Annotated in this window: 56 protein-coding genes, 5 tRNA genes, 1 other RNA gene and 1 pseudogene (2 of these 63 only partly in view); 35 read left to right on the plus strand and 28 right to left on the minus strand. The window is 70.1% G+C overall.

Annotation, left to right across the window (positions count from 1 at the left end):
- Positions 1-192: the beginning of a hemerythrin domain-containing protein gene (locus F7R91_RS05145; protein WP_191971361.1), read on the minus strand. The gene continues 234 nt to the left of window position 1, outside the view; 192 of the gene's 426 nt are visible here — the first part of the coding sequence; the start codon lies at positions 190-192; the stop codon falls past the left edge of the window.
- A gap of 213 nt (positions 193-405) precedes the next feature.
- Between F7R91_RS05145 and F7R91_RS05150 the strand changes: the two genes are divergently transcribed.
- Positions 406-822: a putative zinc-binding protein gene (locus tag F7R91_RS05150; RefSeq protein WP_150944953.1), complete on the plus strand. Its 417-nt coding sequence runs from the start codon at positions 406-408 to the stop codon at positions 820-822.
- Entirely contained in the window at positions 809-1597 is a 789-nt protein-coding gene (locus tag F7R91_RS05155) for a YwiC-like family protein (RefSeq protein ID WP_150944955.1), read from the plus strand. The genes F7R91_RS05150 and F7R91_RS05155 overlap by 14 nt, the downstream gene beginning before the upstream one ends.
- A 65-nt stretch (positions 1598-1662) precedes the next feature.
- Here the strand turns inward: F7R91_RS05155 and purL are convergent, their stop codons facing one another.
- From purL to purS, 3 genes are read right to left on the minus strand one after another with little or no spacing between them, the layout of a single operon-like run.
- Entirely contained in the window at positions 1663-3921 is a 2259-nt protein-coding gene (gene purL, locus F7R91_RS05160; RefSeq protein WP_150944957.1) for a phosphoribosylformylglycinamidine synthase subunit PurL, read from the minus strand.
- A complete protein-coding gene (gene purQ / locus F7R91_RS05165; RefSeq protein ID WP_150944959.1) occupies positions 3918-4598 on the minus strand; it encodes a phosphoribosylformylglycinamidine synthase subunit PurQ in 681 nt (226 codons plus the stop codon). The genes purL and purQ overlap by 4 nt, the downstream gene beginning before the upstream one ends.
- A complete protein-coding gene (gene purS / locus F7R91_RS05170) occupies positions 4595-4858 on the minus strand; it encodes a phosphoribosylformylglycinamidine synthase subunit PurS (protein ID WP_150944962.1) in 264 nt (87 codons plus the stop codon). The genes purQ and purS overlap by 4 nt, the downstream gene beginning before the upstream one ends.
- Before the next feature lie 339 nt (positions 4859-5197).
- Here purS and F7R91_RS05175 point away from each other — a divergent pair, with 339 nt between their 5' ends.
- The 8 genes from F7R91_RS05175 to F7R91_RS05210 all read left to right on the plus strand — a co-directional run bounded on the left by F7R91_RS05175 (position 5198) and on the right by F7R91_RS05210 (position 9727).
- Positions 5198-5515 (plus strand): histone-like nucleoid-structuring protein Lsr2, encoded by a 318-nt coding sequence (locus F7R91_RS05175; RefSeq protein ID WP_150944964.1) that lies wholly within the window; start codon positions 5198-5200, stop codon positions 5513-5515.
- A gap of 147 nt (positions 5516-5662) precedes the next feature.
- Positions 5663-5734: transfer RNA gene (locus F7R91_RS05180), tRNA-Gly, on the plus strand.
- An 80-nt stretch (positions 5735-5814) separates the two neighbouring features.
- Positions 5815-5887 (plus strand) — tRNA-Gly (locus F7R91_RS05185).
- Between the two features lie 162 nt (positions 5888-6049).
- Entirely contained in the window at positions 6050-7003 is a 954-nt protein-coding gene (locus F7R91_RS05190) for an ABC transporter ATP-binding protein (protein WP_150944965.1), read from the plus strand.
- Positions 7000-7776, plus strand: coding sequence for an ABC transporter permease (locus F7R91_RS05195; RefSeq protein WP_150944967.1), 777 nt, complete (start codon positions 7000-7002; stop codon positions 7774-7776). Before F7R91_RS05190 ends, F7R91_RS05195 begins: the two co-directional genes overlap by 4 nt.
- A 17-nt stretch (positions 7777-7793) precedes the next feature.
- The gene (locus F7R91_RS05200) at positions 7794-9020 is read left to right on the plus strand and encodes a sensor histidine kinase (protein WP_150944969.1); all 1227 of its coding nucleotides are present in this window, start codon (positions 7794-7796) and stop codon (positions 9018-9020) included.
- Positions 9017-9628, plus strand: coding sequence for a response regulator transcription factor (locus tag F7R91_RS05205; protein WP_150944971.1), 612 nt, complete (start codon positions 9017-9019; stop codon positions 9626-9628). Before F7R91_RS05200 ends, F7R91_RS05205 begins: the two co-directional genes overlap by 4 nt.
- Before the next feature lie 23 nt (positions 9629-9651).
- Positions 9652-9727 (plus strand) — tRNA-Gly (locus F7R91_RS05210).
- Positions 9728-9825: 98 nt separating this feature from the next.
- On the opposite strand, the gene F7R91_RS05215 is transcribed toward F7R91_RS05210, so the two are convergent.
- The 6 genes from F7R91_RS05215 to ffs form a co-directional block, all read right to left on the minus strand.
- The gene (locus tag F7R91_RS05215; protein WP_150944973.1) at positions 9826-10725 is read right to left on the minus strand and encodes a phosphoribosylaminoimidazolesuccinocarboxamide synthase; all 900 of its coding nucleotides are present in this window, start codon (positions 10723-10725) and stop codon (positions 9826-9828) included.
- Between the two features lie 144 nt (positions 10726-10869).
- Positions 10870-12441, minus strand: coding sequence for a N,N-dimethylformamidase beta subunit family domain-containing protein (locus F7R91_RS05220; protein ID WP_150944975.1), 1572 nt, complete (start codon positions 12439-12441; stop codon positions 10870-10872).
- A 263-nt stretch (positions 12442-12704) separates the two neighbouring features.
- Positions 12705-14792, minus strand: a complete 2088-nt coding sequence (locus tag F7R91_RS05225; protein WP_150945579.1) for a M48 family metalloprotease — start codon at positions 14790-14792, stop codon at positions 12705-12707.
- A 277-nt stretch (positions 14793-15069) separates the two neighbouring features.
- Positions 15070-16323 (minus strand): phosphoribosylamine--glycine ligase, encoded by a 1254-nt coding sequence (purD, locus tag F7R91_RS05230; protein ID WP_150944977.1) that lies wholly within the window; start codon positions 16321-16323, stop codon positions 15070-15072.
- Between the two features lie 175 nt (positions 16324-16498).
- The gene (locus F7R91_RS05235; protein WP_150944979.1) at positions 16499-18856 is read right to left on the minus strand and encodes a DNA polymerase III subunit gamma and tau; all 2358 of its coding nucleotides are present in this window, start codon (positions 18854-18856) and stop codon (positions 16499-16501) included.
- An 80-nt stretch (positions 18857-18936) separates the two neighbouring features.
- Positions 18937-19031, minus strand: an RNA gene (gene ffs / locus F7R91_RS05240) — signal recognition particle sRNA small type.
- 72 nt (positions 19032-19103) lie between these two features.
- On the opposite strand from ffs, the gene F7R91_RS05245 reads away from it, so the two are divergent.
- Positions 19104-19191, plus strand: a tRNA-Ser gene (locus F7R91_RS05245).
- A 79-nt stretch (positions 19192-19270) separates the two neighbouring features.
- On the opposite strand, the pseudogene F7R91_RS05250 reads toward F7R91_RS05245, so the two are convergent.
- The 4 genes and pseudogenes from F7R91_RS05250 to F7R91_RS05265 form a co-directional block, all read right to left on the minus strand.
- A pseudogene (locus tag F7R91_RS05250) lies at positions 19271-19738 on the minus strand (tyrosine-type recombinase/integrase); the annotation flags it as partial.
- Positions 19739-20039: 301 nt separating this feature from the next.
- Positions 20040-20804 (minus strand): hypothetical protein, encoded by a 765-nt coding sequence (locus F7R91_RS05255; RefSeq protein WP_150944980.1) that lies wholly within the window; start codon positions 20802-20804, stop codon positions 20040-20042.
- 626 nt (positions 20805-21430) lie between these two features.
- Positions 21431-22255: a TIGR04255 family protein gene (locus tag F7R91_RS05260; protein ID WP_150944982.1), complete on the minus strand. Its 825-nt coding sequence runs from the start codon at positions 22253-22255 to the stop codon at positions 21431-21433.
- A gap of 309 nt (positions 22256-22564) precedes the next feature.
- A complete protein-coding gene (locus F7R91_RS05265; RefSeq protein ID WP_225320533.1) occupies positions 22565-22741 on the minus strand; it encodes a hypothetical protein in 177 nt (58 codons plus the stop codon).
- Positions 22742-22963: 222 nt separating this feature from the next.
- Between F7R91_RS05265 and F7R91_RS05270 the strand changes: the two genes are divergently transcribed.
- Positions 22964-23611: a hypothetical protein gene (locus F7R91_RS05270; protein WP_150944984.1), complete on the plus strand. Its 648-nt coding sequence runs from the start codon at positions 22964-22966 to the stop codon at positions 23609-23611.
- Positions 23612-23817: 206 nt separating this feature from the next.
- Here the strand turns inward: F7R91_RS05270 and F7R91_RS05275 are convergent, their stop codons facing one another.
- The gene (locus tag F7R91_RS05275) at positions 23818-25857 is read right to left on the minus strand and encodes a TerD family protein (RefSeq protein ID WP_150944986.1); all 2040 of its coding nucleotides are present in this window, start codon (positions 25855-25857) and stop codon (positions 23818-23820) included.
- 231 nt (positions 25858-26088) lie between these two features.
- Here F7R91_RS05275 and F7R91_RS42510 point away from each other — a divergent pair, with 231 nt between their 5' ends.
- Positions 26089-26505 (plus strand): DUF6221 family protein, encoded by a 417-nt coding sequence (locus tag F7R91_RS42510; RefSeq protein WP_225320547.1) that lies wholly within the window; start codon positions 26089-26091, stop codon positions 26503-26505.
- A 3-nt stretch (positions 26506-26508) separates the two neighbouring features.
- The gene (locus F7R91_RS05285; RefSeq protein WP_150944988.1) at positions 26509-26730 is read left to right on the plus strand and encodes a hypothetical protein; all 222 of its coding nucleotides are present in this window, start codon (positions 26509-26511) and stop codon (positions 26728-26730) included.
- A gap of 941 nt (positions 26731-27671) precedes the next feature.
- Here F7R91_RS05285 and F7R91_RS05295 read toward each other — a convergent pair.
- Positions 27672-28715, minus strand: a complete 1044-nt coding sequence (locus tag F7R91_RS05295; protein WP_150944991.1) for an IS110 family RNA-guided transposase — start codon at positions 28713-28715, stop codon at positions 27672-27674.
- A 318-nt stretch (positions 28716-29033) separates the two neighbouring features.
- On the opposite strand from F7R91_RS05295, the gene F7R91_RS05300 reads away from it, so the two are divergent.
- Both F7R91_RS05300 and F7R91_RS05305 read left to right on the plus strand, forming a co-directional pair.
- Positions 29034-29312 carry a ribbon-helix-helix domain-containing protein gene (locus F7R91_RS05300; RefSeq protein ID WP_150944994.1) on the plus strand — a complete coding sequence of 93 codons (279 nt, stop codon included), beginning with the start codon at positions 29034-29036 and terminating at the stop codon, positions 29310-29312.
- Positions 29309-29734, plus strand: coding sequence for a hypothetical protein (locus tag F7R91_RS05305; RefSeq protein WP_150944996.1), 426 nt, complete (start codon positions 29309-29311; stop codon positions 29732-29734). The genes F7R91_RS05300 and F7R91_RS05305 overlap by 4 nt, the downstream gene beginning before the upstream one ends.
- Positions 29735-29876: 142 nt before the next feature.
- On the opposite strand, the gene F7R91_RS05310 is transcribed toward F7R91_RS05305, so the two are convergent.
- The 5 genes from F7R91_RS05310 to F7R91_RS05330 form a co-directional block, all read right to left on the minus strand.
- Positions 29877-31652: a copper resistance CopC/CopD family protein gene (locus F7R91_RS05310; protein ID WP_150944998.1), complete on the minus strand. Its 1776-nt coding sequence runs from the start codon at positions 31650-31652 to the stop codon at positions 29877-29879.
- Between the two features lie 250 nt (positions 31653-31902).
- Positions 31903-32679, minus strand: a complete 777-nt coding sequence (locus tag F7R91_RS05315) for an SDR family NAD(P)-dependent oxidoreductase (protein WP_150945000.1) — start codon at positions 32677-32679, stop codon at positions 31903-31905.
- Positions 32676-33155 carry a cupin domain-containing protein gene (locus F7R91_RS05320; protein WP_150945002.1) on the minus strand — a complete coding sequence of 160 codons (480 nt, stop codon included), beginning with the start codon at positions 33153-33155 and terminating at the stop codon, positions 32676-32678. The genes F7R91_RS05315 and F7R91_RS05320 overlap by 4 nt, the downstream gene beginning before the upstream one ends.
- Positions 33152-33769 (minus strand): GNAT family N-acetyltransferase, encoded by a 618-nt coding sequence (locus F7R91_RS05325; RefSeq protein ID WP_150945004.1) that lies wholly within the window; start codon positions 33767-33769, stop codon positions 33152-33154. Before F7R91_RS05325 ends, F7R91_RS05320 begins: the two co-directional genes overlap by 4 nt.
- A complete protein-coding gene (locus F7R91_RS05330; RefSeq protein ID WP_225320534.1) occupies positions 33762-35942 on the minus strand; it encodes a penicillin acylase family protein in 2181 nt (726 codons plus the stop codon). The genes F7R91_RS05325 and F7R91_RS05330 overlap by 8 nt, the downstream gene beginning before the upstream one ends.
- A 75-nt stretch (positions 35943-36017) precedes the next feature.
- Here F7R91_RS05330 and F7R91_RS05335 point away from each other — a divergent pair, with 75 nt between their 5' ends.
- The 6 genes from F7R91_RS05335 to F7R91_RS05355 all read left to right on the plus strand — a co-directional run bounded on the left by F7R91_RS05335 (position 36018) and on the right by F7R91_RS05355 (position 39414).
- Positions 36018-36740 (plus strand): siderophore-interacting protein, encoded by a 723-nt coding sequence (locus F7R91_RS05335; RefSeq protein ID WP_150945008.1) that lies wholly within the window; start codon positions 36018-36020, stop codon positions 36738-36740.
- A 57-nt stretch (positions 36741-36797) separates the two neighbouring features.
- Positions 36798-37391 carry an HhH-GPD-type base excision DNA repair protein gene (locus F7R91_RS05340; protein WP_150945010.1) on the plus strand — a complete coding sequence of 198 codons (594 nt, stop codon included), beginning with the start codon at positions 36798-36800 and terminating at the stop codon, positions 37389-37391.
- Between the two features lie 340 nt (positions 37392-37731).
- Positions 37732-38049 (plus strand): hypothetical protein, encoded by a 318-nt coding sequence (locus F7R91_RS05345; RefSeq protein ID WP_150945012.1) that lies wholly within the window; start codon positions 37732-37734, stop codon positions 38047-38049.
- Positions 38050-38116: 67 nt separating this feature from the next.
- Positions 38117-38248, plus strand: coding sequence for a hypothetical protein (locus F7R91_RS43775; protein ID WP_269144738.1), 132 nt, complete (start codon positions 38117-38119; stop codon positions 38246-38248).
- 132 nt (positions 38249-38380) lie between these two features.
- Positions 38381-38677: a type II toxin-antitoxin system VapB family antitoxin gene (locus F7R91_RS05350; RefSeq protein WP_003999914.1), complete on the plus strand. Its 297-nt coding sequence runs from the start codon at positions 38381-38383 to the stop codon at positions 38675-38677.
- A 122-nt stretch (positions 38678-38799) separates the two neighbouring features.
- The gene (locus F7R91_RS05355) at positions 38800-39414 is read left to right on the plus strand and encodes a LytR C-terminal domain-containing protein (RefSeq protein ID WP_150945583.1); all 615 of its coding nucleotides are present in this window, start codon (positions 38800-38802) and stop codon (positions 39412-39414) included.
- Between the two features lie 163 nt (positions 39415-39577).
- On the opposite strand, the gene upp is transcribed toward F7R91_RS05355, so the two are convergent.
- Complete coding sequence (upp, locus tag F7R91_RS05360) at positions 39578-40213, minus strand: uracil phosphoribosyltransferase (RefSeq protein ID WP_150945014.1); 636 nt, start codon at positions 40211-40213, stop codon at positions 39578-39580.
- Between the two features lie 138 nt (positions 40214-40351).
- Between upp and F7R91_RS05365 the strand changes: the two genes are divergently transcribed.
- The 9 genes from F7R91_RS05365 (at position 40352) to F7R91_RS05405 (ending at position 45716) form a co-directional block, all read left to right on the plus strand.
- A complete protein-coding gene (locus F7R91_RS05365; RefSeq protein ID WP_150945016.1) occupies positions 40352-40537 on the plus strand; it encodes a hypothetical protein in 186 nt (61 codons plus the stop codon).
- Positions 40538-40801: 264 nt separating this feature from the next.
- The gene (locus tag F7R91_RS05370; RefSeq protein WP_150945585.1) at positions 40802-41338 is read left to right on the plus strand and encodes a tRNA adenosine deaminase-associated protein; all 537 of its coding nucleotides are present in this window, start codon (positions 40802-40804) and stop codon (positions 41336-41338) included.
- Positions 41339-41394: 56 nt separating this feature from the next.
- A complete protein-coding gene (gene tadA / locus F7R91_RS05375; protein WP_150945018.1) occupies positions 41395-41826 on the plus strand; it encodes a tRNA adenosine(34) deaminase TadA in 432 nt (143 codons plus the stop codon).
- 45 nt (positions 41827-41871) lie between these two features.
- Positions 41872-41956: transfer RNA gene (locus F7R91_RS05380), tRNA-Ser, on the plus strand.
- A 154-nt stretch (positions 41957-42110) separates the two neighbouring features.
- On the plus strand, positions 42111-42290 hold the full coding sequence (locus tag F7R91_RS05385) for a hypothetical protein (protein ID WP_150945020.1): 180 nt from the start codon (positions 42111-42113) through the stop codon (positions 42288-42290).
- Between the two features lie 48 nt (positions 42291-42338).
- A complete protein-coding gene (locus F7R91_RS05390; RefSeq protein WP_150945022.1) occupies positions 42339-42632 on the plus strand; it encodes a Dabb family protein in 294 nt (97 codons plus the stop codon).
- 154 nt (positions 42633-42786) lie between these two features.
- Positions 42787-43668, plus strand: a complete 882-nt coding sequence (locus F7R91_RS05395) for an RNA polymerase sigma factor SigF (protein WP_191971362.1) — start codon at positions 42787-42789, stop codon at positions 43666-43668.
- Between the two features lie 269 nt (positions 43669-43937).
- A complete protein-coding gene (locus F7R91_RS05400; RefSeq protein ID WP_150945025.1) occupies positions 43938-44861 on the plus strand; it encodes an RNA polymerase sigma factor SigF in 924 nt (307 codons plus the stop codon).
- A gap of 129 nt (positions 44862-44990) precedes the next feature.
- Positions 44991-45716 (plus strand): hypothetical protein, encoded by a 726-nt coding sequence (locus F7R91_RS05405; RefSeq protein ID WP_150945027.1) that lies wholly within the window; start codon positions 44991-44993, stop codon positions 45714-45716.
- Between the two features lie 179 nt (positions 45717-45895).
- Here F7R91_RS05405 and F7R91_RS05410 read toward each other — a convergent pair whose 3' ends face one another.
- A complete protein-coding gene (locus F7R91_RS05410) occupies positions 45896-46090 on the minus strand; it encodes a hypothetical protein (RefSeq protein WP_150945029.1) in 195 nt (64 codons plus the stop codon).
- 194 nt (positions 46091-46284) lie between these two features.
- On the opposite strand from F7R91_RS05410, the gene F7R91_RS05415 reads away from it, so the two are divergent.
- Positions 46285-46782: a MarR family winged helix-turn-helix transcriptional regulator gene (locus tag F7R91_RS05415; RefSeq protein ID WP_150945586.1), complete on the plus strand. Its 498-nt coding sequence runs from the start codon at positions 46285-46287 to the stop codon at positions 46780-46782.
- 25 nt (positions 46783-46807) lie between these two features.
- Positions 46808-49288 carry an MFS transporter gene (locus F7R91_RS05420; RefSeq protein WP_150945031.1) on the plus strand — a complete coding sequence of 827 codons (2481 nt, stop codon included), beginning with the start codon at positions 46808-46810 and terminating at the stop codon, positions 49286-49288.
- Between the two features lie 79 nt (positions 49289-49367).
- Here F7R91_RS05420 and F7R91_RS05425 read toward each other — a convergent pair whose 3' ends face one another.
- Positions 49368-50090 (minus strand): GAF and ANTAR domain-containing protein, encoded by a 723-nt coding sequence (locus F7R91_RS05425; RefSeq protein ID WP_150945032.1) that lies wholly within the window; start codon positions 50088-50090, stop codon positions 49368-49370.
- Between the two features lie 43 nt (positions 50091-50133).
- Entirely contained in the window at positions 50134-50868 is a 735-nt protein-coding gene (locus F7R91_RS05430; RefSeq protein ID WP_191971380.1) for an ANTAR domain-containing protein, read from the minus strand.
- Between the two features lie 176 nt (positions 50869-51044).
- On the opposite strand from F7R91_RS05430, the gene F7R91_RS05435 reads away from it, so the two are divergent.
- On the plus strand, positions 51045-51389 hold the full coding sequence (locus tag F7R91_RS05435; RefSeq protein ID WP_225320535.1) for an STAS domain-containing protein: 345 nt from the start codon (positions 51045-51047) through the stop codon (positions 51387-51389).
- Between the two features lie 9 nt (positions 51390-51398).
- A complete protein-coding gene (locus tag F7R91_RS05440) occupies positions 51399-51866 on the plus strand; it encodes a PPOX class F420-dependent oxidoreductase (RefSeq protein ID WP_150945038.1) in 468 nt (155 codons plus the stop codon).
- 78 nt (positions 51867-51944) lie between these two features.
- Here F7R91_RS05440 and F7R91_RS05445 read toward each other — a convergent pair whose 3' ends face one another.
- The 3 genes from F7R91_RS05445 to F7R91_RS05455 all read right to left on the minus strand — a co-directional run.
- Positions 51945-52613: a TetR/AcrR family transcriptional regulator gene (locus F7R91_RS05445; RefSeq protein ID WP_150945040.1), complete on the minus strand. Its 669-nt coding sequence runs from the start codon at positions 52611-52613 to the stop codon at positions 51945-51947.
- Between the two features lie 253 nt (positions 52614-52866).
- A complete protein-coding gene (locus tag F7R91_RS05450) occupies positions 52867-55098 on the minus strand; it encodes an ArnT family glycosyltransferase (protein ID WP_150945042.1) in 2232 nt (743 codons plus the stop codon).
- A protein-coding gene (locus tag F7R91_RS05455; RefSeq protein WP_150945044.1) for a bifunctional glycosyltransferase family 2/GtrA family protein crosses the window boundary here: on the minus strand, positions 55095-55294 show its final stretch. It continues 1234 nt past the right edge of the window; 200 of the gene's 1434 nt are visible here — the last part of the coding sequence; the start codon falls outside the window, past its right edge; the stop codon is at positions 55095-55097. The genes F7R91_RS05450 and F7R91_RS05455 overlap by 4 nt, the downstream gene beginning before the upstream one ends.

Genomic DNA, 55294 nt, shown 5'->3' on the forward strand with positions numbered 1-55294 from the left:
CTCCCGTACCTGGTCGGCGTAGTCGCCCTGCCGCGTCAGACGGGCGAACAGGCCGTGCTCCTCCCACTTGTTGTGCGGGGTGAGGAGGGACTGCATTTCGCCGAACCTGGTACGCGCCGTGGGTTCGTCCCCGTCCGCCAGGGCCTGCCGGACTTGCTGGGCGAGGTCGGCGATGAGCTCGTGCTGACGCATGAGCTGTCCGATGGCGCCTTGGTCCCGGCAGCCGCAGTGGTCACACATGGGTGTTCGCCTTCACTGGATCTCGATGAAGGCCGACCGGCTGGCCGACCGGATTCGCACATGACGCCTTGATGTTACAGTCCATCCTAGTAAAAACATATTGTCTTCGTTTTTATTGCTCCCTTCCGTACCCGGTGGCCGGGGCCGCTCCCGAAAGGACTCCCGTTGCCCAAGCATCGTCGCGATCTCCCGCTCGTCTACTCCTGCTCCGGTTGCTCGAGCGCGGCGCAGATGACCAACTGGCTCGCCATCCAGCTCGACCGCCGCGGCGTGGCGGAGATGTCCTGCATCGCCGGGGTCGGGGGCGATGTGCCCAGCCTCGTACGCAAGGCGACCAGCGGCCGGCCGGTCATCGCGATCGACGGCTGTGTCCTGCAGTGCGCCCGCCACTGCCTCGCCCGCCACGACGTGACGCCGACGGTGCACCACCTGCTCAGCGACGACGGCGTGCGCAAGCGGCTCGGCGAGGACTTCGACGAGAGTGAGGCGCAGACGGTCCTCGACGGCATACTCACCCGCCTCGACACGGCACTCGACCCCTCCCCCTCGGACGAGGGTGCACATGTCCATGCAGACAGGTAGGACCCGCCCAGCCACCCGGCCCGGTGCCACCGGTACCGTCCCGGCAGCCCGTCGGAAACGCCGCCGCGGCCAGTGGGTCCCCCCGCAGCACGGCGCTTGGGCCATGCTGCTCGTTCCCTACTTCGCCGGCCTCATCGCCGTCGGCTTCTCCTGGGTGCAGCTCCCGCTTCTGCTCGGCTGGGTCGGCGGCTATCTGCTGTCCTACTTCGGACTGCTGGCCGTCAAGACGCGCCGTCCCGGCCGGGTCCGCGCGCAGCTCCTCGTCTACGGGAGCGTCACGCTCACTGCCGGTGCCACGGTCCTCCTCGCACGCCCGCAACTCCTGCTGTTCGCCCCGGTCTTCGCGGCGGTGCTCGGGGTCAATGGGCTCTTCGCCAAGGCCCGACGGGACCGCGCCCTGGCCAACGGCCTGGTCTCGGTCGTGGCGGCGACGCTCATCCTCCCCGTCGTCGCGGTGGCGGGCGGAGCGTCGCTCTGGCGGGTCACCGGCCCATTCCTGGTGACGCTCCTCTACTTCACCGGATCCCTGCTCTTCGTCAGGACGACCATCCGGGAGCGTGGCAACCGGCACCTGCTGGCCGCGTCAGTCGCCTTCCATGCCGTCGCCCTGGCGGCGGCCACCTGGGTGGCGTTCCCCTATGCGGTCCCCTTCACCGGCTACCTGATCCGCGCGGCCGCCCTGCCCCGACGCGGCCTCACCCCCAAGCGGATCGGCATCGCCGAGATCGTCAGCTCGGCCGCACTTCTGGCTTCGGTCGCCCTCGTGACGGTCTGAGCCCGGCACGACCGGAGGCCCTGTCCGCCAACGGACAGGGCCTCCGACTCACACACTGACGGGACCTACGCCAGGAGCGCCGGGATCGTCCCCTCGTGCGCCTCGCGCAGTTCGTCCAGGGTGAGTGCGAACTCGCCCTGGAGCTCCACCGAGTCTCCGTCCACGACACCGATGCGCGCGGCGGGCAGGCCGCGGGCGCCGCACATGTCGTTGAAGCGGACCTCCTCCGAGCGCGGCACGGCGACGACCGCCCGCCCCGCCGACTCCGAGAAGAGGAAGGTGAACGCGTCGAGCCCGTCCGGTACGACGAGACGCGCGCCCTTGCCGCCCAGCAGCGCGGACTCCACGACCGCCTGGATCAGACCGCCGTCGGACAGGTCGTGCGCGGAGTCGATCATGCCGTCGCGGGAGGCGGAGATCAGGATCTCGCCGAGCAGGCGCTCGCGCTCCAGGTCGACCTTCGGAGGCATGCCGCCGAGGTGGTCGTGGACGACCTGGGACCAGGCCGAGCCGCCGAATTCCTCGGCCGTGTCGCCGAGGAGATAGAGCAGCTGGCCCTCCTCCTGGAAGGCGACCGGCGTGCGACGGGCCACATCGTCGATGACGCCGAGGACCGCGACGACCGGGGTCGGGTGGATGGCCGCCTCGCCCGTCTGGTTGTAGAGCGAGACGTTGCCGCCGGTCACCGGCGTGCCGAGCTGCTGACAGGCGTCCGCGAGACCCCGTACCGCCTCCGCGAACTGCCACATCACCGCCGGGTCCTCGGGCGAGCCGAAGTTCAGGCAGTCGGAGACGGCGAGCGGCTTGGCACCGGTGGTCGCCACGTTGCGGTACGCCTCCGCGAGGGCCAGCTGCGCGCCCGCGTACGGGTCGAGCTTGGCGTAGCGGCCGTTGCCGTCGGTCGCGATGGCGACGCCGAGCCCGCTCTCCTCGTCGATGCGGATCATGCCGGAGTCCTCGGGCTGGGCGAGGACGGTGTTGCCCTGCACGAAGTGGTCGTACTGCGAGGTGATCCACTTCTTGGAGGCCTGGTTGGGCGAGCCGACCAGCTTGAGCACCTGCTCCCCCAGCTCGTCACCCGAACCCGGCCGGGGCAGCTTGTTCGCGTCGTCCGCCTGGAGCTCGTCCTGCCAGGACGGGCGGGCGTACGGGCGCTCGTACACCGGGCCCTCGTGGGCCACGGTCCGCGGGTCGACGTCGACGATCTTGCCGCCGTGCCAGTAGATCTCCAGACGGTCGCCGTCGGTCACCTCGCCGATGACGGTGGCGATGACGTCCCACTTGTCGCAGATCTCCAGGAACCGGTCGACCTTCGCCGGCTCGACGACCGCGCACATGCGTTCCTGCGACTCGCTCATGAGGATTTCCTCGGGCGAGAGGGTCGAGTCGCGCAGAGGTACGTCGTCGAGCGTCACGCGCATGCCGCCGGAGCCGTTCGACGCCAGCTCGGACGTGGCGCAGGACAGGCCCGCCGCACCGAGGTCCTGGATGCCGACGACCAGCTTCTCCCGGAACGCCTCCAGGGTGCACTCGATGAGGAGCTTCTCCTGGAAGGGGTCGCCGACCTGGACGGCGGGGCGCTTGGAGGGCTTGGCGTCGTCGAAGGTCTCGGACGCGAGGATGGACGCGCCGCCGATGCCGTCGCCACCGGTCCGGGCCCCGTACAGGATGACCTTGTTGCCCGCGCCGGACGCCTTCGCGAGGTGGATGTCCTCATGTCGCATCACACCGATGGCACCGGCGTTGACCAGCGGATTGCCCTGGTAGCAGGAGTCGAAGACGACCTCGCCGCCGATGTTGGGCAGGCCCAGGCAGTTGCCGTAGCCGCCGATGCCGGCGACGACGCCCGGCAGGACGCGCTTGGTGTCGGGGTGGTCGGCCGAGCCGAAGCGGAGCGGGTCGACGACGGCGACCGGGCGCGCGCCCATCGCGATGATGTCGCGGACGATGCCGCCGACGCCCGTGGCCGCGCCCTGGTAGGGCTCCACGTAGGAGGGGTGGTTGTGCGACTCGACCTTGAAGGTCACGGCGTATCCCTGGCCGACGTCCACCACGCCCGCGTTCTCGCCGATGCCGACGAGGAGGGCGTCCGACCGAGGCGCCTTCTCGCCGAACTGGCGCAGATGCACCTTCGACGACTTGTACGAGCAGTGCTCGGACCACATGACCGAGTACATGGCGAGCTCGGCGCCGGTGGGACGGCGGCCGAGGATCTCCACGACCCGCTCGTACTCGTCCTTCTTCAGGCCGAGTTCGGCCCAGGGCAGCTCGACGTCGGGGGTCGCGGCCGCGTGCTCGACCGTGTCCAGAGGCGTCCGGCTCATGCGTTGACCAGCTTCTTGAGGATCGAGGTGAAGAAGGGCAGGCCGTCGGTGCGGCCGGTGCCGATGAGCGGCTCCACGGCGTGCTCCGGGTGCGGCATCAGGCCTACGACGTTCCCGGCCTCGTTGGTGATGCCGGCGATGTCGTTGAGCGAGCCGTTCGGGTTGAAGTCCAGGTAGCGGAACGCAACCCGTCCCTCCGCCTCCAGCTTGTCCAGCGTGTACCGGTCGGCGACGTAGCGGCCGTCCATGTTCTTCAGCGGGATGTGGATCTCCTGGCCCGCTTCGTAGTCGCTGGTCCAGGCCGTGTCCGCGTTCTCCACCTGCAGCTTCTGGTCGCGGCAGATGAAGTGCAGGTGGTCGTTGCCGAGCATCCCGCCCGGGAGGAGGTGGGCCTCGGTGAGGACCTGGAAGCCGTTGCAGATGCCGAGGACCGGGAGGCCGGCCTTCGCCTGCTCGATGACGCTCTCCATCACGGGCGAGAAGCGGGAGATGGCGCCGGCCCGCAGATAGTCGCCGTAGGAGAAACCACCCGGCAGCACCACGGCGTCGACCTGCTTGAGGTCCTTGTCCTTGTGCCAGAGGGCGACGGGTTCGGCGCCCGCCAGACGGATCGCGCGCTGGGTGTCCCGGTCGTCGAGGCTGCCGGGGAAAGTGACGACGCCAATACGAGCGGTCACTTCACGGCCTCCGCGACTTCCTCCACCTTGACGGTGAAGTCCTCGATCACGGTGTTGGCGAGGAAGGATTCCGCAAGATCGTGGATGCGGCCGAGCGTGGCCTCGTCGACCGGCCCGTCAACTTCCAGTTCGAATCGCTTTCCCTGACGTACGTCGGAGATGCCTTCGAAACCCAGTCGCGGCAGTGCGCGCTGCACCGCCTGGCCCTGGGGGTCGAGGATCTCCGGCTTGAGCATGACGTCGACTACGACGCGTGCCACTGGCACTCCCGGTGTGTGGTGCTGAGCAGGTTCCTTCAGACTACCCGCACAAAATTTCTACGCGGGTAGAGTTGTAGGAATCTACGGACCGGCCATCACGATCACGTATCGGAGGGGTGTCTTCACGAAAAGTTCAGGGAAAGATCCGGGATCAGTGCGTCATACCTATTGCACTGGGACACGCGGACAGATTTAGTCGGGCTTCACATTGCAATGCCGGGCACTGTACAAATGAATTGGCAATAGCCGATACTTTGCCCAATAACAGGCGGACAGTCGGCATCTCCGAGGCGTCTTGGCACGTCATCGCAGAGATGCCGCACGAAGGGACCGATATTCGTGGCGCAGCGTGTCGTAGTCACTCTCTTTGACGACATCGACGGCTCGGAAGCGGCGGAAACGATCGCCTTCGGACTCGACGGCAAGTCGTACGAGATCGACCTGAACCAAGCCAATGCCAAGAAACTGCGTAAGGCGCTCGCGCCGTACGTGGAGGCCGGCCGCAAGCGGTCGAGGTCGGGCAAGGCATACCGGCAGACGGAGGTCGCCCCCGACCCGGCGGCCGTCCGGGCCTGGGCCCAGGCCAACAAGATGGAGGTGCCTGCGCGCGGGCGGATCCCGAAGAAGGTCTACGAGGCGTTCGCCGAGGCGCAGTAGAGCGTTCACGGCGTCGCGAGCCCCGTGCCCGACGTCCGGTCACCCGCCCCTCGGGAGAACCGACTTGCGCTGCACCCCTCCTGGTCAGCTAGAGTCTGGAGCACGCCGAGGGGCGAGGCCGAAAAAGCCCAGCTCCGCGGAGTACATGCGGGTGTAGTTCAGTAGCAGAACATCCCCCTTCCAGGGGGAAGGCGCAGTGTGCAATTCCTGTCACCCGCTCTGCACCGCCGGTCCGACCACTCCTGTGGATCAGGTAGGCTGGTGCTCGCGCCGATCGGTGAGAGCCGGTCGGGGGCAATGCGGACGTAGCTCAGTTGGTAGAGCGCAACCTTGCCAAGGTTGAGGTCGCGAGTTCGAGCCTCGTCGTCCGCTCGGGAATGAGACCCCGGTCCATCGGACCGGGGTCTTTTCGCATCCGGTCACATCCGGTCGTATCCGCTCGTATCCGGTGACGCGTGTCCGTCTGACATTTGTCATGCCGAGTGATGACACCTCGCACTGCTGCCGGGCCCGGAACGCGGTGACGCTGAAGGCATGGACACAGGCGGACACGAACACGTGATTGAGGTCACCGACCTGCGGCGTGTGTACGGGGGCGGGTTCGAGGCGGTGCGCGGCATCTCCTTTTCCGTGCGCCGTGGAGAGATCTTCGCCCTGCTGGGCACCAACGGCGCCGGAAAGACATCGACGGTCGAACTGCTCGAAGGGCTCGCCCGGCCGGCCGGCGGGCGGGTGCGGGTCCTCGGCCACGACCCCGTCGCCGACCGGGCCGTCGTACGGCCCCGCACCGGCGTCATGCTCCAGGAGGGCGGCTTCCCGTCCGAGCTGACCGTCGCGGAGACCACGCGGCTGTGGACGGGCTGCACCAGCGGGGCCCGCCCCGAACGGGAGGCACTGGAGCTCGTCGGACTGGCCGGGAAGGCCGACGTGCGTGTGAAGCAGTTGTCCGGAGGTGAGCGGCGGCGCCTGGACCTCGCGCTCGCGCTGCTCGGCGAACCCGAAGTGCTGTTCCTCGACGAGCCGACGACCGGACTGGACGCCGAAGGGCGCCGCGACACCTGGGACTTGGTGCGCGCCCTGCGCGACGCGGGCACGACCGTGCTGCTGACCACGCACTATCTGGAGGAGGCGGAGGACCTCGCCGACCGGCTCGCGATCCTGCACGAGGGACGCATCGCGGCGGCGGGAACACCGGACGACGTGACCGCGGCGCAGCCCTCCCGGATCTCCTTCGAGCTTCCCGCGGGCTACTTCGTCGGGGATCTGCCGCCGCTCGGCGAACTGGGCGTGTGCGGGCACGAGATGGCCGGACGGACCGTCCGGCTGCGGACCCACGAACTCCAGCGCACGGCCACCCGGCTGCTGGTGTGGGCCGAGCGGGCCGTTGTGGAGCTGCGCAGGCTCGATGTGCGGTCGGCCTCGCTGGAGGAAGCGTTCCTCGGGATCGCCCGGGACACGTCCCGGCCTGCACAGGAGTACGTGGCATGAGCACCGTCACCACCACCCCGGCCGGCCGGATGGCCGCACTCGCACGGGCCGAGCTCATGCTGCTCGGGCGCAGCAGGACCGCCGTCCTCTCGGCCGTGTTCCTGCCCCTCGCGATGCCGCTCAGTCTGCAGTCGGCGGTCGAACAGATGGACCTCAAGGACATCGGGCTCAGCGTCGGGCTGGTGCTGCTGCCCGCCTCGATCGGCTTCTCGCTGCTCTTCAGCGTGTACGCCACCCTCGTGGGCGTCTTCACCGCCCGGCGCGAGGAACTCGTCCTCAAGCGACTGCGCACCGGCGAACTGCACGACGCGGAGATCCTCGCCGGGGCCGCGTTCCCGGCGGCCGCCATCGGCCTGGTCCAGTCCCTGGTCCTTGCGGTGGGCTGTACGGCCCTGCTCGACGTGCCCGCGCCCAAGGCGCCCCAACTCGCCGTCCTGGGCCTGGTGTCGGGCCTCGCACTGTGCGCGTGCCTGGCGGCGGTCACCGCGGGCTTCACCCGGACCGTCGAGAGCGCGCAGGTCACTTCACTCCCGCTGATCCTCTCGTCGATGACGGTCTCCGGGGTCGTCGTCCCGCTGGACCTGCTGCCCGACCGGCTGGCCACGGTGTGCGAACTGCAGCCGCTGACAGGGGTGATCACATTGGTGCGCGGCGGCTGGACCGGGGACCTCTCCGCGTACGAGACGGTGGTCCCGGTGCTGACCACGCTGGCCTGGACCGCCGTAGGAGTGTTTGCTGTACGGCGGTGGTTCCGGTGGGAGCCGCGGCGCTGACTGACGGGGGGACCGAGGTGCGTGGGCCGGTCACATGGTGGCGGGGCAAGAGCACGCCGGCGAAGGTGGAGACGTACACCCGATGGTCGTTCCACTTCTTCGTCGCGATCGAGATCGCCACGGTCGGACTGCCGGCCCTCGGCCAGGTGGAGCCCGGTCTTGCGGGCCGGCTGGTGCTGATGGTGTGCGTGCACGGCGGGGTCTGCGCCGTGACGGCGGCCCGGGCGCTGGACTGGACGCGGGGCCGCCGCGAGCAGCCCGTCCGGATGCTGTGGACACTGGGCGGCGTCACCGCGGCGGTCGCCGTCGCGGCGGTCTGGATCGGGGAGCACGGTCCGGGCGGTGACGAGGTCGACACCGCGACGGGCGGACTCTTCGCGACCGTGCTCGTCGTCGGAGCCGGCGTCATGACACTCGGCGTCCGCCGCCGACGGCGCGCGTCCACCGTCGTCGCCGGCTTCGCGGCGGGCTCGGGGCTGGTGGCGTTCGCGCTGGGGGTGCCCGCCCCCGCCGCGCTGCTCACCGTCGTCACCGTCCTGATCGGCGCGGGGCTCCTCGCCTTCACCTCCGCCTTCTCCGTCTGGCTCCTCAACACCGTCTACGAACTCGACGAGGCCCGCGAGACGCGTGCCCGGCTCGCCGTCGCCGAGGAACGGCTCCGCTTCGGGCGCGATCTGCACGACGTGATGGGACGGAACCTGGCCGTGATCGCGCTGAAGAGCGAGCTGGCGGTGCAGCTGGCGCGGCGCGGGCGGCCGGAGGCGGTGGAGCAGATGATCGAGGTGCAGCGCATCGCGCAGGAGTCGCAGCGCGAGGTGCGGGACGTCGTACGGGGCTACCGCGAGGCCGACCTCGGCGCCGAACTCGCCGGTGCACAGGGCGTGTTGACCGCGGCGGGCATACGGTGCGAGGTGAGCGGCGAGACGGCCGGACTGCCCGCCGAGGTGCAGTCGGCGCTGGGCTGGGTCGTACGGGAGGCGACCACCAATGTGCTGCGGCACGGGGACGCCGGGCGGTGCACGGTAGCCTTGTCGGTGACCGAGGAGCGTGTGGTGCTGACCGTGGAGAACGACGGGGCGCGGGCCACCGGCGGGGGCGGCGGATCGGGGCTGGCGGGGCTGCGGGAGCGGCTGACGGCGGTGGACGGCGAGCTGGAGGCGGGTTCGGCGGGCGACGACCGGTTCCGGGTGACCGCCACGGTGCCGCTGCCGACGGTGCGCACGGTGAGCGAGGTCACCTCGTGACGCCCGTACGGCTGCTGCTCGCCGACGACGAGCACCTCATCCGGGGTGCGCTCGCCGCACTGCTGTCGCTGGAGGACGACCTCGTGATCGTCGCCGAGGCGGCAAGCGGACCCGAGGCGCTGGCGATGGCGCGGTCCCACCAACCCGATGTGGCCGTACTGGATCTTCAGATGCCCGGCGCGGACGGTGTGAAGGTCGCCACATCCCTGCGCGCCGAACTGCCCGGCTGCCAGGTGCTGATCGTCACCAGTCACGGCCGGCCCGGACATCTCAAGCGGGCCCTTGAAGCGGGAGTGCGCGGATTCGTCCCGAAGACGGTCAGCGCACGGCGCCTCGCCGAGATCATCCGCACCGTCCATGCCGGAAACCGCTACGTCGACCCCGAGTTGGCCGCCGACGCGATCGCCGCCGGAGACTCGCCGCTGACCTCCCGGGAGGCGGAGGTGCTGGAGCTCGCCGCCGACGGGGCGCCCGTCGCGGAGATCGCGGAACGGGCCGCACTCTCGCAGGGGACGGTGCGGAACTACCTGTCCTCGGCCGTCTCCAAGCTCGGGGCGGAGAACCGTCATGCGGCCGTGCGGCTCGCCCGCGAGCGAGGTTGGGTATAGTTGGCCTCGCGCCACGGCGCAGTGCGGACGTAGCTCAGTTGGTAGAGCGCAACCTTGCCAAGGTTGAGGTCGCGAGTTCGAGCCTCGTCGTCCGCTCCAGCGAAAGGCCCCGGTCATGGACCGGGGCCTTTGTCGTGCCGGGCCCCTGCCATGGGCCCCTTGTCATGGGGCCCCTTGTCATGGGGCGCCGGTTGTGGCTAGCTCCAGGCCAAGCCCGTCAGGCGTTCGTACGCCTCGACGTACTTGGCGCGGGTCGCGGCCACCACCTGCTCGGGCAGCGGCGGCGGGGGCTGCTCGCTCTTGCGGTCCCAGCCGGACTCCGGCGAGGTCAGCCAGTCGCGGACGAACTGCTTGTCGTACGACGGCTGCGCACGGCCCGGCTGCCACTGGTCGGCCGGCCAGAAGCGGGAGGAGTCCGGGGTGAGGACCTCGTCCGCGATGACCAGGGTGTCGTCCTCGAAGCCGAACTCGAACTTCGTGTCCGCGAGGATGATCCCGCGGTCGCGGGCGATGTCGCGGGCCCGGGAGTAGACCGCGAGGGTGGCCTGACGCAGTTGGGCGGCCGTGTCCGCGCCGACCTTGCGGGCGACCTCCTCGTAGGAGACGTTCTCGTCGTGCTCGCCGACCGCTGCCTTGGTCGCCGGGGTGAAGATCGGGGCGGGCAGCTCCGAGCCGTCGACCAGACCCTCGGGGAGGGTGAGGCCGCAGACGGTGCGGGACTCGTTGTACTCGGCCAGGCCCGAGCCGGTGAGGTAACCGCGGGCCACACACTCCACCGGCACCATCTGGAGCGACGTGCAGACCAGCGTGCGGCCCGCCCAGTCGGCGGGGGCGCCGGCCGGGAGTTCGGTGCTCAGGACGTGGTTGGGGGCGATGTCGGCGAGCTGGTCGAACCACCACAGCGAGAGCTGGGTGAGGACCCGGCCCTTGTCGGGGATCTCGGTGGGCAGCACCCAGTCGTAGGCGGAGAGGCGGTCGCTGGCGACCATCACGAGGTCGCCCGCCTCGTTCTGATACAGCTCGCGCACCTTGCCGGTGTGCAGATGCACCAGACCCGGAACCTGAATCGGTTCGGGCTTTTCGACGAATCCGGACACGGTTCCTCCCCGTGGTTCTGTCCAATGGCTCGATTCTCCCGTATGCGGGGATCGGGTTCGGTCCGGGGTACGCGCAGCGCGGTCTGCCGCGAGGTCGGGGGCTGTTGCACGGCAGAAGGTCACGGGCCGCGGCGCGGCGGACGATCAGTCACGTTTGCAGATGCGGTCCAGAAGGTTCACCGTGGCGCGCTGCACGCGCGGGTCGACGTGGCCCGGACGGTCCAGGGACGGGGACCAGGCGAAGGTCCCGGATGCGAAGACCAGGGCGCCGGAGGGGGCGCGGTAGAGGGAGGTCTCCTGGTGGCGCAGGACACCCTCGCCGTCGGTGTACGGGGAGTGGGCGAGCAGGATGCGGTCGTCGTGCTCGGGCAGCGCGGTGCGCGGGAAGTAGCGGTCGGCCTCACCCGCGACCAGACCGTCGATCCCGTCGCCGTCCAGCGCGCCCGTCGCCTCCCACAGCCAGTGGCCGGCATTGCGGACGATCAGGGGGGACGGCTCGGGGACACGGCCCGCGTACTGGATGCCGACCACCTGCTGTTCGGCACGGTCGATCTCACGCCAGAGCAGCGGCCGGCCCGGACCCTTGCGTTTGCGGCAGGTGAGCAGGCGGTCGGGGACGCCGGAGGGGGAGGGGCCCAGCTCCACCTGCCAGTACATGGTGTTGGCGGAGAGGAAGACGAGGGACGTGCCGTGGTCGCGGGCGCCCTCCACGGCACGCCGCATACCCGCCGACCAGTACTCGTCGTGGCCGGGGAAGACCAGGCCGCGGTAGCGGTTGAGGTCCAGGTGGCCGGCGTGCAGATCGCGGGCGTCGGCGTAGGCGAGGTCGTAGCCGTAGCGCTCGGCGAAGCGGATGAAGTCGTAGGCATGACCGACGTGCAGGGGGAGGCCCGCTCCCGCGTACGGCCGGTCGAACGAGACCGTGGTCGCGGCGTCCGCCTCGCCCAGCAGCCGGCCGTTCTCGTCCCAGGCGTGGTAGAGACTTGCGCCCGTGCGGCCGTCCTCGGGGTAGAGGTTGTAGGCCTGCCAGGTGACGTCGGGCAGGAGCAGCAGCAGATCCGCGGGGTGGTTGTCGCGGACGGTGAAGGGGACGTGCGAACGGTAGCCGTCGGTGGTCGTCAGGACGGCGACGTACGCCCCGATGTTCCAGTAGCTCGGGATCTGGAGGCGCCAGGACAGCCACCAGTGGTGGCAGGAGACCGTGCGGTCGGCGGTCAGCGGCGGGGGCTGGACGATGCCGGACAGCCGGGGGCTGGTGGTGATCTTCGTGGCGCCGTCGCCGCCGTAGTGGCCGATGCGGTAGATGTCGACGGCGAATTCCTGGGGCGGGTCGACGGTGATGTGGAAGTCGACTGCCTCGCCTGGCGCGACCGCGCCGGTGGAGACGAAGCCCTTGATCTGCCGGCGGACGTCGTCCGCCGAGCGGGGGCCTCCGGAGGCGGTGCGGGGGGACGGGACCCTCGGGGTGCCCGCTTGCGGGGTGTGGGCCCGGTGGCCCTGGTCGGCCTGGTGGGTTTGGTCGGCCTGGTGGGTTTGGTCGGCCTGGTGGGTCTGGTGGGCCTGGTCCGGGTCGACGTACCAGGGAACCATCTGGCCGGTGTCGTCGAAGTAGGTGTCGGTGCCGCGGAGCCAGGGGAGAGGCCCCTGGCCGAAGGGATCCGTCACGGCGTGCGCCAGTGCGCCCGACTCCCAGCGGCGGATGTGCTCCGATCCCATCGATCGCTCCCCTCCCTCGTGCCCCCGCTCGTACCCCGCTCATGCCCCCGCTGGTGCACCCGTTTGCCCGTGGTCGGGCATCGTGGTCATGCGTCGTGGGTGGTGCGGTGGAAGCCCTTGCTGTGCGCGTGAGTGGTCCCAGCACATCACATTACGCACGCGGGCGGTCACTATTCGTTGCGAATTGACCGAAAGTGGAACCAGCGGGTCCGGCATGTGTGGGAGTGTCCGGCGACGGCTCCGCTGGGTGGTCCTGGTCGTCGTCAGACCAGTCGTACCGGCTTTTCCGGGCGTATCCCCGACTTGACCAACCACGCCCGCAGCGGGCCCGGGTCGCCGTCCTCGACGAGGCTGAGGACCCGGGGGCTCAGGTCGGCCGCCCGTTCACCGTTGATGAGGAGGGACGGGCCGTCGAGCCAGTCGAGGCCCGGGGTGGCTCCGGCGGTATCCATCGCGGCGCAGCAGACCATCGCGGTGACGTGATCGGCGAGCAGCTCCCGGCCGGTGCGGGGCGGCTGGAGGGGGAAGAGGGGGAGCGTGCCGTCGTCCCAGAGGGCGGCGTCGGCGGCCTGCCCGACGGTCGGCCCGGCTGACGGGTCACCGGGGGCGGCCGCCTCTTCCCGCGCCAGCTCCGCGCTGAGCCCGGCGGCGAGTGCGGAACTCCGTTCGTTGCCGCGGACGGGGTCGTCCTCGTCTTCGTCCCTGGCGAGTTCTGCTTGGGCGGGTGGGGTGGGGGTCGGGGTGAGGGTCGTGGGTATGGGGGACTTGGTCGTGGGTATGGCGGACTTCTGCGTGCCGCCGCGGTGTGCCTGCGCGGCGTCGGAGGCTGTCGGGCTTGACGGCGCCGCATCCTGCCGGGCCGATGCGTGGTCGGGCGTCGGGGTGCCGGAAGCCGTCCTGCTTGACGGCGCCGTGTCCTCCCAGGCCGGCGTCGCGTCGGTGGACGGCTTCGGGCGTGACGGCGCCGCGTCCTGCCAGGCCGCTGCAGGCGCCTCGGGGTGCGCGGGCGGCGCCTCGTCGGCCGGGGTGAAGAGCGACGTCGTCGCCTCTGAAGGCGTCGTGTTCTGTGGGGCCGTCAGGTGATTCAGGACTCGGGAGAGGGTCGGACCGTCGGTGTTCGGTGCGTCGGCGTTCTGGGAACGGCGGACGCCCAGCGTGTCCAGGACTCGGTGGAGGCGGGCCGCATCCGTGCGCCACTTCCGGTCGACGACCTCTTCCGGATACTCGTGCCAGTCCACCGGGGACCAGTCCGGGCGGGGCTCGGCGGGGCCCCCGTGGAAGAGGCGGGCAGCGAGGAGCGAGGCGGCCTCGTCGACCGCTCCGGGCTCTTCGAGCAGGTCGCAGGCGGGGCGCTCGCCCAGACGGGAGGCGAATCCCTCGGCCAGCCGGTCCCGGCGGGAGAGCTCGGTGAGGGCGGCGACCACGCCCGCGTCCAGCCGGGAGGGCCAGCGGCCCATGCGCCAGGCGGGCAGCGCGACCCGGGTCAGCAGCCGGTCCCAGCCCGCGTACGCCAGGCCCACCTGTTCCTGGGCGACGATCCGCAGTCCGTAATCCACAGCCTGTGCACGCTCGGCGGCCGCGGCGGCGACCCCGCGTTCCATCTCGGCCGCATGGCCGCGACAGCTGCGCAGCAGCAGACGGGCTGCCCAGCCGACCCCGGCGAGCACCGTGCGGGAGACCGGATTCCGGCCGGGCGCCGTGCTCACGGCCAACGCCGCATCCAGCCCCCGTACGAAGCGGCGGGCGGCGGCTATGTCGGGGTGCGCCGAAGGTCCCGTACCGGCGACGACCGGGGCGAGGACCGCCCGCAGCTCGCCGACGCGCATCCACCACAGGAACGGGGAGCCGATGACGAGGACGGGAGCGGCCGTCGTACGCCGTGGCCGGGGTGCCCCGAGGCTCCGCACACCCGCTATCTCGTCGCGAGCCTCGGGCGGGGGCGGGCCGTGGGCCGGGTGGGTGCGGTCCTCCAGCCAGCTGTCGCAGTCCGGGGTGAGGGCTATCGCGGACGGGGCGGGTACGTCGAGGCGGTCGGCGAGGTCGCGCACCATCCGGTACAGGTCGGGGGCCGACTCCTCGGCAATCGGGACGGTCGGGCTGACGGCGGGCCGTGCGCGGGCGACCACCAGGGCGACACCGGCGGCCGCGAGCAGCACGAGGACGGCGGCCGTGACCACGGTCCAGCGGGCCGCGTGCCAGCCCGGGCCCACCAGGTGGCCGGTGGAAATGCCGGCGAGCAGCACCACGGCGACGGCCGCGGGCAGCAGGGCGACGGCCAGCGCACGGCTGCGAATGCGCAGCACGGCGACCGCCCGCGAACGCGCGGCCTGCGCGCCTGCCTCCACACCCATACCTGTCACGACCGGACCTCACCCCCTCGCTGCCTGGTTCTCCTGGCGTTGCTCACTCCCCCACTGTGGCACCCACGACTGACATCGCAATGCCGGTGGGCCAAGTGCCGGAAGCCTGCGCCGCACCATAGTTGGGGCCCTGCCCGCCGTCAGCTGTATGGGACTTCGGTCACTCGATGGAATGGCTCAGGGGAAAGGTGGATGACGGAAGGCAAAAGACCAGGCCCCGGATCCGAAGACGGATCCGGGGCCTGCCGGGTTCATCGGCGGCGGTAGCTCACACGCCGGCGGCCGCCTTGGCCGCGATGTCCGTACGGTGCTGGGAACCGTCGAGCCCGACGCGGGAAACGGCCCGATATGCGCGCTCACGGGCTTGGGTCAGGTCCTTGCCGCGCGCCGTGACGGAAAGGACGCGACCGCCCGCGCTCACGACGGTGTCGCCCTCGCGCCGGGTGCCCGCGTGCAGGACGTACGCGTGCGGGGTGTCCTGGGCGGCCACCTCGTCGAGCCCGGTGATCGGGTCGCCGGTGCGCGGGGTGCCGGGGTAGTTGTGCGAGGCGACGACGACGGTGACCGCCGCGTCGTCGCTCCAGCGCAGGGGCTCCAGGTGGGCGAGGCCGCCCGTCGCGGCGGCCATCAGGACACCGGCCAGCGGAGTCTTCAGCCGGGCCAGGACGACCTGCGTCTCGGGGTCCCCGAAGCGGGCGTTGAACTCGATCACACGGACACCGCGCGAGGTGATCGCGAGCCCGGCGTAGAGCAGGCCGGAGAACGGCGTCCCCCGGCGGCGCATCTCGTCGACGGTCGGCTGGAGAACCGTCTCCATGACGTCGTCCACCAGCTTCGGGTCGGCCCAGGGCAGCGGGGAGTACGCGCCCATGCCTCCGGTGTTGGGGCCCTCGTCGCCGTCGAGCGCGCGCTTGAAGTCCTGGGCGGGCTGGAGCGGGACGACGGTCTCGCCGTCGGTGACGGCGAAGAGGGAGACCTCGGGGCCGTCCAGGAACTCCTCGATGACGACCCGCTCGCAGGCGTTCGCATGCGCCCTGGCCGCCTCGATGTCGGCGGTGACGACGACGCCCTTGCCGGCGGCGAGCCCGTCGTCCTTGACGACGTACGGCGCTCCGAAGGCGTCGAGGGCCTCGTCGACCTCCTCGGGCGTCGTGCAGACGTACGACCGTGCCGTGGGGACGCCCGCTCCCGCCATCACTTCCTTGGCGAAGGCCTTGGAGCCCTCCAGCTGCGCGGCCTCCTTGGAGGGGCCGAAGACCGGGATGCCGGCCTCACGCACGGCGTCGGCGACCCCGGCGACGAGGGGTGCCTCCGGCCCGACCACGACCAGCTCGGCACCGAGTTCCGTGGCCAGCGCGGCCACGGCGGTGCCGTCCAGGGCGTCGACCTGGTGCAGCTCGGCGACCTCGGCGATACCGGCGTTGCCGGGGGCGCAGTGCAGCGCGGTGACGTCGGGATCTAGGGACAGGGAACGGCACAGGGCGTGTTCGCGGGCGCCGCTACCGATGACGAGGACCTTCACGGGGGTCAGCCTAACGGGAGGGCGGGCGGGGGGTTTGTGCGGGCTTCTGAAGGGATGGGGGTGGCAGGTTTGTGGGTTCCTCCCAAACGGGGCGCGTGCCTGCACGCCGACGGGTGCCTGCACGCCGATGGTTGCCTGCAGGCGCCGATGGGTGCCTGCACGCCGGCGCGGTGGCCTACTCGTTCGAGAACTCCTCGACCACCGTGGCTCCGAGCTCCCGCACGATGAGTTCGCGTCCGGACAAGGCCGACTCGTTGAGGTCCGGATCGTCGTCCTCGGGGATGTCGTCCTCGGGGGCGACCGGGGGCGGGGACGCCGGTGCGGAGGGCTGGGGGGCGGGGCGGGGAGCGGCGGCGGGTGGCTGAGCCGACGTCTGCGGTGTGGGTGCGGTGGACGTGGGCTGGGGGGACGCCGGGCGCTGGGCGCTCGTACCGCCGGCGCCGGCCGCATGGTTGCTCCCGCCACCGGCGAAGCCACCGCCCGCGGAGCCACCGGCGCCGTAACCACCGGGGGCGCCGCCTCCGCCGTAGCCACCGGTACCGCCGCCGGTGGCCGGGGGTGCCGAACCGCCCGACGGGTCGACGATCGCCTCGATCTTCCACTGCACGTTGAACTGCTCGGCCAGCGCCTGCCGCAGCACGTCCTCGCTGCCGCTGCTGGCGAAGTTGTCGCGCGCGCCCGCGTTGACGAAGCCGAGCTGGAGGGTGGTGCCGTCGAAGCCGGCGACCTGTGCGTTCTGGCTGAGCAGGATCCAGGTGAAGCGGCGGCGGTTCTTGACCGCCTCCAGGATGTTCGGCCAGAGCATGCGGGGGTCGAGGCCACCGGCCGGGGGTGTGGGGGCGGCGGAAGCGGGCGGCGCGGTCTGCGAGGTCGGTGCGTGTGGGGGCTCGGCGGGAGCGGCCTGGCGCTGTCCGCCGCCGGCGGGCGCCGCGGTGGGCCAGCCGCCCGGGCGTCGGCCTCCGCCCGTAGGGGCGGGGGCGGGCCAGGCGCCGGGGGTGGAGGGAGCGGGGGCGGGGGCGGCTGGGGCGGGTGATGGCTGGGGCTGCTGGGACTGGGTTGGCTGGGTCTGGGCCGGTTGGGGCTGGGGCTGCTGGGCCTGGCCGTGGTCGGAAGGACCGGGGGCAGGACCCCCCGCAGAACCGGCAACGGGCGCTGCCGCAGGCGCCGTACCTCGGTCATCGCCCGCTGGCTGGGGTGCTCCCTGCCCCGCCGCACCACCCGGCGCCCGCACCGCTGCCCGGGCGGCGGCAGGACCGCCACCCGGCGTGACGGGCGCGGCAGCCGCGGGCGCGCCTCCCCCCTGCACGGCGCCCCCATGCGCGTCGGGCCCGGGTACGTACCCCATGGCGGGCATACCACCCCCCGCGGAGAAGTTGACGCCCCGCTCCAGGCGGTCCAGGCGGGCCATGACGGACCGCTCGTCCCCGTAGGCGGCGGGCAGCATCACGCGCGCGCAGATCAGCTCGAGCTGGAGGCGGGGCGAGGTGGCCCCCCGCATCTCGGTCAGTCCTTCGTTGACGAGGTCGGCGGCGCGGCTCAGTTCGGCGGCGCCGAAGATGCCGGCCTGGGCCTGCATACGCTCCAGGACATCGGCGGGAGCGTCGATGAGGCCCTTCTCCACCGCGTCGGGGACGGCGGCGAGGATCACCAGGTCACGCAGCCGCTCCAGCAGGTCGGCGACGAACCGCCGGGGATCGTTGCCCCCCTCGATGACCCGGTCGACGACCTCGAAGGCCGCGGCGCCGTCACCGGTGGCGAAGGCCTCGACCACGGAGTCGAGAAGGGACCCCTCGGTGTAGCCGAGCAGGGAGGTCGCCATGGCATACGTCACACCGTCCGCTCCTGCGCCGGCGAGCAGCTGGTCCATGACGGACATGGAGTCACGCACGGACCCCGCACCGGCCCGCACGACGAGCGGCAGGACGCCGTCCTCGACAGGGATGTTCTCGCGCCCGCACACCTCGCCGAGGTAGTCCCTCAGGGTCCCCGGCGGCACGAGCCGGAAGGGATAGTGATGGGTCCGCGACCGGATGGTCCCGATGACCTTCTCGGGCTCGGTGGTCGCGAAGATGAACTTGAGATGCTCGGGCGGCTCCTCGACGACCTTGAGGAGCGCGTTGAAGCCGGCCGACGTGACCATGTGGGCCTCGTCGATGATGTAGATCTTGTAGCGGCTGCTCGCGGGGCCGAAGAAGGCCTTCTCGCGCAGTTCACGGGCGTCGTCGACACCACCGTGCGATGCGGCGTCGATCTCGATGACATCGATGGAGCCGGGCCCGTTCCGCGCCAGGTCACGACACGACTGGCACTCTCCGCAGGGCGTCGGCGTGGGCCCCTGCTCGCAGTTCAGACAGCGCGCCAGAATCCGCGCGCTGGTCGTCTTGCCGCACCCGCGCGGCCCGCTGAACAGGTACGCGTGATTGACCCGGTTGTTCCGCAGCGCCTGCTGCAGCGGGTCAGTGACATGCTCCTGCCCGATGACCTCGGCGAAAGACTCCGGGCGATAGCGGCGGTACAGCGCGAGAGACGACACGCATACGAGGTTATAGGCGCCCACTGACAACCAGCCCCGCCCGCGGAAACCGGCCCGCCCGCGGAAACCGGCCCGCCCACGCAAGCGCCCCCCACGCACCCGCCAGAGCCAACCTACCCTTGCTGCCTTCCGGCCCTGGGGGAGTTCAGTCAGATAGCGCCGCGTGAGGGGCTCCGCACAGGCTACAGGATCTGAGCGGGGGGAACGAGTTCGCTAGCACTCCTCTCGGTCATGTAATGTTTCCGGCGGAGGATTCGCCTAGAGGCCTAGGGCGCACGCTTGGAAAGCGTGTTGGGGGCAACCCCTCACGAGTTCGAATCTCGTATCCTCCGCCAGTGCCTCACCGGGCACGATGTCGAAGGGCCCCACCGTTCGCGGTGGGGCCCTTCGACGTTGTCCGTCTCAGTTTCCGTCTCAGTTGGATTTCTCCTGAGTGCCGGTGCCGGGTAGCACCCAGAGCGCGTCTCCGACTTGCTGGGCGACCTTGCGGAGCATGGTCCCGGTCACGTGCATGTACCGAGCGCGCATCCGGGCCGCTCCCCCAGGCTCCCAACCCATGATCGAGTCGATAACGACGTCCGGGACGCCGAGGATCAGGAGGACGGTCGCGGCAGTGTGGCGAGCGTCATGAAGGCGGCCGTCCCGCACTCCGGCGTCTCGTAGAAGCCGCTTCCAGATGTGGAAGTCGGTGTTCGGGCTCAGCGGCCCGCCGGTCGGCGAGGCGAACACGTACCCCTTGCCCTCCCAGTCGGCACCGGCCACGATCCGCTCCCGCTCCTGCGCTTCCTGGTGCTGGCGGAGAATCTTGATCAGTGGATCGGGCAGGCCGATGGTGCGCCGTCCGGCCCGGGACCACGCCCAGGCCGTCATCGCCCTCGCACGACGCCGCACCAATGTGCTGTGGGCCCTCCTGCGCGACGACCGAGCCTTCACTCCCACCCCACCCATCACGCAGAGGGCTTGACTCAGCCCGAGGCCACAAAGCCCGCAGCGTGGCTGAGGTCGGCGGGGGTGCAGCGAGGCACACGCGCGCCTGATCAGTCGGCCTGCCCGCCGTCGTGGCTGACGTTCGTCGGCTGATGCACAGACGATCTCCGGGACGAGGCCCCGCTCTCACTGGTGGGAGGCGGCCACAGCCTTGACCCGGTCCTTGAAACTCCCGGCCAAAGCCGCTCCACCGACCTCAGTGGGCCCCCTGTGGCCCGTCAGGCTTCCCCCAGGTAATTTGAGAAAGGTCAGCGGAATAGGAATTCTCCAGCAGCTCCAAGGACGCTTCAGCCCGAGTGCCAACCTCCACACCTGCCAGAGTTCCAAGGTCTCCGGGAACGTCGGCAAGTCGACCTGCGGCCCACGTTCGGACCGCCTCAGGGTCGACATCATCAACAGTTACAACGAAGACACCATAGAGAGGATGTTCCGCCTCCTCAACTTCCACAAGAATATCGTGAATCTTGTGCTGCAGAGGACCTCTTGGCCTGTTGAAAGTTTTAGCTACTGCCCTCATCAAATCGACCAGTTCCGGAGGAACTGCCGGGCGATCATACCTGAGGCCGAGCCAGCTCTTAAATGCCTTCAGTCGACCATCAGCCAAGGAAGGCTGCAGTCCATCCCGCAGATTCACCAAAGCAGCGGGAGAAATCGTCAGGCGAGGCGATTCAGAGATCAAGAAACAGCCGTCGGCCAGCAGAAGCCTTCTTGCCCGAATGCCCCAATCGCTGGGCGGGTTTTCTCGATAAACTGGCCGCAGCTCGATTGACGGCTCATTACTCGCGACGGAGGCTCCGGAAAGGTCGCAGTCCTGAGTGGCCACAATCCATTCACGATGCTGCCACGAAGAGCTTCCCGGAGCTCCTCTCTCTGAATTGACCACAATTGCAGAGATTTGCAATGAGGCCTCAAAAAGAGACCCTTGTCGCCACCCTGCGTCAAAGAGCGAAAAATCGGTCACGCCCCACTGCTATTCTGTGAGTTCGACCGAAGCTCTTCCAGGCTTCACCGAGTAAGAGCTTCGCATCATTTTCCCCTTACGCCGCGGAGTGATGACATCGAGCGCCGCAAGGTATGCCCTGTTACCGTCCTCCACTCTCACAAAGTCAAGCGCCGACTGGGCTCCTGGCTCAGGAGCCTGTTCAAGAGCCTGTGCGAGAGGGTACCGCTTACGTTCGGCCAACGGGGCGATACGCGAAAGTAGCTGGTGAAGAACACTCAGCCTGCGCTGCACATGCGGAGATCTGGCCAACGCTCCCGCTCCCCCCTTCTCTGCGGCCTTGACGGTTGGATGCGTCACGCCGAGAGCCTGCGCCAAGCGGCGATTTGACCAGCCCGTCAGACCCTTGATGTCGCGAACTGTCTGCTGAACTCGAGGAGACGGAGAAGCGTCCTGCGTCCGAAATGCCTTTCGCTCAAAGGCGTCGGGCTCAGGCCCACGAACCGACCCGGGAGAAAAAGCGCCAACCAGAGGGCCTCCCGTGGAGGGAATGTTTCTGCCTGACCGTCCTGGCGGCGGAAGAGTGGGGTCAGCCGAAAAAGGGTTATATGGAGAGACTGTCATGTCGCGCTCAGGCATGAGTGCAGTCATTTTTCCTCCAACCCGAAGTGCTCGGCTCCCTTTTCGGACAGAGACCAATAAAAGAACCTGTCCATCTGAGAGTGCAGGATTTTGAACTGATCAACCAATCCATCGACTGAAAACGACTGCGAGGCCTCCACGAAAAAGTCGAGGTCAAGAACGTACGATGGAGACGTCACGGGAACTGGGGGCAGACCTGAAATTACGGCGCCGGATGGGAACCAGCCGGTCGTGACGAGGCCTTGCGCGGCAGCTGGGAAGTTCTCAAATTCCCCCTCTTGCCCTGCCTTAATCTGAACGCGATTTACTGCGGCATCCAGTCGTGCATTCAGGATGGGGCTAGAGCTCCAGCCGAGAATCTCCGGGCGGAACCAGTCGATCCAGGAGAACTCGTTCTCCGGTAGGGGCTCAGCTACAGAGAGATATCTCACTCCAAGGCGATTGCAGCGCGCCAATGGCACTGTAGAAGAGATGGCGGATAGGCAAAATGAGAGCAGATTGGCGAATTCCCGGACGCCCTTATACCGTTGATCTATTACGAGGTTGAGCGCACCGGGAGTTAGTACAAGCTTATGGCCATCTTCGTCAGAGAATTGCCAACCGTCCTGCGGACCTGATTCGATCACGGCTCCGGATGGCCCAAGCTGTACAGACATGTTGGACGAGGCTTGTTCCATGTAGGGCAGGTGCTCACGCAGCCGCTCCTGAAGAGGCGCGATGCCGGCCACTGTCCCGAGGCTGGCAACCACCGGGTAGCGCACCTGCACCAGCGCCTGCACCAGCGGTGGCCTGGCTAGGCGATACGGAGCTGGCTCTGGCAGGTCGAACACTGCGGCCTACTTTCCACGGGTTTACCAGGTCTAACCACACTAGCAGCCTGCCCTTGCAAGGGAAGGACAAATCGGTCCGCTAGAGGCCTCCTGAGGTGCCACCCTCAGGCCCGGCGGGCGCTCCCTCAAGGTGCGGCATGCGGCCGTGAGTGTGTCCAAGCGTGCAGCGGGTGGCTGACATCGCCAACTGACATCAACGACGCCCGGGGCGGCCGGACGGGGACCAGGAAGCATCGCAAGAGGTGTGTATGAGAAGGCCGCCGCCAAGCGTCATCGAACTCCTGAAGCGGTGCTCACTTTCTGCTCCGCTCAGGGCGAGGGCGTGAACCCAGCGGACAGGTCGAGATGGAAGGAGGATCCTGGGGCCGTCGGGGTCCAGCCCTCGCGCAAGGCGTGTTCGACGGCTTGGGATACGTCGGATGGCAGGGTCGGCTTGGCTTCGCGTCCGATCCAGTTGCTCAGGTGCGGCTGGTTGGTGGTGACCACGAGTGTTGTCCCCGGAGTGTCCGCATGCTCGACCGCGAACGTGCACGGCGTCCAGGCCAGGCCCCCATGAGCGTGGGTGAGGCCGCGCCAAGATGCGCCAGCCCGTGTCTCGCCACATGCTGTCCTCGTAGTTGTCTCCGAATCTGCTGCTGTTTTTGAACTCAAGCGTCAAGTGCTGAGAATTTCACGCATGAGCCTTTTGCTATTTGACGGAATGCCGCGATGAGGAACATGTCGATTTTGGCAGCTAGCCTATTTGGATGGGACTGGGGGAATGTGCCCGCCTGGGTCGGCACAGCTTCTGTGGTTCTCGCTGCTATTGCATACAGGCGTAGCGTTCGCGATCAGAAGATGGCGCAAGCGCGCAAGATAGCAGCATGGGTCATAGGTAGCGCCCACGGCGATACAGAATCAGATCATGAAAGACAACCCGAACTACTGGTGAGCAATTCCAGCGACGCCTCAATATTCGAGCTGAAGGTAAGGGATGGCATCACTGGTCAGACACTTTGTTCCCCGATTTCGGAGGTCCCGGCGACTTCAAAGGCTCGCCACAGGATGGATTTGGCGGATGACGCGGAGGTACAGGCGATTTGGGCTGCCGCCATGCTGGGGATGATAGTGGTGTGGGCTTCTTCTGAATCCACTGATATCGATGTGGATCTGCTCGAAATGCCACTACGGATGGAGTTCAGGGACGCCCAGGGGATGTGGTGGAAGCGCGATTCATCAGGAAAGGTTAGGCCCCTGAGATTGTCAATTCCTGACCGGCTTGCATTCGCCCTTACTCGATGGTCCGCAAAGAAGGCTTTTCGTGAACTCAGAAAGGAGCAAAAGGTGGCCGAGAAGGTCAATGAGGAAGCTAATTGATTGACACCTATGGGAGCCGCACTGCATCGCCGAGGTCGTGGCAAACCGAGGCCGAGTCGCCCAGATCAGCGCCCAATCAGGCCACAAATGCTCGCAGCTTCCCAAGCTCAGGGCGCTCTCCCGTTTGCACCAGGTGGCCTTTGGTACGCGCCCGGTGGACAGTTGCACGTGAACCGCGGCTACGTGCAACTGTCCACGGCCGGACGTCATCCCGTTCTGGCACCTTCCTTTGCTGATGCTTGTCGGGGCCTCGGGCGGTCCAGGTGGACTACCACGGTGGTGTAGAAGCGGTTCACGGCGTCGTCGACGCTGCGGATGAAGCCGGATTCGGCGTTCCCGCGGCTGCTTCCCATGCTCTTGAACAGGGATAGGCGGAAGCCGGTGATGTGGGTGTCGTTGTTCTTTGGGAGCATGTCCGCCGGTTCCGGGCGGAGCCGTTCCAGTGTGCCCCGTGGCCCCCCGGGCTCTCCTTCGACCAGGGTTTCGATGTGGAGGTCTGCCGGTGCCTCGGCCAGGCGGCGGATGAGGCGTTTTGCCCAGGTCAGCGGGTATCCCTGCTCGGGTGCGGGGATCTCGATGGAGGTGCGGAGCTTGGCGGTGCGCAGGTCGGCGCTAATCGCCAGAATTCCGGGTGCGCCCTCGATCCGGAGCTCTGCCTGGAGTCTGCCGTCGAGGCAGAGCTGATCGGCCAGGCCGCTGCGGCGTGCTTTCGGATCGGCCCCGCGCTTGGCCCGCTGAACGGGCAGTACCTTCTGTCCGAGTCCGCCACCGAGGCTCAGGCAGATCTGGCGGATGAGCCGTTCCCAGCTCTCGACCACGTCCAGGGCGCGCGAGTCGCCCTGGCACAGGGTTTCGTCATCGATTCCGTTGCGTACAGGAACCCAGGCCGATCCCATGTTCTGGAAGCCGTGGCAGCCGGAGTTCTCATGCCGCAGGTAGTACAGCAGTTCCTGAAGCAGCCAAGCATGTGCCTTGTCTCCGACGCCCTCGTGCCGGATCAGCATCTGCGCCTGGTGGGTGACTTCGGCCCAGGACAGGTGCCAGAGAGCCACCTTGTGCTTGCGTCGGCCGTCGATCTTGACGTCGACGAGCGGGCTGCCGTCCAGCGCGACGTCGTTCGACAGTGTGATCACGGCCTCGTAGCCACGGCGTGCGGCGATGTCCACATAGGCCTGCACCTGCTCGGGCCTGAGGCCGTTGCCGTTGGTCTTGGTCTCCACCAGCGCGGTCCACAGTTTGCCGGCCCGCTCGACACGGACCACCCCGTCGGGGCGCCGCGGGGTATCGCCGTGCGGCAGCGAGACCTCGGTGAACGTCTCCATACGGCCCGACGGCGCTCCGAACGCCGCCGTGAGTCTCCGGCCGAACTCCGGCACCTGTGCCATCACTGACAGCAGTACCGACGTAGCGCGCATTTCCCGGTCCCGGTCGGACTTGAGTACCGAGACCGGAAAGAGCCTGGCCTGCTTCCAGGACTCATTGTCCGCCAGAGACTTCCTGGCCACCCTGGACACGGTGACCTTCTTCTTCGCGGTGCGAGGCCGTGCCGCCTTCTTGGGCCCCAGCTCGTCGCCAGGCGGGCGGGGAGCCGGAACAAGGCCTGGCGTCACCTGCGGTTCCTGCTCTACGGCCGGAGCCGGAACCGTCGTATCAGCGTGCTCGCTGCTCTCTGCGCCGTTCAGCGCTTCCTCTGCGCCCGCGTCGTCCTCGATGTCGACGCCGAAATCCGTCGCCAGACCGGCCAGGCCGGTGTCATAGCCCTGCCCGACGGCACGGAACCTCCACTCTTCCCCACGCCGGTATAACTCACCGAAGATGATTGCGCTCACCGTGCCCGCGTCATCGATGCCGAACCTGAGGAGGCTCTCGCCGCCCCCGTCGGCCAATTTCACCTTCAGGTCTTCCAGCTCCCCGAAACCAGCTCCCTCGTAGCGGCTCGCCGCCACGACGATCCGGTCGATGCCGGACGGGACCGCGGTCAAGTCGAAGCTAATCCGGTCCTCGTCGCCGCTCTCCGTTGGCGTCTTGCCCAGCAGTTGCACACTCCCGTCAGCGGCAACCGGGTTGTTGTAGAAGTAGAAGTCGCCGTCACTGCGCACCTTGCCGTTCGCATCCAGCAGCAGGACGGACACGTCCGCATCGCCTTCACCCGTCGGGCTGACCCAGCTCAAACTCACGATCACCGAGGCGGCGTTCTCACTCAAGGCCGCCAGCGCCACGTTCGAGCCCTTGACCATCTCATGCATGAAGCCCCCCAGATTTCGCAATTCGGGCACTTAGCTGCCCCCGCCTAGGCCACCCACCCCACGCCGCCGTCATGTGACGTACGGCACAACGAACGACTGTAGTACCCGATAACGAGACCGCGGGAGTGTCCGGAAACATCAAGCGGCGAGAACCAAGGGTCAACAGAGCGGCTCCACAAGCCCCGTCAGCCCCGGCCGAGGGAACACACCCCCGGACGTGGATCAAGAAGCATCGCTCACGAACCTGCCGACACAGTCCGGCGCTGTGACAGGGCCGGATGCTGCGGTGAGTGGACCGCGTGCGGGAACACAGTCGACTTCTGCCAAGTGGACCTCACCGGATTCCATCCCGCGATCGCGCAGCACATCGCCCTGCACGACCCCGCCCGCGTGCTGCGCAAAGTCAAGGCCAGGCGGCGCGTGCTGAACCATCACACGCTCATTCCAGCCGAAGGCGACCCAGAGCGTCCCGGGGATGACCGTGATGACTGCCAGTTCGACGGTGACCTCCGGCCGTGCGACGACCTACTCGAGGTGCAGGGGCTTCACCAGGTCTCGAAACACCAGGTCAGTGGCGTGACGCGGTTGTTCCCGTCCGGATCTGTGCCGACGGCCACAGCCAGAGGGATACACGTGGGCTCATACTGAGCCATGACTAAGCCTGCGGCACCGAAGCGTCACTTGCCTACCAGCCCCTTCAAGGCCCCAGTCCCACCGGCTCCCAAGCACTTCGCCATGGGCGACCAGGTCACACACGACATGTACGGCCTCGGCCAGGTGATCGGCATCGAGGACGGAATCGCGGCGCTCGTGGATTTCGGCTCGACGCAAATGCGGATCTTGAGCCCGTACGCCAAGATGACCAAGCTGTAGGACCGCTGTGCCCGGTCACGGCACACCAGGCCCCATCAGGGACCTGTAATGAAAGGCAGACCTGTCATCGACTCGACGTCGCTGTTCTCCGCTCTGGAACGGCAACCCCGCCGTTCCACTGCAGTATCGCCGCCTCCGACTACAAAGCCCTTCCAGGCCCCGGACTTCGGAGAAGACGAGATCTTCTGGTCCGAGGATGCACAGGTGCCCGCCCCGGGCACGCGTGCGACGCGGCCCAAGGCTGCCTAGCGGTGGTTTCGACAGCTACCCGCGGGCTGTCTCCGGTGCTGCGGTGACGAGTGCGGCCGTCTCAATTTCCGTCTCATTCAGCCCCGTTCACGGTCGTTCAGGCGAGAGCCGGAGCCGTCCCCGCACCGATGGCCAGCCGCCCATGAACGCAGGTGAACGTCCACGCACGCAGCTCACCGCCCCACCAACACAGTTGGAAAGCGTGTTGGGGGCAACCCCTCACGAGTTCGAATCTCGTATCCTCGCCGGCTCAGAGGGCCGGACCATGAAAGTGGTCCGGCCCTCTGGCGTATCTCGCCCCACGCACCGCCACAATGCATCCCGCAGAGCAACGTCATCCCTGAAAGGGGTGGGGTCGGTCAAGTGTGGTGCTTGTCCGGGTTCTTCCTGTTGGGTCGTGGGCTGAGGGCGTGCTCGGGCAGGGGGACGGTGTGCGCCCGTTCCCAGGGTGTGTGCTGTGGTCCCGCCGGCTGGGGGCGGGACGTTGTGGCGTGTGCTCTTCACCAGGTGTGATGCTGAAATGGCGGCGCTCCGGCTGCCGGTCATCCCTTCGCCGCGTCCGCGGTGGTGCTGTGGTGCGGCATGGTGTGGTTCGGCACACGGCCGACGGGATCAATCAGCGGAGCGGCCGTGCCGCGGGGCGGGGCCAGACGTTGCGGCGATCGCGCGTCGGTCGTGGGTCCGGATGCTGCTCATCCGTTGTCCTGGCGGGCCAGGCAGCGGACTTCGCCGTCGCGCAGCCCGTAGTAGACGAGGGTGAGCAGTTTGCGGGCCGCGGCGGCCTTGGCGATGTTGCGTGCCTCGGCGCCGCGACGTGCCTCGATCCGCTCCCGGTGGGCGCGCATCGGGGTGCCTTCGGGGGCGTGCTGGACGGCCTCCACGGCGGCCCAGCGCACCAGTTTGGAGCCCTGCTTGGTCAGGTGACCCCGCATCACCTTCAGATCCGACTCGCGGTGGCGCGGGGTGAGCCCGGCCCAGGAGCACAGGTGCTTGGGCGATGGGAATCGCGTCACGTCGCCGATCTCGGCGGTGAACACGGCGGCCAGGACCGGGCCGATCCCGCCGATGGACTGGATCGCCTGGTAGCCGGGGTGGCCGGCGAGCCGGGTGGCGATCTGCCGGTCGAGCCAGGCGAGCTGCGTGTCGAACGCGCTCATCACCGCGCGCAGTGCCCGCAGCCGCGTCGCGTAGCCGACGGGCAGTGGCAGGTCGTCGAGGAAGGCAGCGCCGCGGGTGCCGAACAGGTCGCTCATCGGCAACGCGATGCCCTGCTTGGCCACCACACCGTGGGCCTGGTTGCGGCAGCTGGTGCGCAGGTTCACCAGCTTGTGCCGCCCGCGCACCATTTCCCGCAGCTCGCGGGTCTCGGGCGGAGCCAGCCAGGACTCCGGCAGACGCCCGAGCCGCAGCAGGTCGGCCAGGTCGGCGGCGTCCCTCTCGTCGTTCTTCACCCGCCGGTAGGTGAACGCCTTCACCCCCAGTGGGTGGGCCAGGTGGACCTCGGCGCCCGCCTCGGCGAGCGCGTCGGCTGCCCAGTACCAGCCGAGTGTGGCCTCCAGCACGACCTTCGCCCCCGGTCCGGCCTTGGCGATCTCGCGCTTGAGCCGGGCCGGATCATTGTTGATCCGGACCATCTTTCCCACTCGTTGCCCGTCCGATGCCATGCGCACGAGCACGGAGCGGCGCCGGTGCAGGTCCATTCCCACCCACTGCACACCGTCGTACGGTGACGTCATTGAGGGCCTCCCCGAGTTCGGACTCCAACCTGAGCCGAGCATCCCGCGCACCCGGCAGGAGCGGGAGGCCCCGCTCCTTTCATCGCATCAGCGGCATTTCGAGCCGCCGCCTCCTTCGCCTCCGAGAGCGTGAGGTGCTCGCCCACCGCGCATCTCACCCCGGGTGCATGTGGACAGACCAATTGCCCACCGAGCAACTGCGGAACCTTCAGCTCGATCGACCTGAAGACGTCTGCCGAAGGCAGCAAGGCAGCAAGGACATGGACTCTCGGGCAACCACCTGGTACGGGCGCTTACACCAAGAGTATGGTCTCTTGTATGGCAACCAAGAAGGTGACGGTGACGATCCCCGAGGATCTGCTGGACGAGATCCGCGCTGAGGTGGCTGAGCGAGGACTTTCGGCATACGTCGCCGAAGCGCTGCGGTTCAAACGCGACCGGGACCGGCTGCTGGAGCTGGTCGACTGGCTGCAGGAGGAACACGGTCCGGTCACCGAGGACGAGCGCGCTGCAGCACTCGCGGAACTGGAAGATGTCGACGCCGAGCACGAGCGCCGCCGCACCTCCGGAGGGCACAACGCCGGAGAAGCTGCGTGAAGAAGCGAGCCAGTGAGCACAGGCAGCGGCCACTGCGCGTCTTTGTCCTCGACTGCGAGGCCCTGTCTCTCGCTGTGCGTGGCGACCGGAAGATGATCGCCCGGCTCGACCTCGCAGCCCGGGGCGAAGCCGAGGTGGTCACGTCCCCCATGACGCTGGTCGAGGCGTACGACGGCAGAACCACCGAACAGCGCTGGGACTGGGTGCTTATCCGGCTCAGAGTCGCCGACATCGGAAAGGAGGAGGCCCGCCAGGCCCGTCGGCTCCTGTCCGACGCCAAGCTCCACGGCCACAAGTACGCGATCGACGCGGTGCTCGCCGTCATCGCCCAACAGCAGAAGGGGCAGGTCACAGTCTTCACCTCGGACGTGGACGACCTGGAGAAGCTGGTCCCGGACTCGATCGTCGTCAAGCGGGTTTGACCGGCGCCCTGGTCTCATCACCGCCGTCCACCATGCCTCCTGCAGCGCACACAACCGAAGTGTGTGTGCGTGCTGGGTAGGAGCTCAGCGATCGATGCCCGTCACAGAGGACTGGGGTCCGCGGGGCCGTGATCGCCCATGACTAGCCCACGATCCGCACCGTCTTCGTCACGCTCACCTGGTCCACCTCGGACACCCTGACCGTCGCCTTCATGGTCCAGGTGCCGGCGATGGGGAGGGTGAAGGTGTTTGCGGCCCAGTAGCCGCCCTTGTCGGTCAGCTTGGTGTCCAGGGGGCCGATCTTCTGGGCGCCGAGGGTGAAGGAGAGGCGGAGTTCGGGGACGCTGGCCAGGCCGCCGTCGGGCCCGAAGACCACCGCCTGCACCGAGTTGTCGCCCACCCGGCCCGGGTCGAGGGTGATCTGCACCTTGCCGTGGGCGCCGGGGGTGCCGATGTCGAAGGGGATGGTCGTGACGGACGCCGCGGGCAGCCCGGAAACCGGGGCCGCCTCGGCCGCCTGAGCGGCTGCCCGGCCGGGCAACGTGCCGGTGAGCACCGTCGTGACGACCAACACGACGACTCCGACGGCGACTTCGGTCAGCACGGAACGGCGCAGGCCCCGGCGGTGGGTGTGGTGGGTGTCCGGAGCGGCCGGTCCCGGCTCCGGCTGAGGCTCCGGCGGGAGCGGCGGGCCGCCCGCCGGCTCCGGCACCCGTTCCCGTGCCGGCACGTCCGATTCCGCTTCGGCGTCCGCGGTCACCAGCGCGCCGGTCCAGCGCCGTGACAGCCCGGCCGCCGCCAGCAGCAGTACGACCGCGGCCAGTTTGACGGTCAGCAGCCGGCCGTACGAGGTACCGGTGAGCGCGTTCCAGGAGCCGAGGCCCCGCCAGGACTGGTAGACGCCGGTGACGACCAGGACCGTCACGGAGACGAAGGCCAGGCGGGAGAAGCGGGCGACCGTGCCGGCCTCGGTGGCCGAGGACCGGTGAAGCGTCATCAGCAGGGCCGTGAGGCCGCCCAGCCACACGGCCATCGCCAGCACGTGCAGCACCGACGAGGTCATGGCCAGCGGGACCTGGATGCCGGCGGAGGCGTGTTCCCCGGCGGCCCAGGTCAGTGCCAGACCGACGGCGAGGGCGGCGCCCGCCGCGAGCAGCAGTCGGGGCGGGCGCTGATCCGTACCGCGCCGGGACAGCCGTATGAGAAAGACGGCCGTCACCGGCAGCAGCGCCAGGCGGGCCAGCAGGACCGCGCCCGGACGGCTGGTGAGGGTGTGGCTCAGGGCGGAGGTGTCGAAGGCCGTGGCCGGGCCGGTGCCCGACTCGTACGGGGCGCGCAGCACCAGCAGGGCGAGTGTGGCGGCGAGCAGGGTCCACCAGCCCGCTGCCAGCGGCCTGCGCAGCGGGGCCGGGTCCGCCGGGCGGCACACGAGAACGAACGTGGCCGTGCCGATGAGGAGGGCCGCGGCGAGGTACGCCAGATAGCGGGCGATGTTGTACAGGCTCGCTGTCGCCGGGTCCTCGACCGGGCCGGGGTCGATGGGCGCCGCGGTGGCGGAGGGCTTGCCGATCGAGAACGTGAAGGCGCCCGAGACCGGGTGGCTGTCCGCGGACACCGCCCGCCAGGCCACGACGTACGTGCCCTTGGCGAGCTCGGCCGGCAGGGTCACCCGCGCGGTGTCGGAACGGCCTTCCGCGTGGTGTGCCTCACCCGTGCGCAGCCGCCGGTTCTCGGGGTCCAGGACGCGGAAGGAGTCGTCGAGCAGGCCGACGGACTCGGTGAAGGTCAGGGTGAGATGGCGGGGTGCCGACTTGAGGACGGTTCCGTCGTCGGGGTCGGTGCCGCTGAGGGCGGCGTGGGCAGAGGCGGGCGCCGCGCCGCCGAGGACGAGCAGGACCAGCACGGCTCCCAGCAGCACCAGCCCTTGAAGGCCGCGTCGGCCGTGTCCCCCCGGGCTTCCTCGTCGCGCATCGTCCCACCCCTCGGTCCGCCGTCGGTCCACGTCACTTCTCCGTCTTCGGACTTGCCGCTCCGGGACATGTACGGACGCGGGCGCCCCCGCGCTCACCGCGACGACGCGCTCGGCCCCGTACGCGACAACGCACTGTCGGCCCGCGCCCCGTCCGCGACGGCTCCCCGCCCGGCCTCTCCGCCCGCCCTCTCCGCGCTCACCACCCCGGCCTCGCCGACACCCCTCCGTCGACCACCAGGTCGTGCCCGGTGATCCAGTCGGCCAGCGGGGACGCGAGGAACACGCAGGCGTCGCCCACGTCCTCGGGGCGGCCGAGCCGTCCCGTCGGCGCCGCCTTCCGCCACCGCTGTACGCCCTCCGGCCAGGCCTCCGTCAGCCCCTCGCGGTCGATCAGGCCGGGCGAGACGGAGTTGACGCGGATGCCGTACGGGCCGTACTCAAGGGCCGCCGCGCGGGCGTGCATCACGACGGCGGCCTTGGCGGCGGAGTAGTGGGCGTGCAGCGGGGCCGGGCGGCTCGCCTCGATGGAGGCGATGTGGGTGATGGTGCCTCCGCCCGCGGCCCGCATGATCTCGGCGGCTGCCTGGGTACAGGCGAAGACACTCGCGAGGTTGGTGTCGACGACCGCCCGCCAGTCCGCCGCCGTCATCCCGGCGAGCTCCTGCGTCGGCTGCACGCCCGCGTTGTTGACCAGCGCCGTCAGCCGGCCCCCGGCCCAGTCGGCCGCCTCCGCGACCAGCCGCCGGCAGGCGTCCTCGTCGGACAGATCGGCGGCGGTCAGGACGACGGTCCGGGCGCCCGCGTCGTGGAGGCGGGCGGCGGTCTCCCGCGCTGCCGCGACGCCCGTACGGCAGTGCAGCGCGACCGCCGCGCCCTCCTCGGCGAACCGCAGCGCGATCCCGCGTCCGATGCCGCCGCTCGCGCCCGTGACCAGGGCGACCTGTCCTTCGAGAAGTCGTGCCGGCTGCCTCATGGGCGGCACAGTGGCACGATCCGGGCCGCCTCGGACGGATACCGCGCCGTCAGTTGGGCCGCGTCGCCGTGCTCGTAGCCCTCGTATGTGAAACCGGGTGCCATGGTGCAGCCGAAGAGCGTCCATGTGCCGCCCGCCGCGACCCGTGCGCCCATCCAGGTGCCGGCGGGGATCGTGAGCTGGACGTGCTGGCCGCCCAGGACGTCCGGGCCGAGCACGGGCGTGCTCGACGTGCCGTCCGGGGCGAGCAGCAGCAGGTCCAGCGGGTCGCCGAGGTAGAAGTGCCAGATCTCGTCCGAGGGCAGGCGGTGCAGGGCGGAGAAGTCGTCCGGCTCGGCGGTGAGCAGGGCGACCATGGCCGAGCCCTCCGGGCGTCCGTCCGGCCGCTCGGGGCCTGCCCAGGTGCGCCGGAAGCGCCCGCCCTCGCGCGGGATCGGCTCCAGACCGTAGTGCGCCACGAGATCTTCTGGGGTCACCCGGGGAAGGCTACCTCCCGGCGCAGGAAGGCCAGTTGCGCGTGCTTCTCGGGCAGGTGGACGTCCGGGATGTCTATTTCCGGCAGGACCACCCGCTCGCCCGCCTCGAAGCCCTGCCTCAGGAAGCGGGCGACCGCCTTCTCGTTGCGCACATCGGGGTCGACCACGACCCGCTGCCGGTCCAGGCCCAGCAGCACGTACCCGGCGACGGCTGTCAGCAGCGCTGCCGACCAGCCGGTCCGCGGGCCCTCCGCTCCGGCGGGCGCCAGCAGCAGATGGACGCCGATGTCGCCGGGCCGGACCTCGTATACCTCGCTGACCCGGTCGGCCTCCGGCTCGTAGGTCTGCAGGAGCGCGACCGGGTCGTCGTCCTTCGTCACCAGGAACGCGTGGTGGGTGTCCAGCGTGTCCAGGTGCGCGTAGATCTCCGTGACCTGCTCGACCGACAGGCCGTTCATGCCCCAGAACGAAGCCCGCTCCTCACTCGCCCACGCGTGGACGACCCCGGCGTCGGCGTGCGGGTCGAGGCGCAGGAGGCGGACGGTGCCGAAGCCGTCGACGTGTTGCTCGTGGACGGGCTCCCGGGCGGGTGCGGGCGGGCGGCGGTCAGACATCGGTCTCCTTCGTCAGCCGGTTCCAGTCGGTGACCACCGGGACCAGATCCCCCCTCAGCCACAGGGGCTGCTGGTCACGGTGGTGGGGCGAGCGGGGGACGCCCGAGGCGCCGAACGGGACCACCCACAGGCTGTCCTCGCGGCGGGCCAGGTCCCAGACGTAGCGGGCGGCGGGGCCGCGCGCGCTCAGGTCGGTGAGGCCGGGCACGGCGCTGGTGCACAGCACGCAGTCGTGGTCGCCGGACAGGCCTGGTTCGGCGTGTTCACCGGACGGGCCCGGTTCGTCGCGGCCGCCGGACAGGCCCGCTTCGGCGCGGTCACCGGACCGGCCCGCTTCGGCATGGTCGCCGGACCGGCCCGCTTCCGCGCGGTCGTCCGCGAGAGCCCGCCAGGGGGCCAGACGGTGGGTGTCGCCCCAGGTGCCGGCGGGGGGCTCGGCGGCCACCTCCTCCACGGCCGCGCGGACGGCGGCGGCGCGGTCGACGCCGTACAGCTCCTCGGCCCGCAGCAGGTGTTCCAGGGCGAGGCCGATGCGCGGGGTGAGGGCGAGCCAGGGGAGGAAGACCTCGGGGTAGGGGGGCGGTGCGGTCAGCGCGGCGAACGCCGGGTGCGCGGCGAGCCGCCGTACGACCGCGCCGCGCACGGCCGCGTACAGCGCCGCGTCCGTGCTGGTCGCGTCCATACGTCGGTCCCAGCGCAGGAGGGTCTCCCGGAGGCGGGCGGCCTCGGGGGACAGGCCGTCAAGGGCGGCCAGGTGCTCCAGCAGGGGGGCGGCGGAGGCGAGTTGGGTGTCCGTGTGGATCGCGGGCATGTCGCCGGGCGACCAGTGGTCCTTCTCGCTCAGCAGGGCGGTGATGCGGTCGGCGCGGTGCGGCGCGGCGAACTCGACGCCGAGGGGAGCCGCGGGGCCGCGCTGGTTGGCCATCACCGCGATGCCGTCGGTCAGGCCGGCGCGCGGCATGGTGTGCCAGCCGTCCCATGCGTGGCCCGGCTCCCAGGCGGGCACCGGCCGGATCCCGTTGGCCCCGGCGCGCAGCGGCACCCGGCCCGCGACCCGGTGCAGCAGGCCGCCCTCGGTGTCGGCGGCCTGGACGACGTTGACGGGCTCGGCCCACGCGTCGAAGGCACGGTCCACGTCGGCGACCCGGCGGGCCCGCAGCAGCGGCAGGAGGGTGCCGAAGCCGAGGTCGGCGGTGACGCGGGGCGGGTAGCGGAGGCTGAGCGCGACCGGGGTGCCGTCGTCGAGGCCCTCGGGGCCGCCGGCGATCACCGGGCCGCGGTCGGTCTCGATCACCTCGACCTCGACGGGTTCCTCCCCCGCCACCTCCACGGTCTCCGTGTGCCGGGCGGCGCGCCGCCAGGTGCCGTCGGGTCCCAGGGCCTCGACGCCCGCGCCCGTGCGCCTGAGCCGCTCCCGGTAGAGGTCCTGGTAGTCGGCCATCGCGTTGGTGATGGCCCAGGCGACCGTGCCGGTGTGGCCGAAGTGGGCGATGCCGGGGACGCCGGGGACGGCGAGGCCGACGGCGTCGAACTCCGGGCAGGACAGCCGGATCTGCTGGTAGACGCCCGGGTCCTCGATGAAGCGGTGCGGGTCGCCCGCGATGACGGCCTGGCCGGTGGTGGTCCGGGCGCCGCTCACCAGCCAGCCGTTGCTGCCGGAGGTGCCGGGTCCGTCGGCGGCGAACAGTGCGACGGCCTCCTCGCCGAGGTGCCGTACCGCCTGCTCGCGCCAGAGTTTGGCGGGGAAACCGGCGAAGAGGATGTGGGTGGAGAGCCAGATGCCGAGGGGGGTCCAGGGCTCCCAGCGGCCGGGGGCGAGGCCGACGCGCGCGAACTCGGGGGCGTCGCAGCGGGCCAGTCCGTCCTGGACGCCGTCGACGTACGCCCGCACCCAGTCCGCGGTCTCGGGATCTCGCTGCTCCAGTGCGGCGAAACAGCGTCTGGCCGTGTCCTCCAGGCGGGCGCGTCGGGCGAAGCGGTCCCAGGCGAGGGCCTCGGTGCCGAGGAACGCGGCGGTGGTGCCCTGGACGCGGTGGCGCTCGACCTCCAGCTGCCAGGCCCGGTCGCGGGCGGTCACACGGCCCTGCGCGCGGGCGAGGCCGACCGGGCTGTCCGCGCGCAGATGCGGGATTCCCCAGGCATCGCGGTAGATCTCGGTGGTCTCGGTGGTCACCCTTCGCCCCCTCATTTTTTAGGTTAGGCTCACCTAACTATTCCTGGGAGATCGTACGCGAAGGGTGCAGAGGCGATGGGGCAGGGGCATGGCTGGGAGGGCGCGGTCCTCAGACTGCTGCGTGCGAAGGACTTCACGTTCACCGTGACGGACGCCGAGAACGTCACCGGGACCTATCGGCGCCTCCACCTCACCGACGGCGGCATGCTCGCGGCGACCGGCGTCCACCCGACGATGTGGGTCCGGCTCTGGTTCGACAACGCGGGCAAGCCGCACCAGCGGGCGTACACCCTGGTCGACCCGGATCCGGCGGCCGGCACCTTCAGCCTGGAGTTCGCCCTCCACGAGGGGTGCGCCAGCGACTGGGCGCGGACGGCGAAGCCCGGCGACACCGTCGAGGCGACCGTCCACGGCACGGGCTTCGACCGTCCCGGCCCCGAGCCCTCCCATGTCTTCGCGGTCGCCGACCCCGCTTCACTGCCGGCGCTCAACTCCCTGCTCGCGGCGCTGGATCCGGCCCCGGCGACCATCTGGTTCGAGGGCGACGCCGAGGGCCTGCCCCTCCACACCGACCCGTCCCGCCACGAGATACGCAGGGTGCCCCGCCTGGACTCCGGCGCCGGCCTGGTCACCCAGGTGAAGACGGACCTGCCCGACCTGCTGAAGGGCACTCCCCACCCCTATGTGTGGATCGCCTGCGACACGGCGACGACCCGGACCCTGTCGACGTACGTCCGCAAGGAACTGGGCCTGCCGAAGCCCAGGATGCACGCGCTGGGGTACTGGCGGGCGACCTGACGTCCCCGTAGCGGCCACCGGCGCGCGGCCCCGCCCCCCACGCGGGATCATCGAGGCATGGACGTCACTCTTCACCTCGCCCAGGACCCCCAGGCCGACGAGCTGCTCGGGCGGTCTCCGCTTGCCGCGCTGGTCGGGATGCTGCTGGACCAGCAGGTTCCGATGGAGTGGGCGTTCAAGGGGCCGTCGACCATCGCCCGGCGGATGGGCACGGACGACCTGGACGCTCACGAGATCGCCGCCCAGGACCCGGAGGCGTTCACCGCGCTGCTGGTCCACAAGCCCGCCGTGCACCGCTATCCGGGGTCCATGGCCAAGCGGATCCAGCAGCTGTGCCAGTACCTCGTCGAGCACTACGACGGGAACGCCGAGCTCATCTGGAAGGGCGTCGACGACGGGCAGGAGCTGCTGCGGCGCCTCCAGGACCTCCCCGGGTTCGGCAAGCAGAAGGCGCAGATCTTCCTCGCCCTCCTCGGCAAGCAGCTGGGCGTGCGTCCCCAGGGCTGGCGGGAGGCCGCCGGCGCCTACGGCGAGTCGGAGTGCTTCCGCTCCGTGGCCGACATCACCGGGCCCGACTCCCTGACCAAGGTGCGGGCGCACAAACAGGAGATGAAGGCGGCGGCGAAAGCGGCGAAAGCGGGCGGCAAGTAGTTCCTCGGCGGTCCGCGAGCGGGCCTCATTCGTGTGGCCCGCTCCTGGCGGCGGGGCCGCGTGAACAACGGGGTCCCGCGACTCCCCACCTGTCCGGTATGCCGAGCGAGCGGATCCGGCACGGCCGCGTCGCATGCGGCGCAGGCGGCGGCCGCCGACACGTGGGTGTTCGCACGCCCGCGAGCTCGCTCTCATTCGTGCGGCCCGCTCCTGCTGGCGGTGCGCGGTCCGAGGATGGGCGCCGCGGCCCCGGGACACCCTCACCCCTCCCATACGCCGAGCGAGCGGATCTGGGGGCGGCGCGATGCGCGGCGTACGCGGAGCGGGGAGGTGAACCTCCATGAGCACCGCACGAAGCCTCCCGCGCAGCCGCCTCTGGCTGCGGGCGCTCGTGCTGCTGCTCGCTGTGCTGGTGCCGGCCGCGCACGCCGAGGGGCGCCCGGCGGCCGTGTCGGCCGGTGAGATTGCCGAGTACGACGTTCTCGACACCGTCCTGCGGCCGGCGTCCCGCGCCTCCCACCGTGCCGTCGCCCGCCCGCGTCCCGTGCCCGTCGTACCCCGCCCGGCGCCCGCCGCCCCGCAAGGACGGCCGCTGCCCGCGCCGGCACCGCCGCCCCACGCCCCGGACACCCTGCGCTCCGTGGTCCTGCGCTGCTGACGGACCCCGCCTCCCCCGGTCTGTCAGCACATCCGACGCAAGGAAACGGAACGTGAGGAACACAGCCATGACCGCAGACCCGTACGCGGTGCTGCGCGCCCTGCTGCGCGCGGAGGCCGCCCGCAACACGCCCAAACCCGAACCCAAGAAAGAGCCCGGGAGGCGGCAGCAGCCCCCGAAGGAGCAGGCACGCGGATAGCCCCATGCGGCGGGGACGGCCCGGCCGGGCAACCGTCTCCGCCGCGTTTGCCCGGGTTTACGATGCCTTTTCCGGCGCCGCACTCCGCCTGCGAGGCTGCGCCCGGAACGTCTGGGCCGGTAGGCTTTCCGTGTGATCTTCAAGCGCATCGGAAACGGCCGGCCGTACCCCGACCACGGCCGGGAAAGCACCCGGCAGTGGGCGGACGTCGCGCCGCGCCCGGTCCGCCTCGATCAGCTCGTGACGACCAAGGGCCAGCTCGATCTGGAAACCCTGCTCGCCGAGGACTCGACCTTCTACGGCGACCTCTTCGCGCACGTCGTGAAGTGGCAGGGCGACCTGTACCTGGAGGACGGCCTCCACCGCGCGGTGCGGGCGGCGCTGCAGCAGCGCCAGGTGCTCCACGCGCGCGTTCTTGAGCTGGATTAGCCGCCGCCGGACAACGGGTTGGCCCTTTCGGGTTCTACTGAGCGGTATCGAATGATCATCTAGTAGGAATCGCCGCCCGGTCGCACTACGCTGCGCTCATGAGCATGCTGACTCCCCCAGGCATGGGCGGCCAGTACCGGATCACGGGGGACAAGTACCCGCGCATGCGCCGTCCCCGGCGGCGCGGCAGGCTCGTGGTCGTCGTCATCGCCTGCGGTGCGGGTCTCGGTGTGATCGGCTGGGGCACCATCCAGCTCGTCGACGTCTTCACCGGCGGCGGCAAGAAGGCCTCGGCGGCCGGTCCCAAGGCGGACTGCGCCACCAAGGTGACCGCCTCGCCCAGGGCGGCCAAGGCATTGCCCGAGCCCCGCCAGATCACCGTCAACGTGTTCAACGCGACGCCCCGCAGCGGCCTCGCCAAGAAGACCGCCGACGAGCTGAAGAAGCGCGGCTTCAAGATCGGCGAGGTGGGCAACGCGGCGAAGGAGTACGACAAGAAGATCGCCGGTATCGGGATGCTGCTCGGCCCCGCATCCTCCCTGAACACCTCGCTGCCCGTCCTCGGCACCCAGCTCGGCACCGCCGAGCGCCGCACCGACGCCGCCCGCAAGGGCACCGACGTCGATCTGATCATCGGCACCGGCTTCAAGTCCCTGACGGCGAAGGCGGCCGCGGACCGGGCGCTGGCCGAACTGACCGCGCCGCGGCCGACGTCCGCCTCCGCGAAGAGCTGCTGAGCCCCGTAAGGGAGCCGGGCCCCAGGGCCCGTCCGGCGGATCACACCGCAGACGCGGGGCCCGGCGCGCCCTCCTCCGCCTTGCAGCTGCACGCACCGGACCCCGCTCACCGGCGCTGATCGGGCCCGGCTGCTTCCCTGCGGCCCGATCCGCCGGACAGGCCCTACTCGGCCGCCCCGTACATCCGGTCCCCCGCGTCGCCCAGGCCCGGCACGATGTAGCCGTGGTCGTTGAGGCGCTCGTCGACCGATGCCGTCACGACCGTCACCGGGGTGCCCGCCAGCTCGCGCTCCATGACCGCGACGCCCTCCGGAGCGGCGAGCAGCACCACCGCGGTCACATCGTCGGCACCGCGCTTGATCAGCTCGTGGATCGCCGCGACGAGGGTGCCGCCGGTGGCGAGCATCGGGTCGAGGACGTACACCTGGCGCCCGGAGAGGTCCTCCGGCATGCGCGTGGCGTACGTGGACGCCTGCAGCGTCTCCTCGTTGCGGATCATGCCCAGGAAGCCCACCTCGGCGGTCGGCAGCAGCCGGACCATGCCGTCGAGCATGCCGAGACCGGCCCGCAGGATCGGCACGACCAGCGGGCGGGGGTGGGAGAGCTTGACGCCCGTGGTCGAGGCGACCGGCGTCCTGAGGTCGACCTGTTCGGTGCGCACGTCCCGGGTGGCCTCGTAGGCGAGCAGGGTGACCAGCTCGTCGGCGAGCCGCCGGAAGGTCGGGGAGTCGGTGCGCTCGTCGCGCAGCGTGGTGAGCTTGTGGGCGACCAGGGGGTGGTCGACGACATGGAGACGCATGTCCACAACAGTAACCGGGCCCGATGTGCCCGGCGTCCCCGAAGGGCGGCAAGCCGGCCGACTCGGCTTCACCCACACGCTGGCATCAAACCGCCCATCAGAGGGAAAGTGGGAGGGACGTAGCGGGGTGGTGTGCCGATGGCTGACCAAGAGTCCCACGAGGACGCGTCACAGCGGGAGTCCGACGCCGAGCGAAGGCGGCGACGGGCCCAGTTCCTGCGGGAACTGACCGAGGCGCGCGAGCTGCGCGACCGCGTACAGCCCCGCCGTGCCAAGGCCGCACGGCTGCGCCACGCCCTGCGCATGCGCACCTTCCGCTGGTAGCGCGGCACCCCTTCCGGCGCTCCGGCGGCGGCAGTTCCGGCGCCTCGCGCGGGCGACCGGGTGCGTGCGTCACCCCGTCGGCCGCGTACGATCCGCTGGTGGACGATCGAAACGGGCGGACACAGGGAGCCGAAGACGTCCCCTGAACGCCTTGTTTCTGCCACGATTCCGAGTGGGTGGGGCTCGGAGCACAGCACTCCCCGCCCGCAACCTCCGCCGGGGGGACCCCCAACCGGCACGCCTATGACCAGTGGGAGAGTCACGGTGTACTTCGCCGCACTGCTCGCGCGCACCGAAGACGGGTGGGAAGCGAGCGACACAGAGCTCGACGATGTGGAAACCCTGTCGGATCTGGCCGACCTGGCCCGTGAAGCCTCGCCCGACGACGACACGGTTCTGGTCCTGATCGAGCAGGAGGACGCGTGGTTCGGCCTCGTCCGGGTGGACGGTGAGGACGACCCACGTATCTACGTCTCGGACGCCGCCGCCGCTGCCCGCAGCTCGTACGGCGAGATCCTGCTCACGGACGAACTGCTCGGAAGGGAGCCCGGCGACGACGACGCCGACCTGGACTCCCTCGACCTCGACGGCACGGAGGACGGTGAGCCCGACAAGGACGCGGACGACGACGAGGACGGCGCCTCCGCCGACGCCGTGCCGCACAGCCCGGTCGGCGACAGCGAGATCCTCGACGACCTCGGCGTCAGCGAGAAGGAGCTGCGCGCCCTGGACGCGGAGGACGCGCTGGGCGCGATCGCCGAGGCCCTCGGCGCCTCGGAGGTCCTGGAGACCGTCCGCTGACCGCACCGGCCCCGGGTCCGGCACCGGACCCGGTACACGACCGCTGGCGGGCCGCGATGCGGCTCGCCCTGGACGAGGCCGAGCAGGCCGGCCGCGGCGGGGACGTCCCCGTCGGCGCCGTCCTGCTGTCCCCGGACGGTACGACGGTGCTCGCCGCCGGGCACAACGAGCGCGAGGCCACCGGCGACCCGACGGCCCACGCGGAGGTCCTCGCCCTCCGGCGCGGCGCCGCCGAGCTGGGTCAGTGGCGGCTGTCCGGCTGCACTCTGGTGGTGACGCTGGAGCCGTGCACGATGTGCGCGGGCGCCCTCGTCCAGTCCCGTGTGGACCGCGTGGTCTACGGCGCCCGCGACGAGAAGGCGGGCGCGGCCGGCTCCCTCTGGGACGTGGTGCGCGACCGACGGCTCAACCATCGGCCCGAGGTGATCGAGGGCGTGCTCGCCGAGGAGTGCGCCCTGCTGCTCACGGAGTTCTTCCGGGACCGCTGAATACGGATTTCAGGGCCTGGGCCGCCGTGCTGTAAGGTCTCCCTCGGTAGCGTGTCCGAGCGGCCGAAGGAGCTCGCCTCGAAAGCGAGTGTGGCGCAAGTCACCGAGGGTTCAAATCCCTCCGCTACCGCTGAAGAAGGGCCCCGTCGCACGACGGGGCCCTTCGTGCGTCCGGAAAGGCCGGGCGGCCCGCGGGCCGTTGGGGCCTGGTGAGGGGTGCGAAGGTTACACTCGCCGGGCGCAACAGGGGGCCCACGGGGCGCAACAGTCACAGGGAGGCCGCGGTGGCGGTGAATTCGAAGAAGGTCGCCGTCTATGTGCTCGCGGTTTTCGTGCTGTACGTGATCATCACGGACCCGGCCAAGGCCGCCGACTACGTCCAGATAGGGTTCGAGGGCATATCGGACGCCGCCAGGGCCATCGGTGACTTCATGTCGTGGATCGCCGACGGCGCCCCCAACTGAAGCGACCGAACCGACTGAAGCGGCCCCTCGCACCGCCCGGGAGTGCTCATGATCCGCCACCTGGTCCTCTTCAAGCTCAACGAGGGCGTCGAGCGTGACGACCCGCGCGTCGTGAAGGGTGTCGAGGCCTTCCGTGCCCTGGATGGCAAGATCCCCGAGATCCGCTTCTGGGAGCTGGGCTGGAACATCAGCGACCGGCCCATCGCGTACGACTTCGCCATCAACTCGGGGTTCGAGGACGCGGAGGCGCTGCGGCGGTATGTGGAGCACCCGGAGCACCAGGCGGGGGTGGCGCTCTGGAAGGAGTTCGCCACCTGGGTGATCGCCGACTACGCGTACTGAGCGCGCTCGCCCCCGAGCCCCCGAGCCCCCCGCCGGACGGCAGGGGGCTTTTCTGCGTTCGGCGTATCAACTTGCCCTCAACACGGCGTTATGCGGTGCTTGCACACAGTGCACATGTCTTGTGATGCTATGACCGCTTTTGACGGATGAGTTGATGGATCACGAGGTGGAGTTGACCGTGCCGGCCAGTACTGCGCCTCAAGCACCGCCCTTGGAAACCGACCCACCCGTGGAACCCGCCGCCCCCGCCCCCGCCGCCGCCCCGCAGCGCAGCCGTGGCGCCGACACCCGGGCCCTCACCCAGGTGCTCTTCGGCCAGCTCAAGGAGCTCCAGCCCGGCACACCGGAGCACAACCGGGTGCGTGGGGCGCTCATCGAGGCGAACCTCCCGCTCGTGCGCTACGCGGCCGCCCGCTTCCGCTCCCGCAACGAGCCGATGGAGGACGTGATCCAGGTCGGCACCATCGGACTCATCAACGCCATCGACCGTTTCGACCCGGACCGGGGCGTGCAGTTCCCGACGTTCGCGATGCCGACCGTCGTCGGCGAGATCAAGCGGTACTTCCGCGACAACGTCCGCACGGTCCATGTGCCGCGCCGGCTGCACGAGCTGTGGGTGCAGGTCAACAGTGCGACCGAGGACCTGACGACCTCCTTCGGGCGCACCCCGACGACCGCCGAGATCGCCGAGCGGCTGCGCATCACCGAGGAGGAGGTCCTGTCCTGCATCGAGGCCGGGCGGTCGTACCACGCCACCTCGCTGGAGGCGGCGCAGGAGGGCGACGGACTGCCGGGCCTGCTGGACCGGCTCGGCTACGAGGACCCGGCGCTGGACGGGGTGGAGCACCGGGATCTCGTACGGCATCTGCTGGTCCAACTCCCCGAACGGGAACAGCGAATTCTGCTGCTGCGCTACTACAGCAATCTCACCCAGTCGCAAATCAGCGCCGAACTCGGCGTCTCCCAGATGCATGTCTCGCGGCTGCTCGCGCGTAGCTTCCAGCGGCTGCGGTCCGCGAACAGGATCGACGCGTAACCGAATACGGGATCGATTCATCACCGTCGCGAGCGAATCGCTCACCAGGGCGGTTCCCGACAGTTCTGCACTGAAAGACCGTCAGACCACCTCTTTCCAGGGCGGATCAGCGTCTCGCATGTCGACATGTCACTACAGCGCGTTGCCGACATGTGACATTCTTCCGTCAGCGCGTTTGCCGTGGCTCCGGCTCCGGTATTCAGGTGAAGGCTGCGTTCCTCAGTTCGGGAGCGTTCGCCGCGACCGTCCCGCGACCCAAAGGGGGTGGCATGTCCGCAGACAAGGGCAGCTCGAAGGTGCTCACGCTCACGAAGAGCGAGTCCGCGCCCGCCGACGCCGCGCTCGGCCCGATCGACGAGGTGGCGGTTCTCGAGACCGCACCGGCCCCGGCCCTTCCGGCCGCCGATGTCCCGGCCCCGCCGGCCTCGGAGAACATCGACACCCGCACCCTGTCCCGCTCCCTTTTCCTGCGGCTCGCCGCCCTCGACGAGAACAGCCCCGAGCGTGCGTACGTCCGGGACACCCTCATCGAGCTCAACCTCCCGCTGGTGCGCTACGCGGCCGCCCGCTTCCGCTCCCGCAACGAGCCGATGGAGGACATCGTCCAGGTCGGCACCATCGGCCTGATCAAGGCGATCGACCGCTTCGACTGCGAACGGGGCGTGGAGTTCCCTACGTTCGCGATGCCGACCGTCGTCGGCGAGATCAAGCGGTTCTTCCGCGACACCTCGTGGTCGGTGCGTGTGCCGCGCCGGCTGCAGGAGCTGCGCCTGGCCCTGACGAAGGCCAGTGACGAGCTCTCCCAGAAGCTCGACCGCTCCCCGACCGTCACCGAACTCGCCGCCGTGCTCGGGGTGTCGGAGGAGGACGTCGTCGACGGCCTCGCGGTCGGCAACGCGTACACCGCCTCCTCACTCGACTCCCCGGCGCCGGAGGACGACGGCGGCGAGGGCTCCCTGGCCGACCGGCTCGGCTACGAGGACAGCGCCCTGGAGGGCGTGGAGTACCGGGAGTCGCTCAAGCCCCTCCTGGCCAAACTCCCGCCCCGCGAGCGGCAGATCATCATGCTCCGCTTCTTCGCCAACATGACCCAGTCGCAGATCGGCGAGGAGGTCGGCATCTCGCAGATGCATGTCTCCCGGCTGCTGACCCGGACGCTGGCGCAGCTGCGCGAGGGACTCATCTCGGACTGAGGAATCCGAGGACGCCGAGAACTCCGAGGACATCAACGACACCAACGACTCCGAGAACCCCGAGAGGTCAGAAGGGGCAGAGTGCTCTGAGGGGTTCCTTCCTGACGGAGTGTCAGCGACACTGGCGCGATGCTTCGAGCGACATGGACACCCGGCCGTCGGGGCGCCGTGATCGGCGCCGCGGCGGCCGTCGCCTGTCTGGGCGGGGTGCCGGCCGCGTGCGGGGGCGGAGGAGGAGGCGGCGGCTATGTCGCCATCGGAGCGGGGGGCGGTCCTTCTCCTCGTGCCTCCGGTACGGCGGTGGCGCCCACGGGGGGTGTGACGCTGGTGCCGCTCGACGCGAGGCCGGGCGGGAAGGCTGACGGCGACTCACCCGGAGGGAGCGGCGGAGGGAGCGGCGGTCCGAGCGCGGTCCCGGGGCCCACACCCGGCGCCCGCGCGACGGCGGACAGCCCCGGCCCGTCGGCCGACGGCGCCGAGCCCGGTCGTACGGCCCCGTCCGCGCCGTCCGCCTCGCCCAGCGCGTCGCGCACCGTGGCGCCCACCGGGCCCGCCGCACTGAGCTGGGGTGCGCCCGAGCGCGAGCCCACGGAGAAGCGGTGGTGCGAGAAGGTGACCGTGGAATTCCGCAACAGTGGCGGGACCGGGGTGCGTTCGGGCACGGTGACCTTCGGGACGCACATCATCGGCGCGCTCGGGATCGACTGGGGGACGATCGAGTCGACCGAGGACCTTCCGGCGCCGATCGGTGCCGGCGCGCGGAAGGAGAAGACCTGGACGGTGTGCGTGGACGCCTGGCGGGTGCCGCTCGGCATGCACATCGAGACGCGGGACGTCTCCGTCCGGTGGAGCTGAGCGCTCCGCTGGAAGTGGCGCGATGCGTCGTCGGCCGTCTGCGGCACCATCGTGGCTGGTCGCGCAGTTCCCCGCACCCCTTCAGGGCGCTGCCGAACCGTAGCGGACTAGCCCGACCTACTTAGTCGCGTTCCGCTGGAGCTCGTCGCGTTCCGCGCCTGAAGGAGCGGCTCGCCGCCCTACTTGAGCGCCAGCCACGCCACCGCGGCGACGATCGCCACGGCGACGACCACGCCGAGGATCAGGCCGATGCGGGGCCCCGAGGAGCCCGCGGCCGTCTGACGGCCCCGCGGGGCCTCGTCGACGAACGCGCGGAACATCTGGGTGCTGCCGGCGGGGTCGTGGTTGCCCTGGGGGCCCTGGGTGTTAGCCATGCCCCGAGACACTAGCGAATCCACCGGTGCGACCCAAGTGGGGGCTCGGACCCTGCACCACCTCTCCCCACCTGGACATTTACGGTCGCAATACTTGCCTTTGCCAAGTTTTTATGCCGCCCCCACCCCGTTTTATTTGCCTGCGGCAACCAACCTGCTTATAGTTGCCCTAAGCAACGAACATGGGGGTCACGATGGGCGAGCAGGCGCTGTACGAGGAGCTGATCCGTCAGTTCAGCGCCTTCGGTGCCGTACGCAGGGAGATGGGGCGGATGCTGCCGGGGGACTGTCCGGCCGGGTCCGCCGCCGTACTGACCCTTCTCGCACGCCACGACGGCATGCGCATGAGCAAGCTCGCGGAGCTGCTCGCCGTGGACATGTCGGTGACCAGCCGGCATGTGGCCCATGTCGCCGAGCGCGGCTGGGTCGAGCGCTCCCCCGACCCGGCGGACAAACGCTCGCGCATCCTGCACCTCACCCCCGAGGGCCGGGCCCAGGTCGACGAGATGTCCCTGCGGACCACCCGGATGCTCGCCGAGCGACTGAGCAACTGGAGCGACGACGACGTCGACCGGCTCACCCGGCTCATGGCACGGCTGAGGGCGAGCTTCGACGACTGCCGCTCCGCCCCGGCCCGGCCGGCACCGCCGCCCGTACCCGAACCGACCACCCGTACATCCGCGAACTCTTAGAACGAACTCTTGGAAAAGGAATCCCATGGCAACGACCACACAGGCCGGTGTGCGGGCCCACGCCAAACACGCGAGAGGTTCCACCGCCTCCCCGGGCTCCACAGACTCCGCAGGCTCCCCGGGCGACGTCCAAATGACGCACCGGCAGATCATGGAGGCGCTCTCCGGGCTGCTGCTGGGGATGTTCGTGGCGATCCTGTCGTCCACGATCGTCTCCAACGCCCTCCCGGAGATCATCGGCGATCTCGGCGGCGGCCAATCCGCCTACACCTGGGTCGTCACCGCCACGCTGCTGTCGATGACGGCGGCCACGCCCCTGTGGGGCAAGCTCTCCGACCTGTACAGCAAGAAGGCGCTCGTTCAGATCGCGCTCGTCATCTATGTGCTGGGCTCCGCGGCCGCCGGTCTGTCGCAGAACCCCGGCATGCTGATCGCCTGCCGAGTGGTCCAGGGCATCGGCGTCGGCGGACTGTCCGCCCTCGCGCAGATCGTGATGGCGGCCATGATCTCGCCGCGTGAACGCGGGCGTTACTCCGGCTACCTGGGCGCGACCTTCGCAGTCGCCACCGTCGGCGGCCCGCTGCTCGGCGGGGTCATCACCGACACCTCGTGGCTCGGCTGGCGCTGGTGCTTCTACGTCGGTGTGCCCTTCGCGGTGATCGCGCTGATCGTGCTGCAGAAGACGCTGCATCTGCCGGTCGTGAAGCGGGACGTGAAGGTCGACTGGGCGGGCGCGTTCTTCATCTCGGCCGCGGTCTCGCTGCTGCTGGTGTGGGTCACCTTCGCCGGTGACAAGTACGACTGGCTGTCCTGGCAGACGTACTCGATGGTCGCGGGCTCGATCGTGCTCGCGCTGGTCTTCGTGCTCGTCGAGTCGAGGGCGAGCGAGCCGATCATCCCGCTGCGGCTGTTCCGCAACCGCACCATCACCCTGTCGTCGATCGCCTCGATGTTCGTGGGCGTCGCGATGTTCTCCGGGACGGTGTTCTTCGCGCAGTACTTCCAGCTGGCCCGGGACGAATCCCCGACCATGTCCGGCGTGCTGACGATCCCGATGATCGCCGGTCTGTTCATCTCCTCCACCCTCTCCGGGCAGCTCATCACCCGCACCGGTAAGTGGAAGGCCTGGCTGGTCAGCGGCGGCGTGCTGGTCACGGCCGGTCTCGGGCTGCTGGGCACCGTCCGCTACGACACGGAGTACTGGAAGACCGCGGTCTTCATGGCGCTGCTGGGTCTCGGCATCGGCATGATGATGCAGAACCTGGTGCTGTCCACGCAGAACCAGGTCGACCCGAACGACCTCGGCTCGGCCAGCTCCACGGTGACCTTCTTCCGTTCCCTCGGCGGTGCGATGGGCGTCTCCGCGCTCGGTGCCGTCATGGCGGACCGGATCACCGGCTACGCCGAGGACGGCATTGCGGGCCTCGGCCCCAAGTACGCCTCGCTCGCTTCCGGTTCGAGCTCGACCGGCGAGATCCCGGACATGGACAAGCTGCCCGCGCCGCTGCGGACCGTGATGGAGAGCGCGTACGGCCACGGCATCGCGGACGTGTTCCTGATCGCGGCGGGCATGGCGCTGCTGGCCTTCCTCATCACGTTGTTCATCAAGGAGGTCCCGCTGCGGGCGGGTGGCGTGCCGGCGCGGGCGGCTCAGACTCCGGCTCCGGCCGCCGTCGAGGCTCCCGCCGGGGAGAAGGTCCCGAGCTGGGCCGTCCCCGCCGAGGCCGCTGTGGAAGGGGCTGCTGACGGTCTCTCGGTCCGCGGCTTCGTCCGCGACGACGAGAGTGAGCCCGTGCCGCGGGCCGCCGTCACACTGATCTCGCCGCAGGGACGGCAGCTCGGCCGGTCGGTCGCCCAGGCCGACGGCTCCTATGCGATGGATGCGCCCGGCACGGGGTCGTACGTCCTGATCGCCGTCGCCGACGGGTTCCAGCCGCATGCGTCCACCGTCGTCGTCGACGGCAAGCCGGTCCCGTACGACATCGTGCTCAGCGGCACCGGCGGGCTGAACGTTCTGGTGCGGGCCGCGGAGACGGGCGTGCCGGTCGCGGACGCCACGGTCGTCGTGACCGATGCCCACGGGGACCTGCTCGCCACCGGGACCACCGGTGAGCAGGGCGGGTTCGCCTTTCCCGGGCCGGCGCCGGGCGCCGTGACCGTCGCGGTGAACGCCGCCGGGTACCTGCCGCGCGCCCTGCCGGTCCAGGTGGGCGGCACCGGGGTCACCCGGATCGAGGTCGGTCTCGACGCCGGGGCCCGGGTCCAGGGTGTCGTACGGGCACCGCACGGGCCCCTCGCCGACGCGCGCGTGACGCTGGTGGACGCGGCGGGCAAGGTGGCCGGCACGGCCACGACCGGGGCGGACGGGGCGTACGGCTTCACCGGCCTGGACGGCGGCGAGTACACCGTCATCGCCACGGGCTACCCGCAGGTGGCCACGGCTTTGACGCTCAGCGGCCCCGGCACCGACGACCACGACATCGAACTGGCGCATCCCGGCGAGTAGTTCCACATCCGGCCCGTGGCGGGCGCGCGCTCCGAGGGGGTGCGTGCCCGCCGGCCGCTCTCATGACGACTGACGGCTCTCAGGACGACTGACGGCGCGACGGCGTCCGTCCGTCCCGGCTCGCCCGGGCCACCAAGTCGGTGCACAGATCACGGAGTTTGACGTTCTTGTCCTGCGAGACGCGGCGCAGGCGATCCAGCGCGATACGGGCGTCGATCCGCTCCCGCGCCATGAGGATGCCGATCGCCTGGTCGATGACGCTGCGCGAGAGCAGCGCCGTGCGCACATCGGCCACCGACTCCCGGCGGCGTTCGATGCGCAGGGCCGCGTCGATCGCGTGGGCCACCCGGGCCGCGAACGTACGGGCCGCGTCCCGTCCCGCGTCCAGGGCCCCGGCCTCGACCCCGTAGAGGTTGATCGCGGCGCCCGCCCCGCCGCCCGCGCTGTCGAGGTCCAGCGGCACCGCCAGCACGCTGTGGACGCCGGCGGAGAGCGCGTACGCCGTGTAGGACGGCCAGCGGGTCTCCTCGGCCAGGTCGGCGGCGTACTGCTCGGTCCTGGTCGCGGCGGCCGCCACACAGGGGCCGGAGCCGTTCTCGTACTGGCGCTGGTCGAGGCCGCTCGGCAGCCCCCTGCTGCCCGCCAGGGTCAGCAGCCGGTCGGCGCGACGCACCGTGATGCTGCACGCAGCCGCGCCGGGCACGGCCTGCACCGCGCGGTCGGTCAGATCACGCAGCAGGGTGTCGAGACCGCTGCTGCGCACCATGGCCTGCTCAAGGGTGTCGGGCGTGTCAGGTTTCATGACGGTTCGGGTATCCCGGCCGGGCCCGGACACGCCCCGCCCCTCATGTGGCGTTGTTCGCATCGACGATGCGGCGGGCGAGGTCGCGCAGCTTCACGTTCTCCCGCTGCGAGGCGCGTACCAGGCTCTCGAAGGCCTCCGCCGCGTCGATGTCCATGCGTTCCATGAGGATGCCGGTGGCCTGGCCGATCAGGTCCCGGGTGCGCATGGCCTCCGTCAGCTGCTCGCGCACGGTGACCGAGTCGAGGGCCAGGCTGACGTGCGCGGTGAAGAGCCGGCCGATCCGGGTGGCTCTCTCGTCGAAGACGTTCGGCTTGCGGGCGTACGCCGTGAGCACCGTGAGCCGGCGGCGGTCGGCTCTCAGGCGCAGCGACAGGGCCGAGCGCAGGCCGCCCGTGCCGGTCGGGCCCGCGTCGTTCAGCGCGCTGCGGGCGGCATCGGCGGCGTCGGCCTGGAGGTCCTCCGTCCGCAGCACCGGAGTCGTCCACAGCGGGTGTTCCCGGCCCGCGACCTCCGCCTCGGCCGAGCGCACGGCCTCGTCGGTCCAGGCGACGGTACGGCGATGGTGGGGACGTTCGATCACGGAGATACCGGCGTGTTCGGCGCCGGGCAGGATGGTCACGGCCAGGCGGACCGCGGTGCGCAGGGTGCTGTGCGGGGTGGCCGTCCCGTGCAGTTGCCGGGCTGCGGCGGTGAGGGCTTCGGCCAGCTCGAAACCCGCAGCATAACGGGGCAAATCAGGAAAATCAGACGCAGCCACCACGAACCTCTTCGGCATGCACGGCCGAACGGCCATGCGCAGGAGAGCTCCGCAGCACATTCCCGACTGCGAGCACAGGACGGACAGCACTCTAGCTGCTCACTTCCGAACTCCCGTGCCACCGTGATGGAATGGTCCGACAGGTCAGGAAGCGGCCTCCCGCAATCCGGACGGACGTCTGCCAGGTGAGACCCGTGACCTTGATCCCGAAACCCCTCGACCGGCCCGACCGCACCGTGCTCGCACTGCCCGCCGACATCGACTTCTGCACCGCCGAAGCCCTGTTCCTGCACGTCATGTCCGTTGTCGACACCCACCCCGGGCCACTGCGGATCCTGGTCCTGGACCTCACCGGGAACCGGTTCATGGACTCGCAGGGCGCCCGCCTCATCGACACCGTCCGGCGCGGGGTGCCTCCCCGGGTGCGGGTACGGGTGGTGGCGGCCCCGGACGGCATGGCAAGCCGCGTCCTGGAACTGACCGGCCTGCGCCGGGACGTGCCCGTGTACAGCGACTTGAGCGAGGCACTCGCGTTCTAGGCTGCCCCCATGGCACCGAACATCGCGACCAACACCGTCGTATCGCTTCAGGAGCTGCTGGAGTTCGTACGGCCCCGGCATCGCGCCATCCTGCTGACCCGACGCGGCGACGGCGGTCCGCAGGGGTCGCCGCTCACCTGTGGGGTCGACGACTCGGGGCGGATCGTCGTCTCGACCTACCCCGAGCGGGCCAAGACGCGCAACGCCAAACGGGATCCGCGGGTCGGCCTCATCGTGCTGAGCGACGACTGGAACGGGCCGTGGGTCCAGATCGACGGGACCGCCGAGGTCGTCGACGCGCCGGACTCGGTGGAGCCGCTCGTCGAGTACTACCGCAACATCGCCGGCGAGCACCCCGACTGGGACGAGTACCGCGCGGCCATGGTCAAGCAGGGCAAGTCGATCATCAGGGTGACACCTGAGCGGTGGGGGCCGGTTGCGACCGGCGGCTTTCCTGCGCGGTTGGTCGAGGGCTGAGGCTCGTGGCTGGGGGCTGTGCGCCCGGGCCTCCGGCCCATCGGCCTGAGCGGCCTCGTTCTCCAACGGCCGGACGGGCTAAGGGGTGCCGCGGTCTTTTTCCACCACTGCCTCGATTCCGGCCACCAGCAGGTCCAGGGCGAAGGTGAAGTCGCGGTCCAGCATCTCCGCGACCGGGGACGCGGTGGCGTCCGCCTCGCGCGCGAAGAGGTGGCCCTCGATCGTGCCGTAGCCGTAGACGAACTGGAGGACGGCGCAGAGGGCACCCGTGACACGGTGCGCGGGCAGTCCCGTGCGGCAGATGACCCGCTGCATCCGGCGGGAGAACGCCAGCGAGTTCGGGCCGATGTTGAGATACGTCCCGGCGAGCGGCGACAGCCAGGGGTGGCGGACCAGCAGGGCGCGGTACTCGCCGGCCGGCGTCCGTAACCGCTCGCGCCAGTGCTCGTCGTCCATGTCCGGGCCGGGCGGACGCAGTTCGCCGAAGGCCGCGTCGAGGGCGAGTTCGAGGAGGTCGTCCTTGGTGTCGACGTACCAGTAGAGGGACATCGCCGTGACGTTCAGCTCCGCGGCGAGCCGGCGCATGGAGAACCTGGCCAGCCCCTCCGCGTCCAGAAGCCGCACGGTGACCTCCGTGATCCGGCCCCGGTCCAGCCTCGAGGGCTGCCCACCGCCCCGCCCGCCCCGGCGCGCCCTGCCCTCCAGCCACACACTGCTCCGCGCAACCCGCTGGGCCGCCTTCACCATGGCGCACCTCCCTCGGACGGTGACGATGCAGGTGGCCCGGCTGAGCAAGGGACGCGGGGAACTGCGCGACCAGCCACAACGAACCGGCAGCCGCGCCATCATCCGGCCCCCGCTCAGCCGCGCTCGCAGAGCCCTTGTCACGCGCTCTCAGCCGACCACCATCCGGGAGTGTGCCCGCTCCGCCCCGCGCCACAACGCGCAGGAGGGGCGGCGCCCTTGGTCACCGCCCCTTCCCGCTCAACCAACCGTCAGGTCAGCCGCCGGCCTTCTGCGTCAGGTCGTAGAACGTGGTCGAGCCGACCGTGACCTTCTTGAAGGTGCTCTCGACCCACGAAGTGATCTGCGAGGACGTGCCCTTGCTGCTGCCGCCCATGCGGCCCATGCCGCCGCCGGAGCCGCCGGAGACGAAGTAGTGGATCTTGCCCTGGGCCACGTACTCCTTGAACTGCGCCAGCGTCGGGGACGGGTCGGTGCCGTTGAAGCCACCGATCGACATCACCGGCTCGCCCGTGGAGAGCTGGTAACTCGCCGCGTTCTGGGCGCCGATGGCAGCTGCGGCCCAGGTGTAGTCGTCCGCGTCCGTCTCCAGCAGTTTCTTGGCCTCGGAACTGACGGCGGCGCCGTTGAGCAGGCCGCCGACGCCGCCGCCTCCGACCATGCCGCCGCCTCCACCGTCCCCCATCTGGCCGCCGGGCATGCCGCCGCCGGGGAAGCCGTTGCCCTGCTGGTTCTGGCCCTGGCCCTGGCCCTGGCCCTGGCCCTGCGTGTTTCCGTTGCCGTTCTGCTGGTTCTGGCCGGGCATGCCCCCGCCCGGGAAGCCGCCCCCACCAGGACCGCCGCGCATGCCGCCACCGCCGCCGCCCGGGCCACCGCGACTGCCCGCGACGGCGGGACCGGCGGTGACGATCGAGCCCGTGTGGCCCTCGTTCAGCGTGGTGAGCGTGTACGCCGTCGGGCCCGCGAGCGCCGTGACGAAGCTCAGGCCCACCACGGCCAGGGCCAGTTGACGGCCCAGCCTGTTCACGAAGATCAGGCCGAGCGCGGCGACGAGACCGCCGACCAGCACGAGCCACTTCAGCCAGGGCAGGTAGTCGGAGGAGCGGTCGAGGAGGACGTAACCCCACACCGCCGTGGCCGTCATGGCGGCCGCCAGCGTCAGCGCCGCCCAGGTCCTGTCCCGCTCCTTCCAGAGCAGGGCCGAGCCCATGCCGATCAGCGGTGCGATGCAGGGGGCGAGGGCGACGGTGTAGTACTCGTGGAAGATGCCCTGCATATAGCTGAAGACCACCATGGTGATCAGCAGCGAGCCGCCCCAGAGAAGGAAGTCGGCGCGGACCGCGTCCATGCGCCTGGTCATGGGGGTCCCCCCGCGCGAGCGACGCGATGAGTGGGGGAGCGTGGCCCACAGCGCCGCCGCGAACAGGATCAGCGCGGCCGGGATCAGCCAGGAGATCTGGCCGCCGGTACTGGAGCTGAACATCCGGTCCCAGCCGGTCTCACCCCACATGCCACCACCACCGCCGCCACCACCGACGCTTCCGGTCTCCTCGCCGTTGATACGGCCGAGGCCGTTGTAGCCGAAGGTCAGCTCCAGGAAGGAGTTGTTCTGCGAGCCGCCGATGTACGGGCGGGAGGACGCCGGCCACAGTTCGACGATCGCGACCCACCAGCCGCCCGCGACGACCATCGCGAGCCCGGCGAGCAGCACCTGGCCGATGCGCTTCTTCAGGCTCGTCGGCGCGAGGACGGCGTACACCAGCGCGAGGACCGGCAGGATCAGGAAGGCCTGCAGGGTCTTGACCAGGAAGGCGAGGCCGATCGCGGCCCCCGCCCACATCAGCCACTTCGTCTGCGCCTTCTCCATCGCGCGCTGGGTGCAGTGGATCGCGGCGGCCGTCAGCAGCGCGAGGGCGGCGTCCGGGTTGTTGAAGCGGAACATCAGTGCGGCGACCGGCGTGAGCGCGAACACCGCCATGGTGATGAACCCGGCCGCCGCGCTGAACCGGCGCCGCACGGAGGCGTAGAGCACGCCCGCCGTGGCGACCGCCATCAGCACCTGCGGGAACAGAATGGCGAAGGAGTTCGGTCCGAAGAGCCGGACCGACAGGGCCATCGGCCACAGCGAGGCCGGGGGCTTGTCGACGGTGATGGCGTTGGCCGCGTCGAGCGAGCCGAAGAAGAAGGCCTTCCAGGACTGGCTGCCCGCCTGGACGGCCGCCGAGTAGAAGGAGTTGGCGTAACCGGAGGCCGTGAGGTTCCAGGTGTAGAGGCCGCCGATCACCAGCAGGCCGAGGAGGAAGCCGGGGCGCACCCAGCGGGGGTCCTCGGGCCGGCCCCGCCACAGTCTGCGCGGGAAGGGCTGCTCGGGTTCGCCGGACCCGGGAGCCGGGACGGCCGGTTCCTGCGGTGGTGCCGTGGGAGGGGGACCCCAGGAGACGGGGGTCGTGTTCGTCCGCGTCGAGGTCCGGTCGTGGTGCGCTGTCATCGGGAGTCCCCCGGATCGGTGTCGTAGGGGCGCACCGGCTTCAGCCGCAGGGTGGCGTCCCGCCGGGTGCTGTCCGCGGCTTCACCGGCGCGGAACTGGCTGGTGTCGTACAGGTGGTGGGGTGTGTGCCGCGTCATCGGGCGCTGCGGCAGCGGCGCGTAGGGGCCGCCGGACTGCTGCGGGGCGCCCACCGTGC

Origin of the sequence: Streptomyces luteolifulvus, assembly GCF_008806595.1 — a bacterium.
Taxonomy (GTDB): domain Bacteria; phylum Actinomycetota; class Actinomycetes; order Streptomycetales; family Streptomycetaceae; genus Streptomyces; species Streptomyces luteolifulvus.

What these genes read in the sequence shown, in the direction of transcription:
- F7R91_RS05155 (WP_150944955.1), top strand. Translation starts at nt 809, where the DNA reads ATGCAGACAGGTAGGACCCGCCCAGCCACCCGGCCCGGTGCCACCGGT.
- purL (WP_150944957.1), bottom strand. Translation starts at nt 3,921, where the DNA reads ATGAGCCGGACGCCTCTGGACACGGTCGAGCACGCGGCCGCGACCCCC.
- F7R91_RS05190 (WP_150944965.1), top strand. Translation starts at nt 6,050, where the DNA reads ATGGACACAGGCGGACACGAACACGTGATTGAGGTCACCGACCTGCGG.
- F7R91_RS05195 (WP_150944967.1), top strand. Translation starts at nt 7,000, where the DNA reads ATGAGCACCGTCACCACCACCCCGGCCGGCCGGATGGCCGCACTCGCA.
- F7R91_RS05220 (WP_150944975.1), bottom strand. Translation starts at nt 12,441, where the DNA reads ATGGGATCGGAGCACATCCGCCGCTGGGAGTCGGGCGCACTGGCGCAC.
- F7R91_RS05225 (WP_150945579.1), bottom strand. Translation starts at nt 14,792, where the DNA reads ATGGGTGTGGAGGCAGGCGCGCAGGCCGCGCGTTCGCGGGCGGTCGCC.
- F7R91_RS05270 (WP_150944984.1), top strand. Translation starts at nt 22,964, where the DNA reads ATGAGGAACATGTCGATTTTGGCAGCTAGCCTATTTGGATGGGACTGG.
- F7R91_RS05275 (WP_150944986.1), bottom strand. Translation starts at nt 25,857, where the DNA reads ATGCATGAGATGGTCAAGGGCTCGAACGTGGCGCTGGCGGCCTTGAGT.
- F7R91_RS05285 (WP_150944988.1), top strand. Translation starts at nt 26,509, where the DNA reads ATGACTAAGCCTGCGGCACCGAAGCGTCACTTGCCTACCAGCCCCTTC.
- F7R91_RS05295 (WP_150944991.1), bottom strand. Translation starts at nt 28,715, where the DNA reads ATGACGTCACCGTACGACGGTGTGCAGTGGGTGGGAATGGACCTGCAC.
- F7R91_RS05300 (WP_150944994.1), top strand. Translation starts at nt 29,034, where the DNA reads ATGGCAACCAAGAAGGTGACGGTGACGATCCCCGAGGATCTGCTGGAC.
- F7R91_RS05315 (WP_150945000.1), bottom strand. Translation starts at nt 32,679, where the DNA reads ATGAGGCAGCCGGCACGACTTCTCGAAGGACAGGTCGCCCTGGTCACG.
- F7R91_RS05325 (WP_150945004.1), bottom strand. Translation starts at nt 33,769, where the DNA reads ATGTCTGACCGCCGCCCGCCCGCACCCGCCCGGGAGCCCGTCCACGAG.
- F7R91_RS05335 (WP_150945008.1), top strand. Translation starts at nt 36,018, where the DNA reads ATGGGGCAGGGGCATGGCTGGGAGGGCGCGGTCCTCAGACTGCTGCGT.
- F7R91_RS05340 (WP_150945010.1), top strand. Translation starts at nt 36,798, where the DNA reads ATGGACGTCACTCTTCACCTCGCCCAGGACCCCCAGGCCGACGAGCTG.
- F7R91_RS05345 (WP_150945012.1), top strand. Translation starts at nt 37,732, where the DNA reads ATGAGCACCGCACGAAGCCTCCCGCGCAGCCGCCTCTGGCTGCGGGCG.
- F7R91_RS43775 (WP_269144738.1), top strand. Translation starts at nt 38,117, where the DNA reads ATGACCGCAGACCCGTACGCGGTGCTGCGCGCCCTGCTGCGCGCGGAG.
- F7R91_RS05355 (WP_150945583.1), top strand. Translation starts at nt 38,800, where the DNA reads ATGGGCGGCCAGTACCGGATCACGGGGGACAAGTACCCGCGCATGCGC.
- upp (WP_150945014.1), bottom strand. Translation starts at nt 40,213, where the DNA reads ATGCGTCTCCATGTCGTCGACCACCCCCTGGTCGCCCACAAGCTCACC.
- F7R91_RS05365 (WP_150945016.1), top strand. Translation starts at nt 40,352, where the DNA reads ATGGCTGACCAAGAGTCCCACGAGGACGCGTCACAGCGGGAGTCCGAC.
- tadA (WP_150945018.1), top strand. Translation starts at nt 41,395, where the DNA reads ATGCGGCTCGCCCTGGACGAGGCCGAGCAGGCCGGCCGCGGCGGGGAC.
- F7R91_RS05390 (WP_150945022.1), top strand. Translation starts at nt 42,339, where the DNA reads ATGATCCGCCACCTGGTCCTCTTCAAGCTCAACGAGGGCGTCGAGCGT.
- F7R91_RS05395 (WP_191971362.1), top strand. Translation starts at nt 42,787, where the DNA reads ATGGATCACGAGGTGGAGTTGACCGTGCCGGCCAGTACTGCGCCTCAA.
- F7R91_RS05400 (WP_150945025.1), top strand. Translation starts at nt 43,938, where the DNA reads ATGTCCGCAGACAAGGGCAGCTCGAAGGTGCTCACGCTCACGAAGAGC.
- F7R91_RS05405 (WP_150945027.1), top strand. Translation starts at nt 44,991, where the DNA reads ATGCTTCGAGCGACATGGACACCCGGCCGTCGGGGCGCCGTGATCGGC.
- F7R91_RS05410 (WP_150945029.1), bottom strand. Translation starts at nt 46,090, where the DNA reads ATGGCTAACACCCAGGGCCCCCAGGGCAACCACGACCCCGCCGGCAGC.
- F7R91_RS05415 (WP_150945586.1), top strand. Translation starts at nt 46,285, where the DNA reads ATGGGCGAGCAGGCGCTGTACGAGGAGCTGATCCGTCAGTTCAGCGCC.
- F7R91_RS05420 (WP_150945031.1), top strand. Translation starts at nt 46,808, where the DNA reads ATGGCAACGACCACACAGGCCGGTGTGCGGGCCCACGCCAAACACGCG.
- F7R91_RS05425 (WP_150945032.1), bottom strand. Translation starts at nt 50,090, where the DNA reads ATGAAACCTGACACGCCCGACACCCTTGAGCAGGCCATGGTGCGCAGC.
- F7R91_RS05430 (WP_191971380.1), bottom strand. Translation starts at nt 50,868, where the DNA reads ATGCCGAAGAGGTTCGTGGTGGCTGCGTCTGATTTTCCTGATTTGCCC.
- F7R91_RS05440 (WP_150945038.1), top strand. Translation starts at nt 51,399, where the DNA reads ATGGCACCGAACATCGCGACCAACACCGTCGTATCGCTTCAGGAGCTG.
- F7R91_RS05445 (WP_150945040.1), bottom strand. Translation starts at nt 52,613, where the DNA reads ATGGTGAAGGCGGCCCAGCGGGTTGCGCGGAGCAGTGTGTGGCTGGAG.
- F7R91_RS05450 (WP_150945042.1), bottom strand. Translation starts at nt 55,098, where the DNA reads ATGACAGCGCACCACGACCGGACCTCGACGCGGACGAACACGACCCCC.